We start from the raw sequence: 54,118 nt of genomic DNA, 5'->3' as shown, positions 1-54,118 counted from the left end.
ACCAGACCTTCGGCCGCACGCCGGCGACGGAGGTCATCATCGACCACGTGTCCGGGGCCTCCGACGCCGCAGTGCTCCCGGAGTTCGCGTCCGCGATCTCCACGATCAAGCAGACCCAGAAGTGCCTCTCGACCCTCGACACGAGCCTCACCCCGCCGACGCCGACGCCGTCACCGACGCCCTCGCGCTGAGCGCCGCGACATTCGTGCCGAATGTCGCGAATGCCGCCGCGATTCGCGACATTCCGCACGAATCGCGCGGCTATGCGGCGCGCGCGAGGGCGACTTGGATGAGCTCGTCGATGAGGTCGGGGTACGACAGGCCCGACTCCTGCCAGCAGCGCGGGAACATCGAGATCGGCGTGAAGCCCGGCATGGTGTTGATCTCGTTGACCACGAAGCCGTCTTCGGTGAGGAAGAAGTCCACCCGCGACAGGCCCTCCGCGCCGATGGCGTCGAACGCCCGCACGCCCAGGTCGCCCATCTCGGCCAGCTCGGCGTCGGTGAGGTCGGCCGGGCAGACCAGGTCGATCCCGGGCGCGTCCAGGTACTTGGCCGCGAAGTCGTAGAAGTCGCGGCCGGTGATGACGATCTCGCCGGCGACCGAGGCGCGCGCGGACCGGCCGGGACGGCCGCCCAGCACGGCGATCTCCACCTCGCGGCCGACCACGGCCGACTCGATGAGCACGCGATCGTCCTCGGCGAGGGCCGTCTCGACGGCGGCGCCCAGGTCGTCCCACGACGTCACCTTGGACACGCCGACGCTGGAGCCCGCGCGGGCGGGCTTCACGAACGCGGGCAGGCCGAGCAGTTCGGACTTCCGGCGGACTGCCTCCGGAGCCGTCGCCCACTGGTACGCGGTCACCGTCTGCCACGGCGCGACGGGGATGCCCGCCTGCTGGAGCACGGTCTTGGTGAAGTGCTTGTCCATCCCGAGCGCGCTCGCGAGCACGCCGCTGCCGACGTACGGGAGGCCGATCAGGTCGAGCATCCCCTGGACGGTGCCGTCCTCGCCCCACGGGCCGTGCAGGATCGGGAAGACGACGTCCACCGTTCCCAGCGACGAGCGGGTGCCGTCGGCCGCGACCACGGCGAGCTCGCGGGAGGTCGACGACTCCGGCCAGACGATGCGCGAGCCGTTATCCTCCACCTCCGGGAGGACGTCGACATTCAGCGCGAAGCGCGCCGCGTCGTCCGGCTGGAGCGTGAAGGCGCCCTCGTGGGTGATGCCGACAGGGATGACGTCGTAGCGCTCACGGTCGATCGCTGCCAGCACTCCCGCCGCCGTCGCGCAGCTGATCGAATGCTCGCTTGAGCGACCTCCAAACAGAAGTGCGACTGCGACCTTGTCCGTCATCCGTTGTCCTCTCTCCTTGGGGTTCGTCGTCGTCGGTGGTCAGGTGCGGGGCGATGTCCCTCGGGGCGAGCGTGCCTGCGAGAACCTGGCTCACCTGGCGGACGATCGGCATGTCCACGCCGCGCTCCTCCGCCAGGCGCAGGATGGGCGCGACCGAGGCGAGCCCCTCCGCCGTCTGGTTCATCTGCTTCACGACGTCGTTGAAGCTGTAGCCCTGGCCGAGCAGCCGCCCGGCGGTGTTGTTGCGGCTGAGCGACGACTCGCACGTGGCGATCAGGTCGCCGAGTCCCGCGAGGCCGGAGAGCGTCACGGCCTCCGCCCCGTAGGCGACGGCGAAGTCGGTCATCTCGACCAGGCCGCGCGTGATGATCGACGCCTTGGTGTTCTCGCCGTAGCCGACGCCGTCCACGATCCCGATCGCCACGGCGATCAGGTTCTTGAGGACGCCGCCGAACTCCGTGCCGATCACGTCGGTGTTCACGAAGCTGCGGAAGTAGCGGTTGGTGGCGGCCATCGCCACGGCCTGGGCGGTCTCCAGGCTCACCGACGACACCACGGCGGCGGTCGGCTGCTCGCGCGCGATCTCCAACGCGAGGTTGGGGCCGGAGGCGACGGCGATCCGCTCGGCGTCGATCGGGAGACCCTGCGCGATCACCTCGCTCATCCGCAGGCCGGTGCCCTTCTCGACGCCTTTCATCAGGCTGACGAGGATGGTCTCCGGACCCAGATGCGGCGCGATGGCCTCCAGGTTGGAGCGCAGCGTCTGGCTCGGGATCGACACGAACACCTGCTCGGCGCCGCGCATCGCCTCGCCCAGGTGGGAGGTGGCGTGCAGGTTGCGGGGCAGGTTGATGCCCTCCAGGTAGTCGCTGTTGCGCTTCACCTCCTCGATCTCGCGCGCGAGCTCCGGGCGCCTGGCCCACAGCACGACGTCGTTGCCGCCGTCGGCCAGGATCTTCGCGAAGGTCGTCCCCCAGCTTCCGGCGCCGAGAACGGCGACGCGGCGGGGAGGAGTGGTCGGTGGTGCGGCCGTCCGGCCTTTCCTGTCAGCCATCGAAGCGGCCGGTCTCCTTCTGGTTGTGCGCCGCCGGGTCCCAGCGGGCCTCCGGCGCCTTCTCGCCGCGCAGGTCCGCCAGCAGCGCGGTGATCGCGGCCATGATCACGTCGGTCGCCTCGGTGAGGGTCGCCTGGTCGAGGCTGCGGCCCTTGAACGCCGACAGATCGACCGGGTCGCCCACCTTGACCGCGATGGTCTTGCGCGGGAAGAAGCTGATCTTCTTCGCGTAGCGCGCCATGACCTGCTGCGTTCCCCAGTGCGCCATCGGGATCACCGGGAGGTCGTGCTCCAGCGCCATGCGGGCCGCGCCGGTCTTGCCGCGCATCGGCCACATGTCGGGATCGCGCGTGAGCGAGCCCTCCGGGTAGATGATCACGACCTTGCCGTCGTCCACGATCTTCTGCGCCTCGGCCAGCGGTGCGGCGCCGCGCCCGGAGCCGCCGCGCGCCACCGGGACCTGCCCGGACTTGCGCAGGAACCAGCCGGCGACGGGGATGCGGAACAGGCTCTCCTTGGCGAGGAACCGCGGCAGCCTCCCCAGCTTCCAGACCACCATGCCGACCATCACCGGGTCGATCTCGCTGTAGTGGTTCGGCGAGATGATGTACGCGCCGTGCCGCGGCAGCTTCTGCCCGTCGGTGACCTTGAACCGCGCGAGCAGGCTCCCCAGCGGGATGATCAGGCCGGCCAGCACCCAGAAGATCGAGGGCCGGCTCTTCTCGGAGCGCTGCTTCGCGGAAGGCTCGGACGCGGTCGGGTTCACGGGTTCGTCGGGATGGGGCACCATCCCATTATCGCGGGCCTCACCCCTCGAGGACGAAGTCCGCTCCGAGCAGTTCCAGCTTGGTGATGAACTTCTCGTACCCGCGGCTGATGATGCCGACGTTGCTGACGGTCGAGCGGCCGTCCGCCGACAGAGCGGCGATGAGGTGGCTGAAGCCGCCGCGAAGGTCCGGGATCTCCACGTCGGCGCCCGTCAGCTCTACCGGGCCCATGATGACCGCGGAGTGGTTGAAGTTGCGCTGGCCGAAGCGGCAGTCGTGGCCGCCGAGGCACTCCTTGTGGACCTGGATCTTCGCGCCCATGTCGATGAGCGCGTCGGTGAAGCCGAAGCGCTGCTCGTACACGGTCTCGTGGACGATCGACACGCCCTCCGCCTTGGTCAGCGCGACCACGAGCGGCTGCTGCCAGTCGGTCATGAAGCCGGGGTGCACGTCGGTCTCGATCACGACGGGCTTCAGCGGTCCACCCGGGTGGAAGAAGCGGATGCCGTCGTCGTGGATCTCGAACGCGCCGCCGACCTTGCGGAAGACGTTGAGGAAGGTCAGCATCTCGGGCTGGCGGGCGCCGCCCACGTAGATGTCGCCGTTGGTGGCGAGGGCCGCAGCGGCCCAGCTCGCGGCCTCGTTGCGGTCGAACAGCGCGGTGTGGCTGTAGCCGACCAGCTTGTCGACGCCCTCGATGCGGATCACGCGGTCCGTGTCGACCGAGATGATCGCGCCCATCTTCTGGAGGACGTTGATCAGGTCCATGATCTCGGGCTCGATCGCCGCGCCCTTGAGCTCGGTGATGCCCTCCGCGCGGACCGCCGTCAGCAGCACCTGCTCGGTGGCGCCGACGCTCGGGTACGGGAGTTCGAGCTTGGCGCCGTGCAGGCCCTCGGGGGCTGTCATCCGGATGCCGCTCGGGAGCTTGTCGACCACGGCGCCGAACTTGCGCAGCACCTCCAGGTGGTAGTCGATCGGGCGGTCGCCGATGCGGCAGCCGCCGAGGTCGGGGATGAACGCCTCGCCCAGCCGGTGCAGCAGCGGACCGCAGAACAGGATCGGGATGCGGCTCGACCCGGCGTGCGCGTCGATGTCGGCCATGTGGGCCGTCTCGACCGCGCTGGGGTCGAGCAGGAGCTCGCCCTCCTCTGCGCCGTCGGTCACCTTCACGCCGTGGACCTCGAGGAGGCCGCGGACGACCCGGACATCGCTGATGTTCGGGACGTTCCGCAGCACGCTCGGGCCCTCGCCCAGGATGGCTGCGACCATCGCCTTGGTGACGAAGTTCTTGGCTCCGCGCACCTCGATGCGGCCCCGCAGTGGGCGACCGCCGTTGATCGTGATGCGGTCGGCCGTGAGACCGACGTGCGCGCCTGCCGCCTGAGCGTCCTGAAGAAGTGAGTTCAAAGTTTCACCGGGAGTGTCTTGGGCCGCCAGCTTGCGCGGGCGGCTTCGTATTCGGAGATTCGCGCCTCGTCGCGCAGGGTCAGAGCGATGTCGTCCAACCCTTCGAGCAAACGCCAGCGAGTGTAGTCGTCGATGTCGAAAGACACCTGGACCCCACCGACGGTCGCAGTCTTGGCAACCAGATCCACGGTCGCCGCTATTCCCGGCTCGGCCTCGATGGCCGCCCAGAGACGCTCGGCGTCCTCCTCGGAGATGATGCCCGTGAGCAGGCCCTGCTTGCCCGAGTTGCCCCGGAAGATGTCCGCGAACCGGGGGCTCAGGACGACCTTGAAGCCGTAGTCCCGCAGCGCCCAGACGGCGTGCTCGCGCGAGGACCCGGTGCCGAAGTCGGCGCCGGCGACGAGCACGCTCGCGCCCTGGTAGGCGTCCTTGTTGAGGATGAACTCAGGATCTTTGCGCCACTCGTGGAAGAGCGCGTCGTCGAAGCCGGTCTTGGTGACCCGCTTCAGGAACACCGCGGGAATGATCTGGTCGGTGTCCACGTTGGACCGGCGGAACGGCACGGCCACACCGGTGACGGTCTCGAACTTCTCCATCAGGCGCCCACCTTCTCTCCGGTGCTCGCTGATCCATCGGGAGACGGGGCGTCGTCGTGCTCCAGGTCCCACGGGCTGGACAGCGTGCCGCGGATGGCCGTGGCCGCCGCGACGAGCGGCGACACCAGGTGCGTGCGGCCGCCCTTGCCCTGCCTGCCCTCGAAGTTGCGGTTCGAGGTGGAGGCGCAGCGCTCCCCCGGCGCGAGCTGGTCGGGGTTCATGCCCAGGCACATCGAGCAGCCGGCGAACCGCCACTCGGCGCCGAACTCCTCGACGATCTTGTCGATGCCCTCGGCCTCGGCCTCGATGCGCACGCGGGCGCTGCCGGGGACGACCATGACGCGAACGTTGTCGGCCTTCGTGTGGCCCTTGATGACGGAGGCGAAGGCCCGGAGGTCCTCGATGCGGCTGTTGGTGCAGGAGCCCATGAACACCGCGTCGACCGGGATGCTCTTCATCGGCGTCCCGGGGGTCAGGTCCATGTACTCCAGCGCACGCTCGGCGGCGGCGCGGGCGTTCGGCTCGGCGATCGCGGCCGGGTCGGGGACGGACTCGCTCAGCGAGACGCCCTGGCCGGGGTTGGTGCCCCAGGTCACGAACGGCTCGATCTCGGCGGCGTCGAGGTAGACCTCCGCGTCGAAGACCGCGTCGTCGTCCGTGGCGAGCGTGTCCCAGTAGGCGACGGCCTCGTCCCAGTCGGCGCCCTCCGGCGCGTGCGGACGGCCCTTCAGGTACGCGTAGGTGGTCTCGTCCGGCGCGACCATGCCGGCGCGGGCGCCCGCCTCGATCGACATGTTGCAGATCGTCATGCGGCCCTCCATCGACAGGGCGCGGATGGCGCTGCCGCGGTACTCGAGCACGTAGCCCTGGCCACCGCCTGTGCCGATCTTCGCGATGACCGCGAGGATGATGTCCTTCGCTGTCACGCCGGGGCGCAGGTCGCCCTCGACGGTGATGGCCATCGTCTTGAACGCCGTGAGCGGCAGCGTCTGCGTGGCGAGCACGTGCTCGACCTCGCTGGTGCCGATCCCGAACGCCATGGCGCCGAATGCGCCGTGCGTGGAGGTGTGCGAGTCGCCGCAGACGACCGTGATGCCCGGCATGGTGAGGCCGAGCTGGGGGCCGACGACGTGCACGATGCCCTGCTCGATGTCGCCGAGCGAGTGCAGCCGGACGCCGAACTCCTCGGCGTTGCGACGCAGCGTCTCGATCTGCGTGCGGCTGGTCAGGTCGGCGATCGGCCGGTCGATGCCGATGGTCGGCGTGTTGTGGTCCTCGGTCGCGATCGTGAGGTCGGGGCGGCGGACCGGGCGCCCGGCCATGCGCAGCCCGTCGAAGGCCTGCGGGCTGGTCACCTCGTGGACCAGGTGGAGGTCGATGTAGATCAGGTCGGGCGTGCCGTCCTCACCCTTCACGACCAGGTGGTCTCGCCACACCTTCTCCGCCAGGGTCAGCGGACTGTGCTGCGTCGTCATCTCGGTACTCCTTGAGCTTCGTTCACGGTTCAGCCGTCGACGGACTCCGCGGCGAGGGTGGCCTGAGGATTAGGACTCGCCGCGGCGGCTAAGAAGGAGCAGACCCGCGAACACGGATTCAGATTATCACCCGATCTGGGGACAGCGCCGACGGCTCGCGGCGGTCAGGAGCGGTCCGCCACCGGGCGGACCACGAGCACCGTGACGTTGTCACGGCCGCCCGCCGCGACGGCGGCCTCCACCAGCACCGCGGCCGGATCGGCGGGGTCGCCGGCGAGGAGGTCCGCGATGGTCTCGTCGCTCAGCTCCCGGGTGAGGCCGTCGGAGCAGACCAGGAAGGTCCGGGTGTCGTCCAGCGGGAGGAGTTCGCTGTCGGTGTCGACGAAGTCCTCGGCGCCCAGCGCGCGGGTGATCACGTTGCGCTCCGGATGCACGGCCGCCTGCTCGGGGGTGATCAGCCCGGCGTCGAGCAGCTCCTGCACGGCCGAGTGGTCGGACGAGAGCTGCCGCAGCTCGCGCTCGTCCCAGGCGTAGACGCGGGAGTCGCCGACGTTGACGACCATCCACTCCTCCGCGGCCCGCTCCGGCACGCGGACCCGCACGACGCCGGTCAGCGTGGTGCCGGCGACGGCTGCGCCGGTCTCCTCCGCGTCGGACAGCGCGCGCACCGCGGCGTTCGCCTCGTCGATCGCGGTGATGACCTCCTCCGGCGTCGGGGTCGCTCCGGCCGGGAGGGTGCGGGCGAGGCTCTCGATCGCCGTCCGGCTCGCGACGTCGCCGCGCGCGTGACCGCCCATCCCGTCCGCGACCACGAACACCGGGTCCTGCGCGAGGAAGCTGTCCTCGTTGATCTGCCTGACCGCTCCGGTGTCGCTTCTGGCGCTCACCTCGACGCGGGAAGTCATGTGCGTGGGTCCTCCGGGGAGTTCGCGGCCGGGGCGGCCTCTGCGGTCGTCGTCGCCGGGTCGTCATCCCCGTGGATGGCGTCCTCGACGGTGGTGCCGCTCAGGTGCAGCCTCACCAGACTAGCGACGGTCGCGACCACCATCGCACCGACGATCACCGCGAGCGAGGTCCAGGTGCTGATATCGGGCGCCCATTCGATGTGCTGGCCGCCGTTGACGAACGGCAGCGTGTTCTCGTGCATGGCGTGGAAGACCAGCTTGACGCCGATGAACGCGAGGATGAACGCGATCCCGTACTTGAGGTAGACGAGCTTCTCCAGCAGGTGCCCGAGCAGGAAGTAGAGCTGACGCAGCCCCATCAGGGCGAAGACGTTCGCGGTGAACACGATGAATGGGCTCTGCGTGATGCCGAAGATCGCCGGGATGGAGTCGAGCGCGAACAGCAGGTCGGTGGTGCCGAGCGCCAGGAAGACGATGATCAGCGGCGTGAACATCCGCCGGCCGTTCACCGTCGTGCGCAGCTTGCTGCCCTCGTACTGGTCGGAGACCTTGAGCCGGCGCCGCGCGAAGCGGATGAGCAGGCCGTCCTTCGTGCCCTCGTCGTCGTGGTTGCCGAACGCCTGGTTGAACGCCGTCCAGAGCAGGAAGGCACCGAACAGGTAGAAGATCGAGCTGAAGCTCGCGATGAGGCCGGCGCCGAGCAGGATGAACACCCCGCGGAAGACCAGCGCCAGGATGATGCCCACCATGAGCACCTCTTGCTGGTACTTCCTGGGCACCGCGAACCTGCCCATGATGATCACGAACACGAACAGGTTGTCGATGCTCAGGCTGTACTCGGTGAGCCAGCCGGCGAGGAACTGACCGGCGTGCTCGGCGTCGCCGATCAGCAGCATGAGCAGCGCGAAGACGAGCGCGAGGGCGACGTAGAAGGCCACCCAGAGCGCGGACTCCCGCGGGCTCGGGATGTGCGGCCGCTTGTAGACGATCAGGAGGTCGAAGGCGAGGATCAGCAGCAGGACGACGAAGCTGCCGACCTCGAACCAGAGCGGGAGGGCGAGTTCCACGGGAGGGGACCTTTCGAAGGGCGTACGGGACGGACCCGAAAGTCTCTCCCGCACATCCGTGCCGCTGTGCCCGGGCCCGAGCGGACCGTGATGACGTTCACAGCGCGAGGCCGATCGGCCTCTTCGGGATACTCCCCTTCGCGAGCACCCAGTCTACCGGGTCGGCGGGTATCCTCCCTGCTCTACCGCTGCCCGAGCAGCCCCGCCTGCCGCTCGTGCACGCCGGCCACCCAGTCGTAGACGGCGTCCGGGCCGAGCCGCGGGTCGTCCGCCGGGTGCTCGCCGGCGCGCAGCGCGAGCAGATAGGCGCGGTCGAGCTCGATGCGGTCGCGGAGGCCGTCCGGTCCCGTGACCGAGCCGTGGCCGGGGACGACCGTCCCGACACTGTCGGCGATGCTCTCGATGAGCGTCAGAGCGGCGAGGTAGTCCTCGATCGGGTCGTCCGCACCGTGGTCGACCAGCGGCACCAGCACGTCCGACAGGAGGTCTCCGGCAACGAGGACACCGCTCTCCTCGATCAGCAGCGCCGCGTGGCCGGCCGCGTGGGCGCGGTGCTCGACGACGCGGACACGGGGGCCGTCCCACGGGATCCACTCGGCGCAGTCCGGGAGGCCGGTGAGCTCGCCGAAGAGGGTGAGCGGCACGCGATCGGCGATGTCGGCGGGGATCATCGGGGCCAGCCGTTCCCGCCACGCCTCGTTCGCGAGGAAGGCCTCGATCGCACCGGCGGCGCGCGCGGTCGCGAAGCGGGGCGGGGTGCCGAACGCGGGGTGCCAGAGCACGTGATCCCAGTGCGGGTGCGTGGCGAACCCGGCCGCGACCGGTGTGCCGGACGCACGCAGGCCCGCCGCGATGCCGCCCAGCTCCTCGTCGAGGATGCCCGGATCGACCAGCAGCGCACCGGCGTCGCCGTCGACCACGACGGTGTTGGTCTGGCAGAACACGCTCTGGTGGACGCGCACGCCCTCGGCGACCGGACTCAGCATGGTGGCGACGGTAGCAGAGACACCGGTCGGCCGGTGAGGAGGTCACCGGCGCACGAGCTCAATCGTGCCGCTGGAGAAGCAACTCCGCCGCGGCTTTGTCCCACAGGTCGAAGGTGCCGGCCGTGCGAGTGGATCCTGGCCGTTGGCTCGCGGACGCGATGAAGCGGTGCTCCGCTCGCGTGATGTATCCGATGACCGCGCCACCGAGCCTGATCTCGTCGGTCTCCGCGCGGATCGGGCTCACGTCGAGGATGACGCTCACGATGGTGTCGTCCGCACCGATCATGCGGATCCGGCTCGCGTGCGAGCGCGCCGCCGCGGGCGCGCCGCCGGCGACGGATGGTGTCGTTCGCCCTGACCGGGCGAGCGCGTAGTGGCGGGGGCTTCCTGCCTCCGCCTTCAGTGTGGTGTGCATGACGATTCATCTGCCAGAGACTCGAGCGTCTCGTCGCGAGGGCGATGGTGGGCGCGAATGGAGGATCCCACATGACGCCGCGCGGTCGGCAGCAACGACCAGATGGGGGTGAGAAACCACGGCGTCTCGTGGACGCACTCCCTAGTTTAAGTGCGCTCTGCCGTGGCTTCAAGCGTCGACAGGTGGTTCTAGCCGTCGGCGCTCAGCCGACCGCCCAGCGCGGGTCGAGCTGGTGCTCCGCTTCGTGCGCCTCCTGCGCGGCTCGGCTGTGCTCGGCGATGAGTGCGCGCCCCATCGCCTGCGCCCGCCTCGCCGCGGCTCCGTCACCCTCCACCGCGTTGATGATCGCGCCCTTCATCAGGATGTGCCACGAATAGGCGAACTCTTCGGGCTCGGACAGGCCGGCATCCGTCGCGAGCCCCGACACCAAGCCGCGGATGTAGGTGAGGTGCTCGACGCTCGCACGCCCCAGCGGGTGGTCCTTGCCCATCTCGAGCAGGACGTTGACGAACATGCACGCCTCGTAGTCGCTGCGGTGGAACCACTCGTCGAACACATCGAAGATCGCCAGCAGCTGCTCCTCCGGCCGGTCGCTGCGCGCCTGAACGCCGGCGCGGACAAGACCGATGGTCCAGTCGCGCTCGCGCCGCTTCAGGCACGCCTCGGCCAGGGCGTCGAGCGACGCGAACTCGCCGTCGAGCTCCGACGCTGTGACACCGGCAGCCTCCAGCACCTGCTCGCGGGTGACATCGTGGACGGCGCGATGCGCGAAGAGTCCGTATGCGGCCGAGACGATGCGCTCCGAGAGGTCGTGCATGGTGAGTCCTTTCCAGGTCGTCGGTGAAGAGGAGGTTTCGTTGCGGAGCGCGAGATCGCGGCCCTCCGCGAGGTCCCGGACCACGATGGGCGTGGCGCCGGTGATGTGCAGCAGTTCGACCCCGTCGGAGTGGGAGAGCACGGTCAGCGGGCAGCCTGCGCTGGTGACGTTGATGCGCGCGGTCCGGATGAAGATCTCCCCCATCGAGCGCGTCGCCCGAAGCGTGCGCCCGTTGACCAGGACCTCGATCGGAAATGTCCGACGGCCGCGGTCCGCGCCGTGCGGGTCGGTGGCCGGAGCGACTTCGTCGGGACTCCGCCCGTCGATCACGGGACTGGACAACGTCATACTCGGACCCCCAGGTCGGTTCGCATCTCCGCCGCACACCCTCCGCGAGCGACCGAATTAAAGGGTGAATGATGCAAACGTTTGCCCGAAAGCAGATATCTGCGGAATTCGCCGCGTGTTTCCTAGCAGGACCCTGGTTGAAGGCTGAAGGGCGCCGCGATTGAACTTCTATTGTCGTTCGACTATAGTTGTTCAATGCAGTTGAGTGTGTCCGAATTCGCCGAGGCCCGCGGGGTCTCCCGGCAGCGCGCGCTCGCCCTCATCAACTCCGGGCACGTCAAGGCGAAGCGCATCGGCCACTCGTGGGCGATCGATCAGCTGGAGATCAACCAGCGGCCGGCGATCAGCCGCCCGCTGAGCCCGAAGATGGCCCGCCTCCTCATCGCGGCGCTGTCCGGCGAACAGGTGGAGCTCGACGCGCAGGAGCGCCACTTCCTCGGCCGCTATGTCAAACGCCTTCGAAGCGATCCGTCTCCCCTGGGCCTGCTTCATTCATGGTTGCGTTCTCGGCAGATCCGGATGGTGGATATGGCCGCCAACCCCGCCGATATCGCGGAGATCTCCTCCGACCGCCGTGTCGTCGCATCGGGCATCAGCGACGCCCGTGCCGGCCTGTCTGCGGCTCGCGAGTTCGAGGGATACGTCGCTGCTCCCGCGCTCGGGGGTTTCCTTCGCGACAACCTCCTCCTCGAGTCGGATGCGCCGAACGTCCGTGTCCACGTGGTCGAGCAGCTTCCCCTTGCACCCATACCGCTGGGGTTCGTGCTTGCCGACCTGATCGACTGGAACCGCCCTCGCGAAGACGGCCGCGCCCGTGAACTCCTGGGGGCCGTTCAGTGGCCGCGCTAGAACTCCCGGCCATGACTCCGAGGCAAGAGGCCTCATGGCGCGGGATCATCGGTGTGGCACGTCGCGTTCCGAGCGGATGGTGCCTCGTGGGCGGCCAGATGGTCCAATTGTGGTGCTGGGAGCGCGAGGTGGAGCCCGTACGCCCCACCGATGATGGTGACGCCGTGCTCGACATCCGGGCCCATCCGGACATCATGATGCAGTTCACACGGGCTCTGGTCGACTCGGGATTCGAGCCGGACGGCCGAGACTGGCGGGGTCACCAGCATCGCTGGGTTAACCAGGAGCACGGCCAGATCGACATCCTGCTCCCCGAAGGCATCGGCGCGCGGGCGAAGCGGGTCGGCGTCCGCGGCGGCACGACTCTGGAGACTCCCGGCGCACAGAATGTGCTCCACCGCGCCGAGGCGTTCGAAGTCTCGCTGCAGGGCCAAGCCGCGACGATCTTCCGCCCGGCCTTGCAGGGCGCACTGATCGCCAAGGCGTATGCGTATGGCCTCGTCAACGATCCGCTGCGTCAGCGGCACCTGCAGGACTTCGCCGTGCTCTCCTCGATGATCAGAATCTCCGATCGCGTCGGGGACGGACTCCAACGCAAAGAGCGCAACAAGTTGTTCATGGCCTACTCCGCCGCGATCAAGGACCCGCTGGCGGTGAGCATCGATGACGGAAACGGACTTCGGAGGCTCGCTGCGGCGACCTGGGATGCGTAGCACCGTACCGTCATCGGCACATGAAAAAAGCCCGCCTCCCCAGTGTTTCAGGGGAAGCGGGCTGTTGGTGACCCCAGCGGGATTTGAACCCGCGTTACCGCCGTGAGAGGGCGAAAGGGACGAAGAGAATTCCGGCGTATGCGCCCGTGATCCCAGTAAATTAGCGAGATCCGCGATCACCGTAAATCATTCAGATGACACCAATCCTCGTTCGGTTGTTGCCATTTTGTTGCCACTTCGCGGCTCCTCCCGCGCAGGCCTGACCGCTGAAAGCAACTGACAGGTCTGAATTGCCCACGGCTACCGGTTACAACACGTCACGGCTTGCGGGTGGAGCCCCCTTCCGAGACACGCGCCTCATTTGCGCTTTGTCGTTTCGCGCCGGATTTTGCGCGCAGATCAGACCGTAGGAGAAATCGCGTAGCTTCTTGGTCTCCGCCCCGACGCCTGATCATCGCGCGTTGAGGGGCCGTGTCAAGGGCGCTGCGCGTCGCTCCGCGATGCAGCGGAGCTGCACCCTTGACTCGGTCTCTCAGCGCGCCAGGATGCCTTAGGCGGGGCGCGGCCTTATGACGCAGCTTTCCGCGCTCCCGGCGGTCCAAAGCGCAGTGGGAGCCGCGGTCAGACGTGCTCAAGGAGTCTTCGATCTCACCCTTGAGAAGTCGGCCTCCTCCTCGTCCTTGGAAAGGAGGCGCTGGCCGGCCATGCGCACGACCCGGCCACTCACTTCATCGACCTGCGGGATGTCACCCGCCAGCCAGCGCAGCGTCGTGTAGCCGCCTCGTGTTTCACGGAAGAAGGCGCTCACATACGCCCTTCGCGCCAGTAGGAGTATCAAGCCGAAAAGGAACACGTTGGAGTAAGACGCGGCGAAGCCTGTAACGAATGGCGAAAGATGGCGCGTTAGAAAAACGAACGAGCTGTTGACCCACCCCGTTACGTAAATGCAGCCAAGGATTCCAATGAGGGCTTGATCGCGGTTGAAGTAGGTCCTCGCTCCGTATCCGACATTCGCAGCAACGACCGTGCCGAACGGAACCCTGCGCAATGCCGGTCCAGCGAGGTCCGCTCCTGCACGCGGATTCTCGGCACGTTTGTGTTGCTGAATGGCCAAGCGGAGATCATCCAAATCCTTCTCGGATGCAATTGCCTTCCAACCTGACGAACCGACGGTGAAGAACAGCTGCAGCTCGTCACCGGGTGCGTTGAGTCGAATGCGCAGCACGCGTGAACGCTTGAGTCCGTTGCGACGCACCCGTTCCGTGCTTACAGCATCGAAATGGCTCCACGGGATGTCTGCGACCACGCGCGGGTCTCTGACGCCCGCATAGATGCGCATTCCGCGCTGCGAAACCGCCGCCGTCAGCGCGGCACGCATGCCGTGGAATTTCGCCACCGACAATGTGCTGTCGAGCGCGCCGAGCCTCCACAGGCTCACACACGTCGGAGCATCCAAGACCATCGAGTGGAGACGCGCTTCCGGCTCGATCCTGCGGACCGCCTTCCATCGAGAATCCGCCCTCCATCTAGACGACAGGTCGCTCGCGACGATGACCGACACGAACACGACGTTGCCGATCGTCACTCCAAGCACGAAAAACTGAGACGTGGCCTCGCTCTCGAAGCTGAGATCAATTACTGCAGTCCCGGCGATCACGGCCACGATCGATATGGGAATCAGGACGAGTAGACGCTGCCACCAACGCACACGGCTTTGATGTGTCGGCACGGTCAGGCCCCCTCAATGATTGTCGTCGTCGCACAGACTTGCGTGACAGCCCAGACCCCTCGAGCCATCGGGCGGTTATCCGCCCTCCGGGCGCGACCGCCGGAGGCACTCGCGGGGGCTTCGTTATCCATGTGCCGAACCTAGCGGTTCCGAGCAGAGTCCGATGGGAGCGAAGCACAACGGCGCAAACGAGCAGGATGCGGGCTCACCGGAGAAGAGCGACCCGAATGGAGAAAGCAAGACCGGAAGAGCAGCAACGACATGAAGAGCAAGGTATAGACACGAACCAACGAAGAAGGGCAAAACCGAGAAGACGAAGACCTAATACACGAAGACCGAAGTGCAATGCACGTAGGCACTTTAAGTGAACCCCTTCGGCATCCCGGTGAACGGCAGGGGTCGCGTGTAAACCAGGTTGCATGGCAACCGCAGGAATTCAGGTAAGGCAACCGCCAACTTGCGTTGCAGTCGAGAGCCGTGAAGTTCTCGTCCGAGTCTTGCGCGCATCGGCGTTGCCAGCCCGCGACCCAACAAGTGACGAGCCGAAAGATGCACGATGAGGGACCTGCTTGCGGGCATGAGGGACGTGTCTCAAGTGGTCAGCACTCGCCAGCCAAGAAGCTCGCCGCTGCTGGGCGGAAGCTCCACGACAGTGTGGTGCGAGCGAGAGATCAAACGCGCCACGATCTCATCGCGACGACCATTCATCCATTCGGGAGTGACGGCGTCCCAATCTTGAGGTGCAGGTACGTAGAGTTCCCCGGGCTCGACACCCCAGGCGGCGTCAAATACGTACCCGCAGTCGCCCTCCCAGTACTCGACCACTTCCTTCCAGACCGCCTTAATCCTGAAATTGCCGTCGTCGTAGATACTCACGACGAAAGACTAGAGGCGGTATAACGTGCTGTGGCGGATCGACCACTCAGACAGTTGCAGGTACTCCGCGTATGCGGTCAGGATGAATCGTGACGAACTTCCCTGACAGCTGGAGAGCCTGGCGCGTCCGTAGGCGCAACCGACCTGGCGATTCTCAGCCAACATCCTCGGATCAGGCTCATACCCAAGTTTTGGAAACGTCTGCTTCGACGGCTCAGGAGGCGTATGCCGAGCTCATGAAGCAGCGAATAGCGCCACTGCTCCGCGCGAACGGCTTGATTGGTTCAGGCGGGCGGTTCTCTTTGAAGTCAGAGACGCATTGGGCCTTGCTCGGCTTCCAGAAGTCCGCGTATAGCGATCGTTCCGAGGTCCGATTCACGGTCAACCTGCTCGTAGTCCGCCGAGACGAGTGGGATGAGCTGAAAGCTCACGCGCCGCATTACGGACCGAATCCAACACCCACCATTACCTACCCTGCGCCCGTGCGACACACGCGGATCGGCCAGCTCGCCGAAGATCCAGCGGACAAGTGGTGGCGAATATTTCCGGATCAGGACCTCGACCTTCTCATGTCGGATCTGCGAGGCGACCTCCTCGGATCGGCGTTGCCCTGGATGCGACAACAGATCGCGACGGCTACCCAGTAGCTCGCGGGCGGCCAACTGTGGCACGCGATGTGCGATTGCCGATCCACTAATTGTTTTTGATCACGCGGCATGACCACACCCACCCGGCGACGTTCCTCCTGCCACTGAGGACTTACAACCGAGGATGCCGACGGGCAATCGGGACACCCGGTGGCAGGCTGGCCTCGATCCGCGCACTTGCCAAACCTAACGACACGGAATGATTGGCGCGCGGCGGCTCAGGACATGAAATCGACCCACGTGCTTCAATCTCGCGAGGAGGCAATGGAGTGGCCAACGAATACGTGCCGAAGTACCTACGGCTTGATGCAACCGAGTCCTCAGAGGAGGCGGCGCTGGGACGAACGCTTCTCGAGGCAAACTTTGACCGGCTCACTCGGCTGATCCAGAGCGGACGCTATCAGGGCTTCTCCCTCGCCCCGGGGTCACGCCTTTGGGGCGATGATCGGCACACTCCTTACAATCCGATTAGCTACCAGGTCGCTTGGTACGCCATGGTGGCCGTTGACCATCTGCGATTCGTCCGCGACTCGCTCCAATCCCGCGGTGAATTCGCTGTCATGGCAGAGTACACAGTTGTTCGAAGCGCCATCGAGGCCGCGGGCTATGGGTATTGGCTGCTCGATGGTGGGACTCAGACCAAAAGAGTGCGAAACTCCCTCCGGCTGTCGTGGGATTCGATTGACGATGTCGAGAGCCTGCTGGGCAGCAGTGGTGGATCGAAAGACGGAGGGCGAGATATTCGCACTCGCCTCAAGCAAATCCAGGCAGAGGGTCCAGCGCATCAGGGCTCAATCGAGGATCTGCCGACGATCACTCGGATTCTCGGCCTAACGGACACTCGAATCGGTTTTCAGCGAATGACAGGTCTCGAAGCGTGGCGCATCTGTAGCGGAATCGCCCACTCAAACACCCCGGTTGCAATCGCGCTTTTAGAGCACGAGCAAGTTGAGACCAGCGATGCAATCGGCGCTATATCGCGCCTAAGCAACCGGATCGGATTGTTGGCTACGGTCTACGAGATTGCCATGACCTATCTCGAACGACTTCTCGACCTGTGGGAAACCGCTGCAACCCAACCCGTCAACCGCAGCAGCACCCGACGTCGGGTCGAGTTGGGCCGAGGATGAGGGCGCTTCCGAGGGTGACGATGTCGGTAGCCGGCAAGAACCTCGTCGCGTGATCGCCGTTCAAGCTGAAGGACCACCGTCGCCGCGGTCGTGTAGCCAGCTCTGACTTGCGAGCGTCTTCCGGCCGGGAGAAAAGGTTCTACTCATTCGGAACGACGTGATCTGCCGACCTGGTGTCGGTGGATCGGTGCAATGTGCGTAGGGGGTGTGCCATGGGGAGCGTTGAGGCGTACGAAACAACCAAAGGCCGGCGGTACCGGGTGCTCTACCGGCGACCCGACCACCTGCAGACCTCGAAACGTGGCTTCCGAACCAAGTTCGACGCCCAGATCTTCTTGGCATCGGTCGAGGTGGATAAGGCCACCGGACGTTACGTCGATCCCGCCAAGAGCAGGACAACCGTTGCGAACTGGATGAGTCGATGGCTCGCGAGCAGGTCCGACCTCCGCGCCACGACGCGAACCCGGGTCGAGGGGATCATCGCGAACTACATCGAGCCGGAACTCGGACGCATTCCGATCGGGAATCTGACTCGGCTTCGCGTACAGGAGTGGGCTGCGGAATTGCCCGGCTCCCCCGAGACCATCCGCAAAGTCGTAAACGTGCTCAGCGGGGCTCTGCAGCTCGCTGTGGACGACGGACGCCTTCCCGCCAACCCGGCGGTCAAGCTCAAACTCCCGAAGCGCGTACGGGCCATCAAGCGCTATCTCACTCACGATCAGGTCGCTGCGCTCGCTCAGGCCGTTGGAGACCGCTCCAAGGGCTCCGAGCACGGCTACGACACCCTCGTGCTCACACTGGCGTATTGCGGGCTGCGCTGGGGCGAACTAGCAGGACTCCGGGTGCGAGACATCGACTTCGCGCGGAAACGGCTCACGGTCCAGCAGACGGTCGTGGCCGACAAGGGCTACCAGCGCATCGAGCCGCCCAAGGACTACGAGCACCGCTCAATCCCCATCCCTGCATTTCTGGTCGACGCGCTCAAGTCGCAGACCAGGGGCCGTAGCGGAGACGATCCGGTGTTCTACGGCAGTCGAACGAAGATCTGGTTACGGAATCACACGTTCCGAAACGGCTGGTTCGATCCCGCAGCGGCCGCGATCGGCCTCGAGACGCTGACGCCTCACGAGCTGCGGCATACGGCGGCGAGCCTTGCCGTGTCGGCCGGCGCCAACGTCAAAGCTGTTCAGCGAATGCTCGGCCACGCGTCGGCCAGCATCACCCTCGATGTCTACGCCGACCTCTTCGAAGATGACCTGGATGCTGTTGCCGTCGCTCTAGACGACGCAGCTATGAAATCGAATGTTGCCAAAGTGTTGCCACGAACCCGGTTCGCGCCACCGACTGCCGACTAAGAAAAAAGCCCGCTTCCCTTGAAAAGCAAGGGAAGCGGGCGATGGTGACCCCAGCGGGATTTGAACCCGCGTTACCGCCGTGAGAGGGCGACGTCCTAGGCCGCTAGACGATGGGGCCGTCTTTGCAACTCATCGATAATGCCACAGAACGGGGCCTTCCGCCAAAACGGGGCCGTCGTCCCGGGAGTGTCGCAGCCGTCAGACCAGGACGCGGAGCGCGCCGGGGACGACGGTGACCTCCACGGGGAGCGGGCCGATCCGCTCGCCGTCGGCGTACGCGACGACGCCCTCTGCCTCGATCCGCACCGTGCTGAGGCTGCGGAAGGTCACCTCGGGCAGGCCGGTGTGCTCGCCGCGGAACACCTTCGGGAAGAGCCGGAGGAAGCGCGGGCGAGACATCTTCGTCACCACGAACAGGTCGAAGCGGCCGTCGGAGAGGTCGGCGTGCGGGACGATGCGCATGCCGCCGCCGAGCGAGCGGTTGTTCGCGACCGAGACGAGCATCGCCTCCGTCTCGATCTGCTCGCCGTCGGCGACGATGCGGTACGGGCGGGCGTGCATGACGGCCAGCTCCCGGAGCAGCGCGAAGATGTAGCGACTGCGGCCGCGCGGGCGCGTCATCAGGTTGGCGCGCTCGTTCACGGTCGCGTCGAAGCCCGCCGAGAGCACGCAGCCGAACCAGGTGCTGAGCTCGCCGTGCTGCTCGCCGTGCCGGATGAGGCCGGCGTCGATCGTGCGCGGCGGGCGTCCCAGCGCCTCCAGGAGCTGGTCGGTCGCCGCGTCGGCGTCGTCGGTGGGGATGCCGAGGCCGTCGGCGAGGTCGTTGCCCGTTCCGGTCGGGACGATCCCGAGCGGGACCTCCGTCTGCGCGACGATGTTGATGCCGAGGTTCGCCATGCCGTCTCCCCCGACGACGACCAGCGCGTCGGCGCCGGACTCGACGGCGCGGATCGTCTCCCTGCGGAGCAGCTCGATGTTGGCCTCGTCCACCGGGATCACCGTGTGGCCGGCGGCCCGCAGCCGCTCGACGACGCGCGGCCCGACGTCGCGGCGCCGCCCGAAGGACGCCATCGGGTTGACCGCGACGACCACGGTCCGAGGGGAGACAGACATAGACCACGACTATGGCATAGCCGCCGTCCGCGAGGGCGCGACACGACCGGACCTGGCGCGCGCCGCCCGGTGGAGGTTTGATGAACCCATGAGACTGACGAAGTTCGAACACGCCGCCCTGCTCCTGGAGGAGTCCGGGAAGAAGCTCTTCATCGACCCGGGCAGCTTCACCTCGCCGCTGACGGACACCGCGAACACCGTGGGCGTCGTCATCACGCACGAGCACGCCGACCACTGGACACCCGAGCAGCTCAAGCGGGTGCTGGAGCTGAGCCCGGAGGCGCCGATCTTCGCCCCGGAGGGCGTGGCCAGGGCGGCCGCGGACTTCGACGTCACGGTGGTGCACGCGGGCGACACGGTGGAGGCCGGCCCGTTCACCCTCCGCTTCTTCGGCGGCCGGCACGCCGTCATCCACGAGAGCATCCCGGTGGTCGACAACCTCGGCGTGCTGGTCAACGACGAGCTCTACTACGCGGGCGACTCGTTCGTCATCCCGGACGGCGTCGAGCTCGATGTGCTGGCGGTGCCGGCGGGCGCACCGTGGATGAAGGTGGCGGAGACGATGGACTACGTGCTCGCGACGAAGCCGAAGCGCAGCTTCCCCACGCACGAGATGGTGCTGTCGCGCGCGGGCAAGGACCTCTCGAACGGCCGTATCGCGTGGGCGACCGAGCAGAACGGCGGCGAGTTCTTCGCCCTCGAGCCGGGCGACTCGCTCGACCTGTGAGCGCGGCCCCCGACTCCCGCCCTGCCGTCGTCTGGTTCCGCGACGACCTCCGCCTCGCCGACAACCCGGCGCTCGACGCCGCCGCGCACTCCGGGCGACCCGTCGTCTGCGTGTTCGTCTGGGACGACCAGTCCCCCGGCCTGCGCCCACCCGGGGGCGCGGCCCGGTGGTGGCTGCACCACAGCCTCGCCTCCCTCGACGCCGACCTGCACGAGCGCGGCTCCGGGCTCGTCGTCCTCCGCGGCCCGGCAGAGCCGACGATCGCCGCGCTCCTGACCGACGTGGACGCCGCCGCCGTGTTCTGGAACCGCCGGTACGGCGGCCCGGAGCGGCGGATCGACACCGCTGTGAAGACCGCGGCGCGGGAGGCCGGGGTCGAGGCGGAGAGCTTCGGCGCGAGCCTGCTCTTCGAGCCGTGGACGATCCGCACCGGCTCCGGAACGCCGTTCTCGGTCTTCACCCCGTTCTGGCGGGCGTGCCTGTCGGCCCCGCCTCCGCGCAAGCCGCTCCGCGCTCCCGCCCGGTTGGCGCACGGCCCGACCGTCGACGGCCTCGCGATCGGCGACCTCGACCTCCTGCCCACCCATCCGGACTGGGCGGCCGGCCTCCGCGACACCTGGGAGCCGGGCGAGCGGGCAGCCCATGCCGCCCTGGACGACTTCGCCGCCGAGGCCCTCGCCCAGTACCGCGAGGACAGGGACGTGCCGGGCATCGACGGCACCTCCCGGCTGTCCCCGCGCCTGCGCTGGGGCGAGCTGAGCCCGCACCAGGTCTGGCACACGATCACCGCCGCGCGTGAGACACGCTCGCGCGACGGCGCCCTGGCCGACGCCGCCGCCACCTTCCTCTCCGAGCTCGGCTGGCGCGAGTTCGCCTCTCACACGCTCTTCGAGCACCCCGACCTGGCCACCGTCAACATCCATCGCGAGTACGACTCCTTCCCCTGGCCGCGCCTGCACCCGTCCGTGCTGCGCGCGTGGCAACAGGGTCGCACCGGCGTCCCCCTCGTGGACGCGGGGATGCGAGAACTGTGGACAACCGGAGTCATGCACAACCGGGTGCGGATGGTCGTCGCGTCGTACCTCACCAAGAACCTGCTGATCGACTGGCGGCACGGCGAGCAGTGGTTCTGGGACACGCTGGTGGACGCCGACCCCGCCAGCAACCCGTTCAACTGGCAGTGGGTCGCCGGCTCAGGGGCGGACGCCGCGCCCTACTTCCGCGTGTTCAACCCCGAGCTGCAGCGGACGAAGTTCGACCGGCACGGCGACTACGTGCGGCGCTGGGTGCCGGAGTGGGACACCGCCGAGTATCCCGAGCCGATCGTCGACCTCCCCGAGTCGCGGCGCGCGGCGCTCGCGGCCTACGAGACCGTCAAGAGCGCTCAGCGCGCGTGATCGGCGAGGATCTGATCCACGTCGATCTGCTGCAGCAGCGCAGGCCAGTCCAGGCCCCGCGCGACGTCGGCCAGCTCCTCGTCGGCCAGCACCTTCCCGCTGCGCTCCACGACGATCCCTGTCGGCAGCTTGCGGTTCAGCTCGGCCAGGATGGCGTCGTCCACCGCCTCGGTGTCGAAGTCGGCGCCGACCTGCGCGTAGTAGTCGGAGGACAGCGTGTAGGAGACGATCCCGGTCTCGATCTGGCTCATGTGCGGCATGGTAGCCCGGCGGGCACGACGTCCGTCAAGCCCCGCGCCCTGCCGCCCAGGCCGCGATCTCGGATCGGCGCGACGCGCCGAGCTTGGCGAGGATGTGCTCCACGTGCGTCGAGACGGTCTTCGGGGCGATGTGGAGGGCGGCCGCGATCTCCCGGTTCGTCGCGCCTCCGGCGATCTGCGCGGCGACCTCCTCCTCCCGCGCGCTGAGCGTCGACGGCTCGACGCCCTCGGCCAGCCGGGCGGCCAGCTCGTCGGCGCGGCGTTCGAGGACCGTCCCGCGCGCCCGCGTCCGCGCCTCGGCGACGAGGGCGGCGGCCTCCGCCGGGCTGCGGGTGCGGCGCGCGCACTCGGCACGGTCCAGGATCGCCTGCGTGCCCTCCCACCAGCGGCCCAGCGCGTCCCACCCGGCGGAGGCCGACTCGAGCAGCTCCCTGGCGTCGGAGGGACGCCGCTCGCGCAGCGCGAGGACTCCGGCGGCGTGCTGGAGCGCGAACTCCGTCCCGGGGATCCGCCGCCGCTCGACCAGGGCGCCCACCCGCTCCAGCCACGACCGTGCCGCGGCGACGTCCCCGGCCGCCAGATGCGCCCGCACGCCGGTGACCGCGAACGGGAACGCGTAGGCGGAGTCCTCGACGCGGTGCGACTCGACCGCGCCGCGCTCACAGTAGCCGACCGCGCCGGCCGGGTCGTCGGCGAGCAGCGCCGTCTCGGCCAGCCCCCACAGCGCAGGCGATAGCCGTTGCAGCTCCTGCATCCGCTCGCCGATCCCCTCCGCCCGGCGCAGCAGCTCGTCGGCGCGGGCGAGGTCGCCGGACGACAGGGCGCAGTAGCCGAGGACGTGCAGGGCGGTCACCTCCGTGGTGATGCCGCCCCGGCCGTCCGCGAGGGCGTGACCGGCGAGCTCGGCAGCGGCGCGGAGGTCGCCGCCGGCCCAGCGGACGTGCGCCAGGTGCGCGGTGAGGTAGTGCGCGTCGTTCCAGCGCTCGATGCGCTCGGCGTAGGCGATCCCGTCGGCCAGCCACTCGGACCCGCGGCCGTACTGCAGGAGCACCGACGCGCTCGAGCCGAGCATGCGATAGGCCCGGGCTGCCGCCTCCTCCCGGCCGTGCGCCGCGCCCTGCTCCGCCGCGCCGCGCAACAGGTCCCACGCGGGCTCGCCCTCCCCCGCGAACACCAGGACCGAGCCGAGGGTGGCGTCGAGGCCGATCCTGTCGCTCTCCGCGGTCAGGAGGGCCCGCGCCTCCAGCGCGACCCTGCGCGCGTCGTCCAGCCGACGCTCGAGCATGGCGGCGGCGGCCTGCGCGGCGAGGAGGCGGCCGCGCGCCTGGACGGCCTCCGCGTCGTCGTCGCCGTCGATCCAGCCGAGCGCGGCACGGAGGTCGGCCACCCGCGACGGATAGTCGGCTCCGAGCAGGTGCCGGGCGGCGACGAGCGCGGGCACGACGGCGGCGGCCTCCCGTGCGAGCCCGGCGGCGCGGTACAGGTCGATGGCCCGCGCGAGCTCGGCCTCGGCCTCCCGGTTGGCGTCGACGGCGGCGAGCTCGGCGCCCAGCCGGCGCAGGAGGTCGGCACGGTCGCGGCCGTCCACGGCGAGCGGCATCGTCCGCTGTGCGCGGCGGTAGAGGTCGACGGCCTCGCGATGCGCGGAGAGCGTGGACGCCCGCTCGGCCGCCCGCCGGGCGAGTCCGTACGCCTCCCGGGCCCGCCCGGCCCGCTCGGCGTGCAGGGAGAGCAGCGCGTCGGACAGGCCGGCGCCGGCGTCGACGACGCGGCCGTGCAGGATACGCCGGCGCGCGGACGGAACGGCGGAGTACACCGCGTCCCGGATGAGCGCGTGCCGGAAGCCGTAGGCGCCTGTGGCCGCGCGGACCAGGAGGTGCTGCGCCACGAGGTCGTCGAGGGCCGCCTCCCGCGCGGCGCGGTCCCAGTCGTCGCCGACGACCACCGTCAGCAGCCTGACGTCGGACTCGCGACCGATCACCGCGGCCGCCTCCAGCACCGCCGAGGACGCCGGGGCGAGGGTGCGCGTGCGGGACAGCACCGCCGCGGCCACCGTCTCCGGGGCGCCGTCGGAGCCCTCGGCGAGCAGCTCCTCGACGTGCAGCGGGATGCCGTCGCTCACCGCGTGCAGCCGTTCGGCCTCCTCCGTTGACGGCTCGGAGCCGCGGATGGCGGCGAGCATGCGCGCGACCCCGTCGCTGCCGAGGCGCGAGGGCCGCACCTCCTCCGCCAGCCGGTGCCCGGCCAGGTCGAGCCGCCACGCGGTCGCCTCGGCCGCGACCTCCGGGTCCTCGGTGCGGAAGGTCGCCACGAGGAGGCTCGGCCGCTCGCGCACGGCGACCGCGACCCGGCGGAGAACGTCGAGGGTGAGCTGGTCGGCCCAGTGCACGTCCTCCAGCGCGAGGATCGTCGGCAGCGTGAGCGCCGTGGCGAGCGTGGCGGCCAGCTCGGCGACCAGGAGGCGGCGGCGGGTCGAGCGCGTGGCGGGATCGGCGCCGTCGGCCGGGTCCCCGCGCAGCACCAGTCCCCTGATCCGCTCGGCCGCGGGCCCGTCCCCGGCCTCCGCGAGCGACGCGGCGGCGCCGAGCAGCAGCATCCCCGGGGTCTCGCGGTCGTCCGCGTAGGCGTCGGCGTGCACCCGCCGCACGGCGCTGAGTGCGACGACCTCCTCCATCAGCCGCGACTTGCCGATCCCGGCCTCGCCCGCGATGAGCAGCAGGCCGCCCCTGCCGTCCAGCGCGGCGGCCAGGCGGCGGCGGGCCAGCGCGAGCAGGTCCTCCCTGCCCACGAACACCGGGCACACGCGTTCGGCGCCCCGGAACGACGCCGGCGCCGCATCCATGCGCGAAGCATAGCGCCGCGCGAACGCGTGCCGCACCGGGATCGGTCGGATGACCGATGCCACGGCCGCGCACCCGCGAGGAGACTCGGGCCGTCGCGGGGAGGATCCTCCGCGCACGAGGAGAAGGAGCCGATCATGGCACGATTCATGGACATCCACGACGGATTCGTCGGCGTCACGGAGGACCAGCTCGCCGAGGCGCACGCCGCCGACCTGGCGGTCGAGGGCGAGGAGGGCGTGCACTTCGAGACCGCCTGGCTCGACCCGGAGAGCGGCAAGGTGTTCTGCCTGTCGACCGGTCCGTCGAAGGAGGCGGTGATGCGCGTGCACGAGAAGGCCGGGCATCCCACCGATCAGGTCTACGCCGTCGACATCATGGTCTGAGGCGGGCCGGGGCGGCGTAGAGTGCGCCGCATGACGGATCGAAACGACGCGCAGGAGCCTCCCGAGTACCGGGAGCACGAGCTCCGCGACAAAGTCGCCGGCCTCGGGGACACGCCGGAGGACGCCCTGGACGAGATCGCGAGCCGCAACGACTCCCTCGAGGAGCGGCTGCCCGACGAGGAGCTGCCCCGCAGCGAGGGGGCACCCGGCCAGGGGTAGTCCGCCGCGGTCGTCCCTCACTGGGGACTGGGGAGTCCTCCCGCGCGTCCGTACGCTGGCGGGGATGAACGACGACGGACGGCGCACCACGCGCATGCGCGACCGCGCCGCAGGCGCCGCGGTGATGGAGCAGGTGGTGCGCCTGCAGGCGCAGGCGCCGCCGCGGTCCACGCTCGCCCGCGCCCTCGGCGCCCCGCCGATCGGCGAGGACACCGCACCCTGGTTCGCGGGCGCGCTGGGCGAGCGCGAGGTGGGCGCACTGCTCGACCGGCTGCCCGAGGGCTGGAGCGTCTTCCACGCCATCCCGGTCGGGACGCGTCCCGACGCCTCCGGCGCCGTCTCCGACGTCGACCACATCGTGGTCGGCCCGCCCGGGGTGTTCGTCGTCGACACGAAGCACCACCGCGGCCAGCGCGTGTGGGTGGGCGAGCGCGCGGTGCTGGTGGCCGGTCAGAAGCAGCCGTACCTGCGCAACTCCGACCTGGAGGCCTCCCGCGTACGGGGCGTGCTCGCGCAGGCGGGCATCGCGGCGCCCGTGACGGCCGTGGTCGCGCTCGTCGGGACCAGGGAGGTCACGGTGCGGCAGCAGCCGCGCCGGGTCCTGGTGCTGCGCGCCGAGCAGCTGGTCCGGTGGCTGACCCGGCGCCCGGCCGTGCTGGACGCCGCCACGATCGCCGAGATCGCGCGGCTGTTCGACGACCCGGCGACCTGGCGCCCGGTGGACACGTCCGCCGACACGGTGGAGCGGTTCGCGGTCATCGAGCGGGAGGTCAGGACAGCGCAGCTCGTGCGGGCCGGCTGGGTCGTCGCGGTCGCGCTCGGCGCGGTCGCCGTCGCCCTGCCGGTCGTGTCGGTGCTGACCCGCTGATCCGGTGCGTCAGACCGGGACGGCGGTCGTCCGCATCGTGAGCGACGCGGCCTCCCCGTCGTAGTCGAGCTCCACGCGGATGGCGGCGACCTCGGCCAGCGAGTCCAGGTGCGTGCCTCCGCACGGGATGACGACAACGCCGTCCGGAAGCTCCGCACGCCAGCGCCTGCGCTCCCCCAGCCCGTCGCCGTCGCGCTCGATCGAGATGGCCACGCCCGCACCTGCCGCCACCCAGCCGGCCAGCCGCGCGTTGGCGGCATCGGTCACCTCACCGAGTGCGCCAGGGAGCTCGGCGGCCGCGAAGCCCTTCTTCCGCAGGCTCTTGCCGATGCGGTACTCGTCCACCGAGCCGTCCGGAAGGATGCGCGAGGAGGCGATGGCGAGCTGGTCGAACGCCGGCTGCCCGCGCCCGTCGAGCGGGACCTCCTTCGTCCAGAGCCCGGAGAGCGCCTCGTCCAGCGCGAGGGAGGCCAGGTGGCAGGCCGTGTGGCCGAGGGAGAGGCTCAGGCGCGTCTCCGCGTCGACCGTCACGTCGGCCGAGGCGCCGGGCTCGACGCCCGTCGCGTCCTCCACCAGGTGGCAGACCAGGAACGACCAGCCCTCGGTCCCGGTGCGGACCGGGGCGTCGCCGACGTGCAGCGCGGTCCCGTCAGTCGCGCCGACGACCGCGCCGACGACCGGGACGGCCCGGCCTCCGACGGTCAGCGTTCCGGTGTCGGCGGGCTGGTCCGGCCAGACCGGGTCGACGGCGTGGAAGGCGGTGCGGTCGAGGATCACGGCGCTACGGCCGTCGGCGAGGCGCTCGACGTGCAGCACGGTTCCGGTGGAGGCGAGGTCGCCGTCGGGGTAGGTGACGACGGTGTCGCCGGCGGGGAGGGTCATCCCTCCAGCGTAGGGGCTGGATCGGATGGCCCTCCCGCGAGCGACTACTTCGCCAGCGACTACTTCGTGAGCGAGTCGACGTACGCGGAGTGCGCGTTCATCCACTTCTCGACGATGGCGTCGTACTGACTGGAGTCGGCCTTGCCGTTGTACATCGCGTTCTCGAGCGAGTAGAGCATGTCCGACTTCATCCTGAACTTCTTCACCCACTTCGCGATCTGCGGGAACTTCTGCGGGAAGTCCTTGCTGGCGATCGAGTGGATGGACTCCGCCGCGCCCAGCGTGTTCTTCGGGTCCTTGAGGTCCTTCAGGTTCCACTGGTCGTACGCCCAGTGCGGGCGCCACAGCGTCACGGCGATGTTGTCGTGCTTCTTCATCGCACTCGACAGCTCGGCCAGCATCGCGGGCGTGGAGGAGGTGACGTAGTCCATCTTCCCCAGCCCGTACTCCGGGATGACCTTCTTCTGGGTCGCCTCGGTGAGGCCGGCGCCCGGCTCGATGCCGACCAGCCGGTTGCCGAAGTCGGAGGAGTGCGACGCGAGCTGGTCGAGCGAGTCGATCGGGGCGTCCTTGTTGACCGCGATGGTCAGCTTGGCTTCGTTGTTCCAAGCGCCGAGGTCGGTGAGGTGCGCGCCGTACGTCTTCATGTACTGCGCGTGCGTGGTCGGCAGCCAGCCGTCGAACGCGACGTCGTAGTCGCCGGTGCTGAGCCCGGCGAACGCCGGCCCGGCGTCGGCGTACTCGAAGTCCACCTGGTAGCCCTCGCGCTCCAGCACGTGCTTCCACAGGTAGGACGCAGCCTCGCCCTCCGGCCAGCCGTTGAACACGGCCACCTTCACGTCGCCCTTGTCGCCGCCGGCGGTGGAGGCCGCGGTCACGGCCGTCCCACCGATTACGACGAGCAGGCCGGCGCCGAGCACCGCGAGAGCGCGCTTCGGCATCCGCAGCCGAGCCGTGCCGACAGCGGCGGTGAGCCGGTCGAGCACGATCGCCAGGATGACGACGGCGATGCCCGCCTCGAAGCCGAGTCCGACGTCCACGCGGCTGAGCGCCTGGACGATGTCGCGGCCGAGGCCTCCGCCGCCGACCATGCCGGCGATGACGACCATCGAGAGCGACAGCATGATGACCTGATTGACGCCGGCGAGGATCGACGGCATGGCGAGCGGCAGCTGGATCTGGCGCAGGATACGCCGCGGCGGCGAGCCGAACGCGCGTCCGGCCTCCACCAGCTCGGTGTCGACGCCGCGGATGCCGAGCTCGGTGAGCCGCACGCCCGGCGCCATCGCGAACACGATGGTCGCGACCATGCCGGGCACGACGCCCACCCGGAACAGGATGAGCGCCGGGATCAGGTACACGAACGCGGGCATCGTCTGCATGAAGTCGAGCACCGGACGGATGATCGCCGACGCGACCCGCGACCGCGCGGCGAGGATGCCGAGCGGCACGCTGAGCGCGATGGCGATGGCCGAGGAGACCAGCACGAGTGCGAGGGTGTCCATCGCGTTCGGCCACTGGCCGATCCCGGCGATGAGCAGCAGGCCGACCACGGTGCCCGCGCCGAACACCCAGCCGCGCAGCCAGACCGCGAGGATCGCGACGATGAGGATGACGTCCCAGAACGGCGGCGTCTGCAGCGCCCAGTCGACGCCGTCGTACATCCCGGTGAAGACCACGCGGATGACGTCGAACAGACCGCCGAAGGCGGTGGTGACGAAGTCGACGACCGCGGTCGCCCACTCGCCGAGCGGGATCAGGTGTGCCGTGTTCACGCGACCACCTCCGCCTCGTCGGCGAGGACCGGGATGGGGTCGCCCCCGGCGGACTCGCGCAGGGCCAGCGTCATCGCGTCCACCGGCACGGTGGCCGGGGGCTCGACCACGACCGGGATCTCGGTGGTGTCGCTCGACACGTTCCCGAGCGCCGCGAGCAGGGTGACCCGCGGGATCACGCCGAGCAGGCGGCGCTGGTCGTCCACCACGGCCAGCGGGAGGTCGCTGCCGACGGAGGGCTCCACCAGCTCGCTGAGCACCTCGTCGCGGGACACCGTCGCGATGTCCGCGTCGATCGCCTCGGTCAGGTCGCCCTGCCCGTCGCGCACCTGGCGCATCACGTCCCGGTCGCGCACCGCGCCGAGGAGCCGCCGGCCTTGGCCGACGACGAAGGCGGCCGAGGTCTGGAGGTCGCGCATGGTCCGCATCGCCGCGCGCGGTCCGCCCGCGACGGTGACCAGCGCGCGGGCCGGCTCCATGACGCTCGCGGCGGTCAGGACGCGGGCGCGGTCGACGTCCTGCACGAAGCTGGCGACGTAATCGTTGGCGGGGTCGGTGAGGATCTCCTCCGGCGTGCCGGTCTGGACGATCCGCCCGTCCCGCATCACGGCGATCCGGTCGCCGAGGAACATCGCCTCGTTGAGGTCGTGCGTGATGAAGACGATGGTCTTGCCGAGCGAGCTCTGCAGCTCGAGGAGCTGCTCCTGCATCTCGCGCCGGATCAGCGGGTCGAGCGCCGAGAACGCCTCGTCCATCAGCAGCACGTCGGTGTCGGCGGCGAGCGCCCGGCCGAGGCCGACGCGCTGCTGCATCCCGCCGGAGAGCTCGCCGGGGAGCTTGTCGCCCCAGCCGGCGAGCCCGACCAGCTCCAGGACCTCGGCCGCGCGCTCGCGGCGCTCGGCGGCGGGCGTCCCGCGCACCTCCAGGCCGTAGCCGATGTTGTCCAGGACCGTGCGGTGCGGCAGCAGGGCGAAGTGCTGGAACACCATCGAGATGTGCTGCTGCCGGACGGCGCGCAGCTTCGCCCCGGCGAGACCGGTGATCGTGGTGCCCATGACCTCCACCTCGCCCGCGGTGGGCTCCAGGAGCCCGTTCAGGACGCGGATCAGGGTCGACTTGCCCGAGCCGGACAGCCCCATGACGACGAAGATCTCGCCGCGCTCGACGGTCAGGCTCGCGTCGATGACGGCGGCCGTCCCGAGCCCGGCGACGTCCTTCCGGCTTGCGCCCTGCCGGAGCCGGCGCACGGCCTCCTGGGGTTTGCGTCCGAAGACTGTGAAGATGTTCCTCGCCTCGACGGCGATCGTGTTGCTCAACGTGTCTCTCCGCGGTGCGCGATCGCGTCTGGTGGACACGCGCACTCTGGTCGCGCCCGGGCCGACGGCATGCGGCGACGGCAGCATGACTCGAGCGCGGGCCTTCCGCGCGAATCACCGTCACTGGCGCGACCATCGGGGTGCGCCCATGCCAGCCGACCGTACGATCCGGGCGGGGCCACCTGTGCGGCCGCACAGCCCTGATCGCGGGCTGGTTCACCTCGCCAGCGCCGAGTAGTTCGGCGCACGAAGCTATTCGACGCTATCAGTGTCCTCGCAGCGACCGCGAATCGGGCGCGGGTGAAACCGCGCGCGGCGACCCCGACGGACCTACCGCGGAGTGCGCGATTCCGGCAGAGTGTGCGCATGGCGAACTCCACCGGCGATCACCCCTGGCAGCGCGTCCCGATCGAGCCGCAGAGCGTCGACGCGCCGCTCTCGGGCGCAGCGGTCTTCCTCGTCGTGACGGTCGCGGACTCCCCCGACGCCGTCGCGATCGCACGGGACGTGGTGGCGAACATCTCCGACATCGTCAAGACGGTGGGCTTCCGCGACCTGGGCGCGCACCTGTCGTGCAACATCGGGGTCGGCGCGGAGTTCTGGAGCAGGCTGACCGACGCCGCGCCGCCCGCCGAGCTGCACCCGTTCCCGGAGATCCGCGGCGCGGTCCACACGGCGGTCTCCACGCCTGGCGATCTGCTGTTCCATATCCGGTCGGAGCGCGGCGACTTCTGCTTCGAGTTCGAGCGGCAGCTCCTGGACGCCCTCGGCGACGCGGTGACGGTCATGGACGAGGTCGTCGGGTTCCGCTACTTCGACGCGCGCGACCTCCTCGGCTTCGTCGACGGCACGGCCAACCCGACCGGCGGCGACATGGCGGCCGCCGCGATCGTCGGCGATGAGGACCCCGCGCACTCCGGCGGGAGCTACGTCGTGGTGCAGAAGTACCTGCACGACCTCGCCTCCTGGAACCGGCTGCCGGTGCCCTCGCAGGAGGGCGTGATCGGCCGCACGAAGGTGGAGAACATCGAGCTGCCCGACGTCGAGCACGGCCAGAAGGCGCACAAGACCCTCAACACGATCACCGACGAGGACGGCGTCGAGCACGACATCCTCCGCGACAACATGCCGTTCGGGAGGCCGGGCCACGGCGAGTTCGGCACCTACTTCATCGGCTACTCGCGCGAGCTGTGGGTGATCGAGCGGATGCTGGAGCGGATGTTCATCGGCGACCCTCCCGGCAGCCACGACCGCATCCTGGACTTCTCGACGGCGACGACGGGGACGACGTTCTTCGTGCCCACCCGGGGTTTCCTGGAGGGACTCGGCGACTGACGGCGGCGGGTGACGGCGCGGGTGACGGCGCGGGTGACGGCGCGGGTGAGCGCCGTGTGACGCCGCGTGACGTGCTCCCGCGCAACAGGTCGTCATCTTCATGGCGGCCGGAGGCGGCGGCAGGGTACAAAAAGGCCATCATGTCGCGCATCTTCACGAGCAAGTTCAACCCGGGCCGCGCCCGCTGGGAGCTGGTGGTCAGCCCGCGCGGCGACGTCTACGCGTTCCCGCTGACGCTGCCGATCGCGCAGCGGCAGGCGCTCGGCGGCCACCGGCGCTACCTGGTCGGCAAGGTCGCGAAGAAGCAGGAGACCTGGACCGCGGCCGGCCCGTCCGGGCTCATCTACGGCACGACGTTCCCGACGCTCCCCTCCGCCCTGGAGGCCATCGCCGACGAAGTCGACCTCGCCCCCGTCCCCTAGCCCTCCCCTGCTCCCACCCTCCCGCCGAGGGGCACGTTGTTGTCACTTTCGAGCGCGAGAAGTGACAACAACGTGCCCCCCGGCGGCTAGGCGGACTTGAGGAGGGCGTCCTCGAGGGCTACCCAGGGGAGCATCGCGCACTTGACGCGCGTGATGTAGCGGGAGACGCCGGCCAGCGCGACGGCGTCGCCCAGCAGCTCCTCGTCGCCCTCCAGGGCGCCCTTGGACTGCATCAGCTCGCGGAACGCCGCGATCGACGCCGTCAGCTCCGCGCGGTCCGTGTCGTGCACCAAGTCGCTGAGCAGCGACGCAGACGCGGTCGAGATCGAGCAGCCGTGGCCCTCCCAGCTGATCGCGTGGATGCGGCCGTCCGCGTCGGGGTGCACGCCCACCGTGACCTCGTCGCCGCAGGTCGGGTTGTACTGGTGCGAGCTGGCCGCGGCGTCCTCCCGGAGGCCGTAGCCGTGCTTCTCGCGGGCGTGGTCGAGGATGACCTGCTGGTACAGGTTCTGCAGGTCGCTCATCGGTCGATCACTCCGAAGAAGCCGCGCGCACCGGCGACGGCCTCCACTGCCGCGTCCACCTCGTCCGCCGTGTTGTAGAGGTACGCGCTGATCCGGGTGGAGGCCGTGACGCCGAACCGGCGGTGCACCGGCTGCGCGCAGTGGTGGCCCACCCGCACCGCGATGCCGCGGTCGTCCAGGAACTGGCCGACGTCGTGCGCGTGGATGCCGTCCACGACGAAGCTGGCGAGGCCGACGCGCTCGACGTCGGGGCCCGGGCCGAGCACCCGCACGCCGGGGATCGCCGCGAGCCCGGCGAGCATCCGCGCGCCCAGCTCCGCCTCGTGCGCCTCGATCGCCGGCATCCCGACCGCGTCGAGATAGTCGACGGCGGCGGCCAGCGCGACCGCCTGCGACACCCGCTGCGTGCCGGCCTCGAAGCGCTGCGGCGCGGGCAGGTACTCGGCGTGGTCGAGCGTCACGGTGGTGATCATGGAGCCGCCGGTGAGGAACGGCGGCAGCGCGTCGAGCAGTTCTGTGCGGCCGTAGAGGGCGCCGACGCCGGTCGGGCCGAGCATCTTGTGGCCGGAGAACACGGCGAAGTCGACGCCGAGGGCCGGGAAGTCCACGGCGAGGTGCGGGACGGACTGGCACGCGTCGAGCACGGCGAGCGCGCCCTGGGCGTGCGCGAGCGTCACCAGCTCGGCGACCGGGTTGATCGCGCCGAGCACGTTGGACACGTGGGTGAAGGCGACGACCTTGGTGCGCGGCCCGATCAGCTCGGCCGCCTGGTCGAGCCGCAGCAGCCCGTCGTCGGTCAGCCCGATCACGCGGAGGGTCGCGCCGGTGCGGGCGGCCAGCTCCTGCCACGGGATGAGGTTGGCGTGGTGCTCGGCCTCCGTGACGACCAGCTCGTCGCCCGGGCCGACCCGGAACCGCTCTGCTGCCGCTCCGCCACGGCCGGCGGACGCGTTCGACATCCCGTAGGCCAGGAGGTTGAGGCCCTCGGTGGCGTTGGAGGTCCAAACCAGCTGCTCGGGGCGGGCGCCGACGAAGCGGGCCACGCGGGTGCGGGCGTCCTCGAACAGCTCGGTGGCCTCCCCGGCGACGGTGTGGGCGCCGCGGTGCACGGCGGACGTGAACCGCTCGGCGAAGTCGCGTTCGGCGTCGAGCACCTGCCGGGGCTTCTGCGAGGTGGCGCCGGAGTCGAGGTAGACGAACGGGTGCCCGTTCACCTCGCGGGAGAGGATCGGGAAGTCCGAGCGGAGCCGGACCGGGTCGAGGGTGTCGGTGCGCATACTGTGCTCAACGCTACCGGGGTTCGCTGCAATCCCGCCGAGCATGACGACCTCGGTGACGGCGACGGGCCGCCGGTAGGCTCGGGGGCATGGTCGAACGGACGAACGGGTCCCCGTGGTTCTTCATCGTCGGCGTCCTGCTCGTCGTGGTGGGACTCGCCGGTCCGCTCCTGGTCGACGCCGTGACGGGCGACGTGCAATGGGTCGTCCGTGGCGTGGGGGTGCTCGTCGCGATCGGCGGCGGGGTGCTGATCGGGTTCGGGCTGCGGAGGCGCCGGGGGCGCTGAGGGCGACCGGGCGCGCCTCCCGCTACTCCGCCGCCGCCCGCGCCAGGTCGCGCAACTCGACCAGCCGCCCTGCAGCGCCGCCGCGCCCGCCGCGGATCGCGATGTGCTGCCGCGCCGGCGGCGTGAAGGCGGCGTCCAGCGCGTACGTCACCATCAGCAGGTAGAACCGCAGCAGCCGTGAGGCGTCCGCCCGCAGCGGCTCCTGCGCGGGCTCGCACGTCATCCCGTCGAGCCAGCGCGAGAGCTGGGTGAACGCGATCCGCAGGCGGAGGCCCTGCCGCGCGTCCGCCACCCCCAGCCGGCGGTCGGAAGGCCGCACTCCGACCGGGTGACCCGGCTCCCCCGCCACCGCGCAGCGCTCCAGGAGGCTCTCGGCCGCGGACAGGTGCGAGACCGCCTCCTCCAGCACGGCCAGCAGGGTCAGGGCGCTCAGGCCGTCCTCGGCGAGAGCGACGGAGTCGGCGCGGCGTGTCCTGGCGAACCACCCCATCGGGCGCCTCCCTCCTGCCGGCCTCCTGCTGGAGTGGGACCGATTGTACGCTCGCGTACCCCCGATGTCCGACCGGATCAAGGTCCTTACCCGGGGGCCGGAACGCGTCTACGGTCCGCTCCGGCAGATCTGACGACGCGCCCGCCGCTCAGGCGGGTGAAAGTGGAGGAGGCAGCGAGATGACGGACCGTAGACCCCCAGCGGACGAACCGACGGAGACCCGCGCGTACGAGCCGGGAGCCCGGGCGTACGACGCGGCGCCCGCCGACGCGACGGCGAGCAGCGCAGGCGCGCACCGGGCGGCGGGTGAGCCCGTGGACGACGGGATCGACGACCCGGCCCCCACCCGCCGGGTGGACGACCGCTCCCTCGACGAGGAGCCGGTGGACGACTACCCGCGTGCCGCCCGCTATCCGAGCGACACCCAGGAGGAGACGGACGAAGCCCTCCGGGTCGACGGCAACCGCACCCTCCGCGAGAACGTGGTCGCCCGCGAGCGCAGCGAGTTCGGCGGCATGAAGTTCGGCGCGGCCTTCTTCGGCTGGCTGACCGCGACCGGCATGGCGGTCATCCTGACCGCGCTGGTCGCCGCGGCCGGCGCGGCGGTGGGGTTCGGTGCGTCGGGCGGCAGCGGGAACGCCGCCGCGAGCGAAGCCAACAAGAACGCCGCGACGATCGGCGTCGTCGGCGCCATCGCGCTCGTTGTGATCGCGTTCGTCGCGTACTACTGCGGAGGCTACGTCGCCGGCCGGATGGCGCGCTTCGACGGCGCCCGCCAGGGGCTCGCGGTGTGGATCTGGGCGATCATCATCGCGGTCGTCGTCGCCATCCTCACCCTCATCCTCGGCGCCCAGTACAACATCCTCGGCAACATCAACGGCTTCCCGCGGATCCCGCTGGACGAGGGCACGGTCACCGCGACCGGCATCATCACGGCGGTTGCCGTGGCGATCGTGAGCCTCGCGGGCGCCGTGCTCGGCGGCGTGGCGGGCATGCGCTACCACCGCCGGGTGGACCGCGTCGGGCTGGGGAGCTAGTCCCGGTTCCGAACAAGAAAGTGCGGCCGGTCTCATCCCGTCCTGTGGATGAGACCGGCCGCACCGTCACCCGCATCATGGAGTGACCTTCGGTCTGCGGAACCCCCGTACCGCGATCCCGGTCGAATGATTCTGCCCGCCCGGGGTTACCGGTGGGTGAACGGGAGCCTGTGACTACCCCCAGAACAGGTGCTTCGGGCTGAGTATCCTCCGATGCGGGCTCGCCGGACGATAGTGTCGGTGCACCCCGATCGAGGAGCCCGATGAGCCAGTTGCCGCCGCCCGGCTGGTACCCCGACGCCGACAGTCGGTTCCAGCGCTGGTGGGACGGCCTCCGCTGGACGGACGCGGTGCGCCCGCTGGCGCCCTCCGCGCCGATCGCCGGCCCTCCCCCGTCCAACGGCTTTGCCACGGCGTCGCTGGCCGCGGGCGTGGTCGCCGTCGCGGTCGTCGTGCTGGCGCTCGCGCTCGGAGGCGGAATCGACCCGCTCCTCGCCCTCCTCATCCTGGTCGGCGTCGGCCTGTCCGTCGGCTTCGGCATCCCGGGGCTGATCCGCGCGAGGCGCCTGGCGCCGCACGTCGGCCGGGCCCGCGCGATCTGGGGGATCTGCCTGGGCGGCGGGGCGCTGCTGGGCTGCGTGCTCGCCGTGTTGCTGGTGTTCGGCGCCATGCCGGTGAACGGCGGGACCAACACGGACGCCGCCGCGACTGCGACGACGGCATGAGCCGCCGAGTGACCTCGATGTGGAGGAAGAGATGACCGAGAACCATGAGACCCCCGCGCCGGTGCAGCCGGAGGCTTTCGCGCCCGTCGCGCCGGTCGTGCCCGGGTGGGCGAACGCGCAGCCGCCGGCCGGTGCATGGCAGGCGCAGCCGCCCGCTCCTGCACCCGTGCCTGCCGCTCCGAAGTCGCCTCGGCTGGGCCGGGTGGCGATGATCATGGCGATCTGCGTGATCAGTGTGTCGGTTCTGGCCTCCGTGCTGCAGGGCCTGTTCGGGACGACGCTCCGCACCTACAGCACGGGATCGAGCGCCGGCTTCAACCTGAACCCGGACCAGGGCGGGTTCGGCGTCCAAATGCTCCTCGGCTCGGTGTTCGGAATCTGGGCGCTCACCCAGGGCATCGTGGCGGTCGTCCAGAACCGCGGCCGCCGCAACGGCATCGTGGCCATCGTCCTCGCCGGCGCGGCACCGATCGTCAGCCTGATCGTGTGGATGGCGCTGGGGTTCGCGTTCGGGCACCACGTTCAGGGGTGAGGCGGGGGCACGGACCTCACCGCCCGCGACGGTCCCCGGACTCCCCGGACCGTCGACTCAGGTACGCGAACACGGCCCACGCCCACACGCCGAGCAGCAGGAACCCGAGCCCGATCACGCCGAGCAGGCTCTCCTGCCGCGCGAACCCGATGATGGAGTCCGCGACACCGATCACCGTGTACGCGACGGCCAGGCCCAGCGCAGCCTGACGATTGCCGCCGGTGGACCTCGCCCACCACGGGTACTCTGATCGGTCATCTGTCACGGGACGGCCCGACGCTGACGATGCCGTCGACCAGCAGAACGAAGGCGCCGACCGTCATCACCCAGGCAAGCGTCCGCCAGAATTCCGGCTTGCGGGTTCGGGGATCGGTCACACGCCGCACACTACTCGCGGCCAGGAGGCCGGTCATCTGCGCCGCCGCCGGCAGCTAGCCCAGGCACCGGTCGAAGAACTCGACCAGGTACAGCGGTGTCAGGGCAACCGGGCGCGCAGCGGTGTCATGGCCTCGGTCGGTGGATTGCGTTTCAGCGCCTGCATTCACCTGGGTGTCGTTCAGGACCTGCATCGCCTGACCGTGCTGACCATTCGGCAGCAGGACGAGCTCTGCCCGTCCTCGAGCTCGTTGAACCGCTTGGTAGAGCAGGAGGCTGTCCTGCCACGGCACCAGTGCGTCCTGCTGACCGTGGAGGAGGAGCAGCGGCGGGTCGCCGGCGGAGACGTAGGTGGTCGGGTCGGCGGCGGCCACGCGATCCGGGCAGGTCTGGATGGGGCAGCCGAGCATCGCGGAGAAGAGCGGGTCTGCGGCAGCACAGGGGGTGGCTCCGGTTGGGGAGCACGGGGTGGGCAGGTAGTGGTCTGCGCTCAGAAAGTCGGTCGGCGGGTAGAAGGCTGCCGCTGCCTGAACCCGGCTGGAGCCGCCTGAGACTCCGACATCCCCTTCGAGCGAGGGGACATCCCCGGTGACGGCGGCCATGACGGCGGCCCACGCGCCGGAGGAGTCGCCGGCGACACCGAATCGTCCGGGGTCGAGATGGTAGCGCTGAGCGTTGGCACGCAGGAAGCGGATCGCTGCCTTGATGTCGGAGAGCTGTCCGGGGAAGGTGGTCTCACTGCTGGAGCGGATGTCGACGCCGGCGACGGCGTAACCGTGCGGGGTGAAGATCTGCGCGAGCTGTGCGGCCGTGTTGGCGCCGGTGTCATCCAGCCATCCATTGCCGCCTGACCAGATGATCAACGGCGCAGGCCGCGCGACGCTCCCCGGCAGGTAGAGGTCCAGGAGGTGGCCCGCCGTCCCAGGAGGCTGCGCGGGCGCGTAGGCGACACTGTCGATGACCCGCGGCGTGGACGACTCTCGCGCGGGCGGCGGTTGAGCGCACCCGGCGAGCAGCACCAGCGAAGCCACCGCCGCGACGGCGACGCGGCACCATGCCGACATGGCCGCATTCTCCTCCCCGGGCGCTGTGTGTGCATCGCTGGGCCGGAGAAGCAGAAAGCCCCGGATTCATCGGGGCTTCGTCTGAATTTTTACTGCTGGGGTACCTGGACTCGAACCAAGAACAACTGAACCAGAATCAGCCGTGTTGCCAATTACACCATACCCCAAGGGCTTCGGACCGTGGTCCGGGCACGAGATACAACAATAGCCTATGGTTCGCCGCTTCCACAAAACGCGGGCAGGCCGGGCGAGCCGCCGCCCGGCCCTCGCGTTCACGCTGCGGCGGTGGCCGTCTCCTCCTCCTCCGCGGTCGCCGCGATGGTGTCGTCCGCGGCCCGACGACGGCGCACCGTGAGCAGGTGGCTGACGCCGATCAGCGCCAGTCCCGCGGTCGCCCACAGCGCCAGGCGCAGGCCGTCGAAACCGAACTGCTGGCCGGGGAGGTAGGTCAGCGCCCGCGCGGAGTCCAACCAGGCGGCGCCCGTCCAGAACGTGCTGAGGCCCGCGAAGAAGGGCGGCTGCATGTTCTGCGGGAAGATGCCGCCGGAGGTCGTCACATTGAGCATGACGAAGAGCAGGGTGAGGACCGGGGTGGTCCAGCGGCCGAGCATGGGGTGAAGGCCGACGCCGATGGTGATGATTCCGAAGGTGTAGAGGGCGCCGAGGAGGCCGATGCTCCACTCGTTGCCGGCGAGCACGTGGAAGAGCGGGCCGGCGACCACGGTGGTGATCGCGGAGACGACGACGGCGGTCGCGGCGGACACCGCGATGCGCCAGCCGATGCCGAGACGGCCGGCGACCGCGGCGATGGCGATCGCGCTCGAGTAGCCGCCGACGCTCATCGCCACCATCATGAAGAACAGCCCCTGACCGGTCATGTCGTTCGCGGGCACCGGGCGCACGTCGTCGATCGTGACGGGCAGGTGCTGCTGGTACGCGATCGGGAGAAGGAGCTGCTGCGCGGCGGAGGCCTCCGCCGGGGACGCCGCGGTGGAGACGATGATCGTCGCGTGCGTCGCGTCGGTCGCGTACGCCGCGGAGAGCGTCCCGTCGGCGACCTCCGCCCTGGCCTTGGCGGCCGTCGCGACCGTGCTCACGTCGAGCGCGCTGGGGGCCTTGTCGTTGAGGGTCTGCGCGAACACGTCGGCCGCCGGGCCCTGGCCGACGATCCCGACGGGGATGTTGTCCGGCTGGGCCGCGTGGAACGCGCCGAGGTAGGCCAGCGCCATCCCTGCCGCGAGGAACAGCGGGATGACGATGTGCGACCCGAGCGTCTTCCAGAAGGCGGCGGGCGGCCAGAATCGCGGCGGCCGGGCGACGGCGGGGATGGGGGTGATGCGGTGAGCGGACATGCGGCGGGTGGACCCTCCTTGGATTGAGTTGCAGAAAGCAACGTACGTTACTTCGTTGTATTGCGCAACTCCAATTCCGGTAGGGTGGAGAGATGACGCCTCCGACAGCGCCTGATCGCCGCGACAGCAGCAGCCGCGACCCCATCACCCGCGTGCAGCGCGAGCTCCTCACCCTCGGCCGCCGCGGGACGGCGCGCGTACGGCGGGAGGACGAAGTGCTGTCGGTGGTGGACCGCTCGCTGCTCACCTACATCCAGGAGAACCCCGGCTGCCGGGCCGTCGACATCGCGACGCACTTCCAGCTCAACCGCTCCACCGTGTCACGCCAGCTCGCCGCCCTCCTGGAGCACGGCTACGTCGTGGCCGACGACGAAGTGGCGGGAGGTTCGCGCGGCACCGCCCTGCGGCTCACCCCCGCGGGCAGCGCCGCCTTCGACCAGTCCACCCGCACCGTGCTGGACTCGGTGGCGCGGCGGCTGGCGAGCTGGTCGTCGGCCGACGTGGAGGCCTTCGCGCGCATGCTCGAGCGCTACAACGCCGCGCCCGACGAGTAACGCGCCGAAACCTTCCATCGAGGGGCACGTCAACGCCCCTAAAACCGCGTTTTAGGGGCGTTTACGTGCCCCTCGGCGAGAGCGGTACCGGGCTAGAGGATGGCGTCGTCGTTGAGCGCGATGCCGATCAGGTCGCGGTTGACCGCGGCGGCGACGACGGCTCCCGACCCTGCGGCCACGATGAGCTGCTGCGGCCCCGGCGCGGTGGTCTCCCCCGCCGCGTACACGCCGGGCAGCGACGTGCGGCCGTGCGCGTCCGTCACCAGGTAGCCGTCGGTGTCCCGGTCGAGGTCGAGCGCGTCCGCGAACGACAGGGCGGGAGTCCACACCGGGCGCACGAACCCGCCTGCCCGCGGCACCACGGTCCCGTCCACGAGCCGGACGCCGGTCATGGCGCCCTTCTCCCCCACGACGTCCTCGATCGGCCGGCGCTCGACTCCGACGCCGAGCCGCGCGAGGGCGCGCTCCTCGTCGCCGCCGATCGGCGCGACGCCGTTGGTGAAGACGATCAGGTCGTCCGTCCACTGCGTGAGCAGCAGCGCGCGCTCCGCCAGGTCCGCCGTCTCGCCGATCAGCGCGAGCGGCTCGCCGGCCTTCTCGAAGCCGTCGCACTCCAGGCAGCTGTGCAGCTGGGTGCCGTAGAAGGCGCGCAGGCTCGGGAGGACGGGCATCGTCTCTGCCACGCCGGTCGCGATGAGGACCGTCGCCGCCACGGCGTCCACGTCGGCGCCGCCGCGCACGCCCGTGCCGCGCACGCGGAAGCCGTCCGCGTCCACGGTCACCGCGTCCACCTGGGCGAACACGACGTCGGCCTCGTCGTAGCCGGAGACCTCCTCGCGGCCGAGCCGGCGCAGCTCGGCGGGCGGCACGCCGTCACGGCTGAGGAAGCCGTGCGCCTGCAGCGTCGCCGCGTGGCGCGGCCGGTTGCCGTCGACGACGAGCACCCGCCTGCGCGCCCGCGCCAGGTTGAGCGCGGCGCTGAGGCCGGCCGGGCCGCCCCCGACCACGATGACTTCGACGCTGACGCCCACGGCGGGACCTAGCTCAGGCTCGCCGACAGCGCGTCCAGCCGGGCGAGCGACTCGGCCTTGCCGAGGATCTCCATCGACTCGAACAGCGGAGGCGACACCCGGCGCCCGGAGACGGCGACGCGCAGCGGCCCGAAGGCGACGCGCGGCTTGAGCCCGAGCGCCTCCACCAGGGCCTCGCGCAGCGCGGTCTCGATCGCGTCGTGCGTCCAGCCGTCCTCCGGCACGACCTCGAGCGCGCCGAGCGACGCGGCCAGCACCTCGCCGGCGTTGTCGGGCAGCGACGCGCGGGCGTCGTCCTCGACAGTCAGCGACGCGGCGTCCGTGAACAGGAAGCCGAGCATCCCCGGCGTCTCGCCGAGGAGCTGTACGCGCTCCTGCACGAGCGGGGCGGCCTCGGCCAGCACCGCGCGCTGGGCGTCGGTCAGCGGCTCGGTGAGCACGCCCGCCGCGACCAGGTACGGGATGGTCCGCTCGGCGAAGTCCCCGACCTCCAGCAGCCGGATGTGGTCGCCGTTGATCGACTCGGCCTTCTTCTGGTCGAAGCGGGCCGGGTTCGGGTTCACGTCGGCGACGTCGAACGCGGCGACCAGCTCGTCGATGGAGAACACGTCGCGGTCGTGGGTCAGCGACCAGCCGAGGAGCGCCAGGTAGTTGACCAGGCCCTCCGGGATGAACCCGCGGTCGCGGTGGAGGAACAGGTTCGACTCCGGGTCGCGCTTGGAGAGCTTCTTGTTGCCCGCGCCCATCACGTACGGGAGGTGGCCGAAGCGCGGCACGAAGGTCGTCACACCGGCGTCGATGAGTGCGTGGTATAGCGCGATCTGGCGCGGCGTGGACGAGAGCAGGTCCTCGCCGCGGAGCACGTGCGTCACGCCCATGAGCGCGTCGTCCACCGGGTTCACGAAGGTGTAGAGCGGGTGGCCGTTCGGCCGCACGACGACGAAGTCGCTGAACGAGCCGGCCGGGAAGGTGATCTCGCCGCGCACCAGGTCGTCGAAGCTGAGGTCGTCGTCCGGCACGCGCAGCCGCAGCGCGGGCTCGCGGCCCTCGGCGCGGTAGGCGGCCTTCTGGTCCTCGGTGAGGTCGCGCTCGAAGTTGTCGTAGCCGAGCTTCGGGTCGCGGCCGAGCGAGACGTTGCGCGCCTCGATCTCCTCGCCGGTGGCGAAGCTCTCGTAGATGTGGCCGGAGGCCTTCAGCCGCTCGATCAGCTCGCGGTAGATGTCGTACCGCTGCGACTGCCGGTACGGCTCGTTCGGGCCGCCGACGTCGATGCCCTCGTCCCAGTCGAGGCGCAGCCAGCGCAGCGCGTCGACGATCATCGCGTACGACTCCTCGCTGTCGCGCGCGGCGTCGGTGTCCTCGATGCGGAAGATCATCTTGCCGCCGGTGTGCCGCGCGTACGCCCAGTTGAACAGGGCGGTGCGGATCAGGCCCACGTGCGGGGTGCCGGTGGGCGACGGGCAGAACCGGACGCGGACGTCCGCTCCGGTCGCGGTGGAGAAGGGGTGCGGATCGTTGTCAGACATCGCTTGAAATCCTACTTGGGAGTGCGCACCGGATTCACCAGCGAGCCGACGCCTTCGACCTCCACCTCGACGGTGTCGCCTGCGACGATCGGCCCGACCCCGGCCGGTGTCCCGGTGAGGATCACGTCGCCCGGCAGCAGGGTGAAGACGCTCGACGCGTAGGCGATGATCGACGGGATGTCGTGCACCATCTCCGAGATGCGCGCCTCCTGCTTGAGCTCGCCGTTGACCCGCGTGCGCAGGAAGGCCTCCGGGTTCAGCTCGGTCTCGATCACCGGCCCGAGCGGGCAGAAGGTGTCGAAGCCCTTCGCGCGCGTCCACTGCCCGTCGGACTTCTGGAGGTCGCGGGCTGTCACGTCGTTCGCGACCGTGTAGCCGAAGATGTGCTCGGCGGCCTTCTCCTCCGAGACGTGCCGGGCGATCTTGCCGATCACGACGGCCAGCTCGCCCTCGTACTCGACCTGCTGCGACTGCGCCGGCAGCAGGATGGCGTCGCCCAGGCCGATCACCGAGGTGTTGGGCTTGAGGAAGAGCAGCGGCTCGCCCGGAGCCTCGCTGCCCATCTCGGCGGCGTGCTCGCGGTAGTTCTTGCCGACCGCGACGACCTTCGACCGCGGGATGACCGGCGCCAGCAGCGACCCGACCTGGCCGAGCGGCACGCGCTCCCCCGTCGTGTCGAAGCCGGCGAACATCGGGTCGCCGGCGAGGACGACCAGGGCGTCGTCGTCGACGATGCCGTAGTCGATGACCGGGGACTGCTCGGAGGGACGCGTGTGGCTGAACCGTGCGATCTTCACGCGTTCGAGCCTAGCGCCGCGACGATCCGGGCGATGGCCGGGGTGGGGATCCCGCTCCGGGCTCCGCTGCGCAACAGGGCCCCGCCGAGCGCGTCGAGCTCGTTCGGGTGGCCGTCGGCGAGGTCCTCCTGCAGGGAGGTGCGCAACCCGCCCGGGACGCTGTGCAGCACGCGGACCAGGTCGAGCGCCGAGGTCGGCACGCCCTCCGCCGTCGAGCAGGCGGCGATCTCCGACACGACCGCCTCAGTCAGCTCCGGGTCCTCGCTGAGCGCGGGACCGGCCGACTGCCGCCAGTAGGAGGTCAGCAGCGCCAGCGCCGAGAGCAGCCGGAACTTCGCCCACAGCACCTCGGCTTCCGTGCCGCCGACCGTCACCCGCGGCCCGGCGTCCGCCAGCGCGCGGACGGACGCGAAGCCGCCCGCGGCCTCCGGCGCCTCGATGTTCACGAACGGGCTGCGGTGGTCGATCACCGTCGTGGAGGCGCGCAGGGCGGACACCGCGACGGACGCGCCGGCCACCGGAACGCCGGGCAGCGCCTCCCGCAGCGGCCCCATGTGCTCGACGCCGTTGAGGAACGACACCACCTCGCTCGGCCGCGCCGCCGCGATGCCGGGGAGGACGTCCTCCAGCCCGTACGCCTTGGTCGTCACGATGACACTCGCGCCCTCGGGGACCTCGGCGGAGGCGGAGACGCGCTCGACGCCGTCGCCGAAGGTGGCGCTGCGCACCTCGATGCCATCGGCGTGGATGGCGGCGACGGTCGCCGGACGGCCCACCGCCACGACATCGTGACCGGCGCGGGACAACAGCCAGGCGAACAGCCCGCCGACGGCTCCGGGGCCGACGACGGCGAAGACGGGTTCGGATGCGCTCATGGCACGATCGTAGCCAGCGTCCGGGGCGCGGGCAGCCCCAGGGCGCGGCCTACGGCTGCCGGAGCGCCTCCCCCGGGAGGACACCGTAGACGGTCCGGTACCTGGCGGCGAAGCGGCCGAGGTTGGAGAACCCCCACCGTGCCGCGATCGCCGCGACGGTCGCGGTCTCCGGGCCGGAACGCCGGAGCTCCTGGTGCGCGTTCTCGAGGCGCACGCGGGCGAGGTACGCGAGGGTGGACGAGCCGGCGTGCTCCCGGAATCCGCGCTGCAGGGTGCGTGCGCTGGCGCCGACGGCCGCGGCCACGTCGGTGACGGTGATGGGCAGCCCGGCGTTCTCGTCGATGAAGTCCATCGCGCGCCGGATGACGGCGGGCATCGCCGGGGCCGCGTCCTGCTCGAGCGCAGCCCGGTAGCGGTGCTCGGTCGCCAGGAGCAGGCCGGTCGTGAGGAGGCCGGCGACATGCGCCGACACCAGCGGATTGCCGGCCAGCCCGTCCGGGCTCCCGCCCGAGCGGTAGAGGGTCTGCACGAGCTGCCACCATTCGGCGGCCCTGCCTGTCCTGAGGTCCAGCAACGGAGCGAAGTCGATCGGAGCGGTCACCTCGTCGTTGATGATGCGCCCGAGCTCGCGCTCCAGAGTCCGTCGGTCGATGCGGACCATCGTCAGCCGATCGTCCGGCTGCTCGAACCCGGAGATGGCCGACTCCAGGTCCGGGCCGCGGACCGCGGCGAACTCCGGGGTGGCGGTGACCTCGCGCCTGCCCGTCCTGACGTTCAGGAGGCCGGCACTCGGGGCGCTGATCCCGTACGCATCGCTGTGCGACTGCATCTCGACGTCGACGCGGCCGCCGTACGACATCCGCGCCAGGCGGACGCTCCCGAGTGCGAAGCCGGATACCTCCCACGCGAACGGGGCGCCGGCCCGGACCGGCGTCACCCGGTGGTCGTAGGACAGGACCCGGGAGGCGAGCTCGACCGCCTCGTCCACATCGGCCGAGCGGTAGGTCTGATAGCCCGACGCGCTCACGTCCCCTCCCTCCGGCGCATCCGAAGAGGGCTGCCGGATGCACCCACGGCTCGATCGTAGCCAGCGTTCAGAGCTCCGACAGCCCCCAGGGCGCGCCGTCGAGCGCGAGCAGCGCGTCCGCCGTCGCGGCGATCGCCGGGACCGCGTCCGAGCCGGTCGCGGCGACCAGGTTGATGGTGCGGTGGTCGCGATTCGCCGTCGGCCGCAGCACCACGCCCTCCACCGCTCCGGCGGAGCCGACCGCGAGCGCGGGCAGCAGCGCGACGCCGACGCCCTCGGCGACCATCCGCAGGACGGCGATGAAGTTGTCGGTCTCGTAGGCGATCCGCGGCGCGTAGCCGCAGGCGTCGGTCAGCTCCAGCAGGTGGCCGCGGCAGCGCGGGCACCCGCCGATCCAAGAGGCGGAGGCCAGCTCGGCGAGGTCGACGCTCCTCCCGGCGGCGAGGGGATGGTCGGAGCGCAACGCCACCAGCATCTCGTCCTTCCAGAGCGGCACGACCGCGAGGCCGCGGGCGCTCTCGCGGTGCGGGTCGACCCGGTCGCCCGGGTAACCGAAGGTGATCGCCAGGTCGGCGGTCTGGTTGCGGACGGCCGCGACCGCCTCGGGAGGCTCGGCCTCCAGGTAGGTGATCCGGACTCCCGGATGCTCGGCCTCCATCGTGTTGAGCAGCCGAGGGACGAGCGAGGACGACGCCGACGGGAAGCCCGCCAGCCGGACCCGGCCGGTGCGGAGCCCGCGGAGGTCGGCGAGCTCGCCCGCCGCCGCGTCGAGCGCCGTCGTCACCGCTCGCGCGTGCCGGGCGAGCACGCGGCCCGCCTCGGTGAGCCGGACGCCGCGGCCGGCGCGCGCGACCAGCGGCATCCCGATCCGGCCCTCCAGCCGGCGCAGGTGCTGGCTGATCGCGGGCTGGCTGTAGCCGAGAGATTCGGCGGCGCGGGTGATCGAGCCGTGGTCGGCGATCGCGCGCACCACGCGGAGGCTGTGGGAGTCGAGGTCGTCGAGGAGCATGCGCGAATCATAACGCGACGTGATGGAAATGATTCGATAGCTGCTCTGGTGTGATGTGTGAGGGTCCCTCAGGCTGGAAGCATGCCCGAGACCCTCACCGCGCCCGCCGTCTCTTTCGCGGACGCCTTCACCGCCGGCGCCGGCTACCTCGCCGCCTGCACGCAGGGGCTGCCGACCCGCGCGACGATCGAGGCGGGCCACGCGGACCTGGAGCGCTGGGCTCGCGGAGAGGCCGCTCCGGGAGACTACGACGAGGCGATCGCGCGCTCCCGGCACGCCTTCGCCCGGATCGCCGGAGTGGGTGTGGACGACATCGCGATCGGTTCGCAGGTCTCGGTGCTCGCGTCGCTGATCGCGGCCTCCGCACCGGACGGCGCCGTCGTCGTGTGCGCCGAAGGGGACTTCGCGTCGATGGTCGCGCCGTTCCACGCGCAGGCGCACCGCGGCGTGCGGGTCCGGGAGGTCGCGCTGGCCGACCTCCCCGCGGCGGTCGGAGACGACACCTGGCTCGTCGCGTTCTCCCTGGTGCAGTCGGCGACGGGCGAGCACGCGGACGCCGACGCCATCCTCGCCGCCTGTGCGCGGACGGGGACGCTCAGCTTCGCCGACCTCACCCAGGCGCTCGGCTGGCTGCCGGTGGACGCCTCCCGGTTCGACCTCACGGTCACGCACGCCTACAAGTGGTTGTGCGCGCCCCGCGGCAGCGCGTTCCTCACGGTGCGGCCCGGTGTGCGCGACCGGCTCCGGCCCGTGCACGCCGGCTGGTACGCGGGCGAGGACCCGTGGAGCTCGTGCTACGGACCGCTCGTCGCCCCCGCGGCCTCCGCGCGGCGCTTCGACGTCTCCCCCGCGTGGCCGGTCTGGCCCGGGACCGCCGCCGCCCTGGAGTTCTTCGCGTCACTGGACGCGCAGGCCGTGCACGCCCACGCCACGGGGCTCGGTGACCGCCTCGCAGACGCGCTGGGGCTGGTGGACGCCTCCGGCGCCCCCGTGCGCGGCCGCGCCATCCTGACCTGGCCGGATCCCGACGACGCCGACCTGGCGGCGCTGACCGCCGCGGGCCTGCGCGCCTCCGGCCGCGCCGGCCGCGCCCGCGTCGCCTTCCACCTCTGGAACACCCCCGACGACGTGACCCGCGTCCTCGAAGCCCTCACCCCCTAAACGCGCGACCGCCGAGGGGCACGTTGTTGTCACTTTTCGAAGTGAAAAGCGACAACAACGTGCCCCTCGGCAGGTGGGGTTACGCGTCCAGGCGGAGCATCCAGTTGTGGCGGTCGTGCTCGCGGCCGTACTGGATGTCGGTGAGTTCCTTGCGCAGCGACATGGTCAGCTCGCCGGGAGGCGCGGTGATGTCGCCCACGGTGAACGTGTCGGACTTCAGCTCACCGATCGGGGTGATGACCGCGGCGGTGCCACAGGCGAAGACCTCGACGATGTCGCCGGACTCCACGCCGTCGCGCCACTCGTCGATCGTCACGCGGCGGCGCTCCACCGTGTGGCCGCGGTCGCGCGCGAGCTGCAGCACCGAGTCGAGGGTGATGCCCTCGAGGATGCTGTCCGACTCGGGCGTGACGAGCGTGCCGTCCTTGTAGACGAGCACGACGTTCATGCCGCCGAGCTCCTCGATGTACTTCCCCTCCACGGAGTCGAGGAACAGCACCTGCGCGCAGCCGTGCTCGTACGCCTCGGCCTGCGGCAGGAGGCTGGAGGCGTAGTTGCCGCCGGTCTTCGCCGCTCCCGTGCCGCCCTTGCCCGCGCGCGACCAGTGGTCGGACAGCCAGATGGACACCGGGGCGACGCCGCTCGGGAAGTACGCGCCGGCCGGGCTCGCGATCAGGTAGAACGCCACCTTGTTGGCCGGGCGCACGCCGAGGAAGGCCTCCTTGGCGAACATGAACGGGCGCAGGTAGAGGCTGGTCTCCTCGCGGTCCGGCACCCAGTCGCCGTCCACCGCGGCGAGCTGCTTGAGCGCGTCGAGGAAGTGCTCGACCGGCAGCTCGGGCAGTGCCAGGCGGTAGGCGGAGCGCTGCATGCGCGCCGCGTTGGCCTCCGGGCGGAAGCACCAGATCGAGCCGTCCTCGTGCCGGTACGCCTTGAGGCCCTCGAAGATCTCCTGCGCGTAGTGCAGCACGGCCGCAGACGGGTCGAGCTGGATGGGGCCGTACGGGGAGACCCGCGGGCGGTGCCAGCCGCCCTTGGCCGACCAGCACACGTCGACCATGTGGTCGGTGAAGTAGTTGCCGAAGCCGGGGTTCGCGAGGATCTCCTCGCGCTCGGCTTCGCTGCGCGGCGACTCATTGCGCGTGACGTTCCAGAGGAGGCCGGCCGTCTCGCTGGGTCCGGAGGTGAGGTTGATGCTGGTGGAGGTCATTGAGTGTCCTTTGCTGCGATGCGTCAATTCTGCGCCACGCGGGCCGCGATCGCGTCGCCCACTTCGGAGGTCGTGCGCGCGGCGCCGCTGCGGGCGGCGAGGTCGGACGTCACCGCCTGCTCGACCCGCTCGGCGAGCTCCCCGGCGCCGAGGTGGCGGAGGAGGAGCGCGACGGAGAGGATCGCGGCGGTGGGGTCGGCCTTCTGCTGGCCGGCGATGTCGGGGGCCGATCCGTGAACCGGTTCGAACATGCTCGGGAATTCGCCCGCGGGGTTGATGTTGCCCGAGGCGGCCAGTCCGATGCCGCCGCTGATCGCGGCCGCGAGGTCGGTGAGGATGTCGCCGAAGAGGTTGTCCGTGACGATCACATCGAATCTAGCAGGATCGGTGACCAGGAAGATCGTCGCCGCGTCCACGTGGAGGTAGTCGACCGCGACGTCGGGATGCTCGGCGGCGACGGCGTCCACGATCCGCTTCCACAGCCCGCCCGCGAAGGTCAGCACGTTGGTCTTGTGAACGAGGGTCAGCTTCTTGCGGCGGGCCTCGGCCTGCTCGAACGCGTAGCGCACGACGCGCTCCACGCCGTAGGCGGTGTTGACCGAGACCTCGTTGGCGATCTCGTGCGGCGTGCCCTGCCGGATCGCGCCGCCGTTGCCGACGTACGGGCCTTCCGTGCCCTCGCGCACGACGACGAAGTCGACGTCGCCCGGGTTCGCGAGCGGGCTCGCGATGCCGGGGAACAGGGTGGTCGGCCGCAGGTTGACGTAGTGGTCGAGCGAGAAGCGCAGCTTCAGGAGCAGTCCGCGCTCGATGTTCGCGCCCGCCAGCCGCGGGTCGCCCGGCTTGCCGCCGACCGCGCCGAGCAGGATGGCGTCGTGGCCGGAGATCGTGGCCAGGTCGTCGTCGGTGAGCACGTCGCCGGTCGCCAGGTAGCGGTCGGCCCCCAGCGAGAAGTGCGTCTTCTCGAAGGCGAGATCGCTGCCCGCTGTCACCGCGTCGAGTACTTTGACCGCCTCCGCGATCACCTCCGGACCGATTCCGTCCCCGGGGATGACGGCGAGTTGGACGGTTGTGCTCATGACGCTCCTGCACTGATCGGTGGGCGGACGGTTCCCTCTACACTATCGCCGCGCGGCTCAGGAGCGGACGCGGCGCAGGGTGAGGAGGGCGAGCGCGGCGGCGGTGAGCATCAGCCCCGCGCCGATGGAGGCGGTGAGCGCGATGCCGCTGTCGAACGCGTGCCGCGCGGACTCCAGCAGCTCGGCGGCGGCCCCGTTCGGGAGGCCGCCGGCGACCGTCACCGCTCCGCCCAGCGTGTCGGCGGCAGCGGTCGCGTCGGCCGGGCTGAGTCCAGCGGGCAGCACGATCGCAGCCCGGTACGACGAGACGATGATGCTCCCGAGCAACGCCGTGCCGAGCACCGCGCCCAGCTCGTACGCCGTCTCGGACACCGCGGACGCCGCTCCCGCCTTGTCCGCGGGCGCCGTCGAGACGATCAGCTCGTTCGACACCGTCTCCGCCGCGCCGATCCCCAGCCCCAGCAGCACGAACGCGGCAAGGAGGACGCCCCACGACGCGTCTCCCCCGCTCACGGCGACGACGATGTACCCCGCCGCCGAGACGCACAGCCCGCCCGCGATGACGAGCCCGGGCCGCAGCCGCCGCGCGACGGGCACCACGAGGAGGCCGGACACGATCATGGTCGCGAGCCCCGGCAGCAGCACCATCCCGGCCCGCATCGGCGGCATCCCGAGCACGAGCTGGAGGTGCTGCGACACGAAGAACAGGAAGCCGACCAGAGCGATCACGCTGAGCAGGTTGATCAGCACGGCGCCGCTGAACGCCGCCCGCCGGAACAGCCGCATGTCGAGCATCGGCACCGGCCTCCGGAGCTGGCGCCGGACGAACAGCACCGCGGCGGTCACTCCGACGAGCACCGCCAGCACCGGCACGAGCGCGAGCCCGTGCACCGCGAACTCCTTGATCCCGTACACGATCGGCGCCATCGTCACGAGCGACAGCAGGATGGACACCACGTCCACCGGCCCCGGCGCTGGATCACGCGACTCGCGCACGAGCAGCGGCGTGAGCACCAGCAGCGGGATCAGCACGGGCACCGCGAGCAGGAAGACCGAGCCCCACCAGAAGTTCTCGATCAGCAGGCCGCCGACGATCGGCCCGAGCGCTGCGCCTGCGGCGAATCCCGCCGCCCAGATCGCGATGGCGACGCGGCGCTGCTCGCGGTCCTGGAAGACGCTGCGCAGCAGGGACAGCGTGGAGGGCATGAGCATCGCGCCGAACACGCCGAGCAGCGCGCGCGCGCCGATCAGCAGCTCGGCGGTCGGGGCGAACGCCGCCGCGGCAGACACGGCGGCGAAGCCGGTCGCGCCGATCAGCAGCACCTTCCGGCGGCCGATGCGGTCGCCGAGGCTGCCCATCGCGACGAGCAGGCCGGCGAGCACGAGCGGGTAGACGTCCACGATCCAGAGCATCTGCGTCGAGGACGGCCGCAGCGCCTCGGTGATGGCCGGGAGGGCGAAGCCGAGCACGGTGTTGTCGACCGACACGAGGAGGACGGGGAGCATGAGGACGACCAAGGCCACCCAGGCGCGCGTGCCGGCGCGGCCGGGCGTGGGCGCAGGGGGCTGCGCCGTCGGCTCGGCGGCGGCCGGGGTGCGGTCGGAGCGGGTTGTCGAAGTCATGCTTTACTGTACCGTCCGGACGGTACAGTAGTCAACGACGCGGGAGCGCTGGCCGTCGCGGCTAGCATGGCCCCATGTCCTCCCCCGCCTCACCGGCGTCCACCTCACCCGCTCCCCCCTCGCGGTCCGCTCGGGACCGCATCCTCGACGCCTTCGAGGACTTGCTGGCCGAGCAGAGCGAGCGCGCGGCGACGCTGGAGGCCGTGGCCGCGCGGGCCGGCGTCTCCAAGGGCGGCCTGCTCTACCACTTCGCGTCGAAGGACGCCCTGGTCGACGGCGTCCTGGAGCGCTTCGCGGCCGACCTCGCCGAGGACATCGAGCGCATGCGCGCCGCGCCGGACGGGCCGGTCGCCTACTTCCTGCGGACCTCCATCCCCTCCGACAACCGCCTGGAACGGGTCATCGTGGCCATCGCCCGGCTCGCCCAGGCCTCCGACGCCCGCGCCAGCGACGCCCTCGCCGACGCGCAGCGGCAGTGGCTCAGCGAGCTGGAGGCCGTCGTCGGCGACCGCATGGTGGCGCGGACCATCATGCTGATCGGCGACGGGATGTACTACAACACCGCGTTGCTGCCGGCGGCCAACACCGTGCTGCGCGACGAGACCGACGTCCAGGAGCTGATCGGGCTGGTCGAGCGGCTGAGCGCGCGGGACTGAGCCCGCTCAGGCGCCGCCCGCGGCGAGCAGCCGCAGCAGCGACCGTCGGGTCCGGTCGTCGTCCGTCGTCCCGATCGCCCGCCGCAGCTCGACCTCGGACCCGGCGCGATCGCCCGTGAGCCGCAGCAGCTCGGCGCGCGCCGCGTGCGCCCGGGAGGCCAGCGGCCCGACGAACAGGTCGGACTCGGCGTCGAGGGAGGCGAGCGCGACCTCCGGCCCGGCGTCCGGGCTGTGGCCGAGCGCGACCAGCCGGCCGAGCCGCGCCGACGCGCTCGGCCAGACCGGCACCAGCCCGTCGTAGAGTCGGACGATCGCGGGCCAGTCGGTGGCCTCCCAGGCCGGCGCGATGGCGTGCAGCCCGGCGATGCCCGCCTGGAGGGCGTACCGGCCGTCGCCGTCGCCCATCCCCTCGAGCGCGACGGTCGCCAGGCGCTCCCCCTCCACCATCATCGGCACGTCCCAGCGCGTCCGGTCGGCCTCCCGCAGAGTTGCGAACTCGTCGTCCGCGGTCAGCCGGGTGGCGTGGCGCGCCTCGGTGAGCAGCAGCAGGCCGAGCAGTCCGGCGCTTTCGGCCTCCCCCGCGACCCGGTGAGCGTCGCGGGCGAGGACGATCGCGTCGGCGCGCAGCCTGTCGTCCGCGGTCGCGTGCCCGACCGTGTAGAGCAGGTAGATCGTGGTCAGCGCGTCCGGCATCCGCCCCGCGACCGCCGCCGCGTCGTCGAGGGCGAACCGGAGGCCGGAGTCGTGGACGCGCTTCTTGGCGCGGGTGAGCCGGGCGGCCATCGTGGTCTCGGAGACCAGGAAGGCGTCCGCGATCCGTGCGGTCGGCACGCCGCAGACGTGCCGCAGCGCCAGCGCGACGCGCGTCTCCGGCGCGAGGTCGGGATGCGCGACGAGCAGGATGAGGTCCAGTCGCTCATCCCCGATGAACACCGCCTCGTCCCCCCTCTCCTCGGCGTCGGCGGCAGCAGCGCTCTCGGCGCGTTCGGCCTCCGCGGCCAGCATCGGCGCGACGCGCCGGGCGGACCGCTCGCGCCGCAGGGCGTCCAGCGCGACCCGGCGCGCGACCGTCGTGATCCAGGCCGCGGGGTTCCGCGGCTCGCGGCCGCGCGCCGCCTCGGCGACGGCGCGCGCGAACGCCTCCTGCACCGCGTCCTCGGCGAGCAGGAGGTCGCCCGTCGTGCGCGCGACCGCGCCGAGGATGCGGGCGGCGTCCTCGCGGTAGGCGCGCTCGATCCGGGAGGCCGCTGTCACGGCCCCGCCCTCCCGCGGCACGCCATCCGCCCGTCCGCCGTTCGCGCGGCCGGCTCGGCTCAGCGCACCGTGTCGAGCACCAGCACCGGGTACAGCTCGACCCAGCCGCCGGTCGGCACCATCGCGGCCAGCTCCCTGGCCTGCTCCGGCGTCGACGCGGTATAGCTGTAGAAGCCGGTGACGACCTCCCTGGTCTCGCTGAACGGCCCGTCGGTGATCAGCGGAGCGCCGCCCTCGCGCGGCGTGATCTTCGTCGCCTTGGTGACGGGCTGCAGGGCGCCGGTGGCGACGATCCGCTCACCGGCCGCGACCACGGCGTCCTGGAACGCCTTGTGGCCGGCCATCCCCGCCTGCCACTCCTCCGCCGTCATCGCCTCGGGGTCCCAGTTCGGCTCGCGGATGAGCAGAACGTACTCGTCGGACATGTGGTCTCCTCACTTCGCCGGAACGCCGCCCCGCTCGGGGCGACATCCCTACGACGCAAGTCAACCGTCGAAATCGACAGCGCGCGACAGAAACTTCTCGAGGGGCACGTCGTTGTAACTTTTTGCGGGGGGAAATTACAAACACCATGCCCGCGGCGGGCGCAGGTGGAGGGGTTGTCGAGGGGTGGGGGGA

The 54,118-nt window shown here is 70.5% G+C and carries 57 protein-coding genes and 2 tRNA genes (1 of these 59 cut by a window edge); 20 read left to right on the top strand and 39 right to left on the bottom strand.

The window, feature by feature from the left end; genetic code table 11:
• Positions 1-191 carry the 3' portion of a DUF3515 family protein gene (locus ACFQ9V_RS16255; RefSeq protein WP_382460159.1) on the top strand. It extends 325 nt beyond the left edge of the window, so 191 of the gene's 516 nt are visible here — the last part of the coding sequence; its start codon lies beyond the left edge, outside the window; it ends in the stop codon at positions 189-191.
• Between the two features lie 70 nt (positions 192-261).
• On the opposite strand, the gene ACFQ9V_RS16250 is transcribed toward ACFQ9V_RS16255, so the two are convergent.
• From ACFQ9V_RS16250 to ACFQ9V_RS16200, 11 genes are all read right to left on the bottom strand, one after another.
• Positions 262-1,356, bottom strand: a complete 1,095-nt coding sequence (locus ACFQ9V_RS16250; RefSeq protein ID WP_382460158.1) for a D-alanine--D-alanine ligase family protein — start codon at positions 1,354-1,356, stop codon at positions 262-264.
• The gene (locus ACFQ9V_RS16245) at positions 1,253-2,410 is read right to left on the bottom strand and encodes an NAD(P)H-dependent glycerol-3-phosphate dehydrogenase (RefSeq protein ID WP_382460157.1); all 1,158 of its coding nucleotides are present in this window, start codon (positions 2,408-2,410) and stop codon (positions 1,253-1,255) included. The genes ACFQ9V_RS16250 and ACFQ9V_RS16245 overlap by 104 nt, the downstream gene beginning before the upstream one ends.
• On the bottom strand, positions 2,403-3,200 hold the full coding sequence (locus ACFQ9V_RS16240; protein WP_382460156.1) for a lysophospholipid acyltransferase family protein: 798 nt from the start codon (positions 3,198-3,200) through the stop codon (positions 2,403-2,405). Before ACFQ9V_RS16240 ends, ACFQ9V_RS16245 begins: the two co-directional genes overlap by 8 nt.
• A 16-nt stretch (positions 3,201-3,216) precedes the next feature.
• Positions 3,217-4,587 (bottom strand): UDP-N-acetylglucosamine 1-carboxyvinyltransferase, encoded by a 1,371-nt coding sequence (murA, locus tag ACFQ9V_RS16235; RefSeq protein WP_382460155.1) that lies wholly within the window; start codon positions 4,585-4,587, stop codon positions 3,217-3,219.
• Positions 4,584-5,183 (bottom strand): 3-isopropylmalate dehydratase small subunit, encoded by a 600-nt coding sequence (leuD, locus tag ACFQ9V_RS16230; RefSeq protein WP_382460154.1) that lies wholly within the window; start codon positions 5,181-5,183, stop codon positions 4,584-4,586. Before leuD ends, murA begins: the two co-directional genes overlap by 4 nt.
• Positions 5,183-6,658, bottom strand: coding sequence for a 3-isopropylmalate dehydratase large subunit (gene leuC / locus ACFQ9V_RS16225; protein ID WP_382460153.1), 1,476 nt, complete (start codon positions 6,656-6,658; stop codon positions 5,183-5,185). Before leuC ends, leuD begins: the two co-directional genes overlap by 1 nt.
• A gap of 164 nt (positions 6,659-6,822) precedes the next feature.
• Positions 6,823-7,563 (bottom strand): PP2C family protein-serine/threonine phosphatase, encoded by a 741-nt coding sequence (locus ACFQ9V_RS16220; RefSeq protein ID WP_382460152.1) that lies wholly within the window; start codon positions 7,561-7,563, stop codon positions 6,823-6,825.
• Positions 7,560-8,630: a TerC family protein gene (locus tag ACFQ9V_RS16215; protein ID WP_382460151.1), complete on the bottom strand. Its 1,071-nt coding sequence runs from the start codon at positions 8,628-8,630 to the stop codon at positions 7,560-7,562. Before ACFQ9V_RS16215 ends, ACFQ9V_RS16220 begins: the two co-directional genes overlap by 4 nt.
• 182 nt (positions 8,631-8,812) lie before the next feature.
• Positions 8,813-9,616, bottom strand: coding sequence for an MBL fold metallo-hydrolase (locus ACFQ9V_RS16210; RefSeq protein ID WP_382460150.1), 804 nt, complete (start codon positions 9,614-9,616; stop codon positions 8,813-8,815).
• A gap of 58 nt (positions 9,617-9,674) precedes the next feature.
• Positions 9,675-10,031, bottom strand: coding sequence for a hypothetical protein (locus ACFQ9V_RS16205; protein ID WP_382460149.1), 357 nt, complete (start codon positions 10,029-10,031; stop codon positions 9,675-9,677).
• 202 nt (positions 10,032-10,233) lie between these two features.
• Positions 10,234-11,196 (bottom strand): TetR/AcrR family transcriptional regulator, encoded by a 963-nt coding sequence (locus tag ACFQ9V_RS16200; RefSeq protein ID WP_382460148.1) that lies wholly within the window; start codon positions 11,194-11,196, stop codon positions 10,234-10,236.
• 195 nt (positions 11,197-11,391) lie between these two features.
• Between ACFQ9V_RS16200 and ACFQ9V_RS16195 the strand changes: the two genes are divergently transcribed.
• Both ACFQ9V_RS16195 and ACFQ9V_RS16190 read left to right on the top strand, forming a co-directional pair.
• Entirely contained in the window at positions 11,392-12,045 is a 654-nt protein-coding gene (locus tag ACFQ9V_RS16195; RefSeq protein WP_382460147.1) for a hypothetical protein, read from the top strand.
• An 86-nt stretch (positions 12,046-12,131) separates the two neighbouring features.
• Positions 12,132-12,758: a hypothetical protein gene (locus ACFQ9V_RS16190; protein ID WP_382460146.1), complete on the top strand. Its 627-nt coding sequence runs from the start codon at positions 12,132-12,134 to the stop codon at positions 12,756-12,758.
• A gap of 631 nt (positions 12,759-13,389) precedes the next feature.
• Here ACFQ9V_RS16190 and ACFQ9V_RS16185 read toward each other — a convergent pair.
• Together ACFQ9V_RS16185 and ACFQ9V_RS16180 are read right to left on the bottom strand one after the other, a co-directional pair.
• Complete coding sequence (locus ACFQ9V_RS16185; RefSeq protein ID WP_382460145.1) at positions 13,390-14,421, bottom strand: hypothetical protein; 1,032 nt, start codon at positions 14,419-14,421, stop codon at positions 13,390-13,392.
• Positions 14,422-15,078: 657 nt separating this feature from the next.
• Positions 15,079-15,363 (bottom strand): hypothetical protein, encoded by a 285-nt coding sequence (locus ACFQ9V_RS16180; RefSeq protein WP_382460144.1) that lies wholly within the window; start codon positions 15,361-15,363, stop codon positions 15,079-15,081.
• 89 nt (positions 15,364-15,452) lie between these two features.
• Here ACFQ9V_RS16180 and ACFQ9V_RS16175 point away from each other — a divergent pair, with 89 nt between their 5' ends.
• From ACFQ9V_RS16175 to ACFQ9V_RS16165, 3 genes are all read left to right on the top strand, one after another.
• A complete protein-coding gene (locus tag ACFQ9V_RS16175; RefSeq protein ID WP_382460143.1) occupies positions 15,453-16,010 on the top strand; it encodes a DUF4304 domain-containing protein in 558 nt (185 codons plus the stop codon).
• 269 nt (positions 16,011-16,279) lie between these two features.
• Positions 16,280-17,140, top strand: a complete 861-nt coding sequence (locus ACFQ9V_RS16170; RefSeq protein ID WP_382460142.1) for a hypothetical protein — start codon at positions 16,280-16,282, stop codon at positions 17,138-17,140.
• Between the two features lie 212 nt (positions 17,141-17,352).
• Positions 17,353-18,495, top strand: coding sequence for a tyrosine-type recombinase/integrase (locus tag ACFQ9V_RS16165; protein WP_382460141.1), 1,143 nt, complete (start codon positions 17,353-17,355; stop codon positions 18,493-18,495).
• 42 nt (positions 18,496-18,537) lie between these two features.
• Here ACFQ9V_RS16165 and ACFQ9V_RS16160 read toward each other — a convergent pair.
• Both ACFQ9V_RS16160 and ACFQ9V_RS16155 read right to left on the bottom strand, forming a co-directional pair.
• Positions 18,538-18,613, bottom strand: a tRNA-Glu gene (locus tag ACFQ9V_RS16160).
• 80 nt (positions 18,614-18,693) lie between these two features.
• Positions 18,694-19,608 carry a diacylglycerol kinase family protein gene (locus ACFQ9V_RS16155; protein WP_382460140.1) on the bottom strand — a complete coding sequence of 305 codons (915 nt, stop codon included), beginning with the start codon at positions 19,606-19,608 and terminating at the stop codon, positions 18,694-18,696.
• An 88-nt stretch (positions 19,609-19,696) separates the two neighbouring features.
• Between ACFQ9V_RS16155 and ACFQ9V_RS16150 the strand changes: the two genes are divergently transcribed.
• Both ACFQ9V_RS16150 and ACFQ9V_RS16145 read left to right on the top strand, forming a co-directional pair.
• Entirely contained in the window at positions 19,697-20,335 is a 639-nt protein-coding gene (locus ACFQ9V_RS16150; RefSeq protein WP_382460139.1) for an MBL fold metallo-hydrolase, read from the top strand.
• Positions 20,332-21,732 (top strand): cryptochrome/photolyase family protein, encoded by a 1,401-nt coding sequence (locus ACFQ9V_RS16145; protein WP_382460138.1) that lies wholly within the window; start codon positions 20,332-20,334, stop codon positions 21,730-21,732. Before ACFQ9V_RS16150 ends, ACFQ9V_RS16145 begins: the two co-directional genes overlap by 4 nt.
• Here ACFQ9V_RS16145 and ACFQ9V_RS16140 read toward each other — a convergent pair.
• Both ACFQ9V_RS16140 and ACFQ9V_RS16135 read right to left on the bottom strand, forming a co-directional pair.
• Positions 21,720-21,983, bottom strand: coding sequence for a hypothetical protein (locus tag ACFQ9V_RS16140; RefSeq protein ID WP_382460137.1), 264 nt, complete (start codon positions 21,981-21,983; stop codon positions 21,720-21,722). The two genes, ACFQ9V_RS16145 and ACFQ9V_RS16140, sit on opposite strands and share 13 nt — an antisense overlap.
• Before the next feature lie 34 nt (positions 21,984-22,017).
• On the bottom strand, positions 22,018-24,834 hold the full coding sequence (locus ACFQ9V_RS16135) for a LuxR C-terminal-related transcriptional regulator (RefSeq protein WP_382460136.1): 2,817 nt from the start codon (positions 24,832-24,834) through the stop codon (positions 22,018-22,020).
• A 135-nt stretch (positions 24,835-24,969) separates the two neighbouring features.
• Between ACFQ9V_RS16135 and ACFQ9V_RS16130 the strand changes: the two genes are divergently transcribed.
• The 3 genes from ACFQ9V_RS16130 to ACFQ9V_RS16120 all read left to right on the top strand — a co-directional run bounded on the left by ACFQ9V_RS16130 (position 24,970) and on the right by ACFQ9V_RS16120 (position 26,305).
• Entirely contained in the window at positions 24,970-25,218 is a 249-nt protein-coding gene (locus ACFQ9V_RS16130; RefSeq protein WP_185277705.1) for an SCO4226 family nickel-binding protein, read from the top strand.
• Between the two features lie 30 nt (positions 25,219-25,248).
• Entirely contained in the window at positions 25,249-25,437 is a 189-nt protein-coding gene (locus tag ACFQ9V_RS16125) for a hypothetical protein (protein ID WP_382460135.1), read from the top strand.
• A gap of 64 nt (positions 25,438-25,501) precedes the next feature.
• Entirely contained in the window at positions 25,502-26,305 is an 804-nt protein-coding gene (locus ACFQ9V_RS16120; RefSeq protein WP_382460134.1) for a nuclease-related domain-containing protein, read from the top strand.
• A 9-nt stretch (positions 26,306-26,314) separates the two neighbouring features.
• Here the strand turns inward: ACFQ9V_RS16120 and ACFQ9V_RS16115 are convergent, their stop codons facing one another.
• From ACFQ9V_RS16115 to ACFQ9V_RS16105, 3 genes are read right to left on the bottom strand one after another with little or no spacing between them, the layout of a single operon-like run.
• Positions 26,315-27,187: a metal-dependent hydrolase gene (locus tag ACFQ9V_RS16115; protein ID WP_382460133.1), complete on the bottom strand. Its 873-nt coding sequence runs from the start codon at positions 27,185-27,187 to the stop codon at positions 26,315-26,317.
• Positions 27,188-27,246: 59 nt separating this feature from the next.
• On the bottom strand, positions 27,247-28,962 hold the full coding sequence (locus ACFQ9V_RS16110) for an ABC transporter permease/substrate binding protein (RefSeq protein WP_382460132.1): 1,716 nt from the start codon (positions 28,960-28,962) through the stop codon (positions 27,247-27,249).
• Positions 28,959-30,278: a glycine betaine/L-proline ABC transporter ATP-binding protein gene (locus ACFQ9V_RS16105; protein ID WP_382460131.1), complete on the bottom strand. Its 1,320-nt coding sequence runs from the start codon at positions 30,276-30,278 to the stop codon at positions 28,959-28,961. Before ACFQ9V_RS16105 ends, ACFQ9V_RS16110 begins: the two co-directional genes overlap by 4 nt.
• Positions 30,279-30,644: 366 nt before the next feature.
• Between ACFQ9V_RS16105 and ACFQ9V_RS16100 the strand changes: the two genes are divergently transcribed.
• A complete protein-coding gene (locus tag ACFQ9V_RS16100) occupies positions 30,645-31,613 on the top strand; it encodes a Dyp-type peroxidase (protein WP_382460130.1) in 969 nt (322 codons plus the stop codon).
• 140 nt (positions 31,614-31,753) lie between these two features.
• Positions 31,754-32,035: a hypothetical protein gene (locus ACFQ9V_RS16095; protein WP_370057174.1), complete on the top strand. Its 282-nt coding sequence runs from the start codon at positions 31,754-31,756 to the stop codon at positions 32,033-32,035.
• An 86-nt stretch (positions 32,036-32,121) separates the two neighbouring features.
• Here ACFQ9V_RS16095 and sufU read toward each other — a convergent pair whose 3' ends face one another.
• Both sufU and ACFQ9V_RS16085 read right to left on the bottom strand, forming a co-directional pair.
• Positions 32,122-32,559, bottom strand: a complete 438-nt coding sequence (sufU, locus tag ACFQ9V_RS16090) for a Fe-S cluster assembly sulfur transfer protein SufU (protein ID WP_382460129.1) — start codon at positions 32,557-32,559, stop codon at positions 32,122-32,124.
• Positions 32,556-33,836 (bottom strand): cysteine desulfurase, encoded by a 1,281-nt coding sequence (locus ACFQ9V_RS16085; protein ID WP_382460128.1) that lies wholly within the window; start codon positions 33,834-33,836, stop codon positions 32,556-32,558. The genes sufU and ACFQ9V_RS16085 overlap by 4 nt, the downstream gene beginning before the upstream one ends.
• An 89-nt stretch (positions 33,837-33,925) precedes the next feature.
• On the opposite strand from ACFQ9V_RS16085, the gene ACFQ9V_RS16080 reads away from it, so the two are divergent.
• Positions 33,926-34,123 (top strand): hypothetical protein, encoded by a 198-nt coding sequence (locus ACFQ9V_RS16080; RefSeq protein ID WP_382460127.1) that lies wholly within the window; start codon positions 33,926-33,928, stop codon positions 34,121-34,123.
• A gap of 22 nt (positions 34,124-34,145) precedes the next feature.
• On the opposite strand, the gene ACFQ9V_RS16075 is transcribed toward ACFQ9V_RS16080, so the two are convergent.
• Positions 34,146-34,613: a hypothetical protein gene (locus ACFQ9V_RS16075; protein ID WP_382460126.1), complete on the bottom strand. Its 468-nt coding sequence runs from the start codon at positions 34,611-34,613 to the stop codon at positions 34,146-34,148.
• Positions 34,614-34,792: 179 nt separating this feature from the next.
• Here ACFQ9V_RS16075 and ACFQ9V_RS16070 point away from each other — a divergent pair, with 179 nt between their 5' ends.
• From ACFQ9V_RS16070 to ACFQ9V_RS16060, 3 genes are all read left to right on the top strand, one after another.
• Positions 34,793-35,650, top strand: coding sequence for a hypothetical protein (locus ACFQ9V_RS16070; RefSeq protein ID WP_382460125.1), 858 nt, complete (start codon positions 34,793-34,795; stop codon positions 35,648-35,650).
• Between the two features lie 263 nt (positions 35,651-35,913).
• Positions 35,914-36,375: a DUF2510 domain-containing protein gene (locus ACFQ9V_RS16065; RefSeq protein WP_382460124.1), complete on the top strand. Its 462-nt coding sequence runs from the start codon at positions 35,914-35,916 to the stop codon at positions 36,373-36,375.
• 31 nt (positions 36,376-36,406) lie between these two features.
• Positions 36,407-36,907 carry a hypothetical protein gene (locus ACFQ9V_RS16060; protein ID WP_382460123.1) on the top strand — a complete coding sequence of 167 codons (501 nt, stop codon included), beginning with the start codon at positions 36,407-36,409 and terminating at the stop codon, positions 36,905-36,907.
• Between the two features lie 16 nt (positions 36,908-36,923).
• Here the strand turns inward: ACFQ9V_RS16060 and ACFQ9V_RS16055 are convergent, their stop codons facing one another.
• The 5 genes from ACFQ9V_RS16055 to ACFQ9V_RS16035 all read right to left on the bottom strand — a co-directional run bounded on the left by ACFQ9V_RS16055 (position 36,924) and on the right by ACFQ9V_RS16035 (position 39,698).
• Positions 36,924-37,172 (bottom strand): hypothetical protein, encoded by a 249-nt coding sequence (locus tag ACFQ9V_RS16055; protein WP_382460122.1) that lies wholly within the window; start codon positions 37,170-37,172, stop codon positions 36,924-36,926.
• A complete protein-coding gene (locus ACFQ9V_RS16050; protein ID WP_382460121.1) occupies positions 37,162-37,284 on the bottom strand; it encodes a hypothetical protein in 123 nt (40 codons plus the stop codon). The genes ACFQ9V_RS16055 and ACFQ9V_RS16050 overlap by 11 nt, the downstream gene beginning before the upstream one ends.
• 54 nt (positions 37,285-37,338) lie before the next feature.
• A complete protein-coding gene (locus ACFQ9V_RS16045) occupies positions 37,339-38,346 on the bottom strand; it encodes an alpha/beta hydrolase fold domain-containing protein (protein WP_382460120.1) in 1,008 nt (335 codons plus the stop codon).
• A 95-nt stretch (positions 38,347-38,441) separates the two neighbouring features.
• Positions 38,442-38,513: transfer RNA gene (locus ACFQ9V_RS16040), tRNA-Gln, on the bottom strand.
• 105 nt (positions 38,514-38,618) lie between these two features.
• Positions 38,619-39,698 carry a hypothetical protein gene (locus tag ACFQ9V_RS16035; protein WP_382460119.1) on the bottom strand — a complete coding sequence of 360 codons (1,080 nt, stop codon included), beginning with the start codon at positions 39,696-39,698 and terminating at the stop codon, positions 38,619-38,621.
• Between the two features lie 92 nt (positions 39,699-39,790).
• Here ACFQ9V_RS16035 and ACFQ9V_RS16030 point away from each other — a divergent pair, with 92 nt between their 5' ends.
• Positions 39,791-40,252, top strand: a complete 462-nt coding sequence (locus tag ACFQ9V_RS16030; RefSeq protein ID WP_382460118.1) for a MarR family winged helix-turn-helix transcriptional regulator — start codon at positions 39,791-39,793, stop codon at positions 40,250-40,252.
• A gap of 92 nt (positions 40,253-40,344) precedes the next feature.
• On the opposite strand, the gene ACFQ9V_RS16025 is transcribed toward ACFQ9V_RS16030, so the two are convergent.
• The 6 genes from ACFQ9V_RS16025 to ACFQ9V_RS16000 all read right to left on the bottom strand — a co-directional run bounded on the left by ACFQ9V_RS16025 (position 40,345) and on the right by ACFQ9V_RS16000 (position 46,517).
• Positions 40,345-41,283 (bottom strand): NAD(P)/FAD-dependent oxidoreductase, encoded by a 939-nt coding sequence (locus ACFQ9V_RS16025; protein ID WP_382460117.1) that lies wholly within the window; start codon positions 41,281-41,283, stop codon positions 40,345-40,347.
• An 8-nt stretch (positions 41,284-41,291) separates the two neighbouring features.
• Positions 41,292-42,809 (bottom strand): glutamate--tRNA ligase, encoded by a 1,518-nt coding sequence (gene gltX / locus ACFQ9V_RS16020; protein WP_382460116.1) that lies wholly within the window; start codon positions 42,807-42,809, stop codon positions 41,292-41,294.
• An 11-nt stretch (positions 42,810-42,820) separates the two neighbouring features.
• Positions 42,821-43,606 carry a fumarylacetoacetate hydrolase family protein gene (locus tag ACFQ9V_RS16015; RefSeq protein WP_382460115.1) on the bottom strand — a complete coding sequence of 262 codons (786 nt, stop codon included), beginning with the start codon at positions 43,604-43,606 and terminating at the stop codon, positions 42,821-42,823.
• Positions 43,603-44,481: a ketopantoate reductase family protein gene (locus ACFQ9V_RS16010; protein ID WP_382460114.1), complete on the bottom strand. Its 879-nt coding sequence runs from the start codon at positions 44,479-44,481 to the stop codon at positions 43,603-43,605. The genes ACFQ9V_RS16015 and ACFQ9V_RS16010 overlap by 4 nt, the downstream gene beginning before the upstream one ends.
• A gap of 49 nt (positions 44,482-44,530) precedes the next feature.
• The gene (locus ACFQ9V_RS16005) at positions 44,531-45,508 is read right to left on the bottom strand and encodes an AraC family transcriptional regulator (RefSeq protein ID WP_382460113.1); all 978 of its coding nucleotides are present in this window, start codon (positions 45,506-45,508) and stop codon (positions 44,531-44,533) included.
• 67 nt (positions 45,509-45,575) lie between these two features.
• A complete protein-coding gene (locus ACFQ9V_RS16000) occupies positions 45,576-46,517 on the bottom strand; it encodes a LysR family transcriptional regulator (protein ID WP_382460112.1) in 942 nt (313 codons plus the stop codon).
• A gap of 81 nt (positions 46,518-46,598) precedes the next feature.
• Here ACFQ9V_RS16000 and ACFQ9V_RS15995 point away from each other — a divergent pair, with 81 nt between their 5' ends.
• Entirely contained in the window at positions 46,599-47,678 is a 1,080-nt protein-coding gene (locus ACFQ9V_RS15995) for an aminotransferase class V-fold PLP-dependent enzyme (RefSeq protein ID WP_382460111.1), read from the top strand.
• Positions 47,679-47,757: 79 nt separating this feature from the next.
• Here the strand turns inward: ACFQ9V_RS15995 and ACFQ9V_RS15990 are convergent, their stop codons facing one another.
• Genes ACFQ9V_RS15990 through ACFQ9V_RS15980 form a run of 3 tightly spaced genes read right to left on the bottom strand, consistent with a single transcriptional unit; the run spans position 47,758 to position 51,590 of the window.
• Complete coding sequence (locus tag ACFQ9V_RS15990; protein WP_382460110.1) at positions 47,758-48,888, bottom strand: branched-chain amino acid aminotransferase; 1,131 nt, start codon at positions 48,886-48,888, stop codon at positions 47,758-47,760.
• Between the two features lie 23 nt (positions 48,889-48,911).
• On the bottom strand, positions 48,912-49,967 hold the full coding sequence (locus tag ACFQ9V_RS15985) for a 3-isopropylmalate dehydrogenase (RefSeq protein ID WP_382460109.1): 1,056 nt from the start codon (positions 49,965-49,967) through the stop codon (positions 48,912-48,914).
• A 57-nt stretch (positions 49,968-50,024) separates the two neighbouring features.
• Positions 50,025-51,590, bottom strand: a complete 1,566-nt coding sequence (locus ACFQ9V_RS15980; RefSeq protein WP_382460108.1) for an MFS transporter — start codon at positions 51,588-51,590, stop codon at positions 50,025-50,027.
• Between the two features lie 74 nt (positions 51,591-51,664).
• Between ACFQ9V_RS15980 and ACFQ9V_RS15975 the strand changes: the two genes are divergently transcribed.
• Positions 51,665-52,246 (top strand): TetR family transcriptional regulator, encoded by a 582-nt coding sequence (locus ACFQ9V_RS15975; protein ID WP_382460107.1) that lies wholly within the window; start codon positions 51,665-51,667, stop codon positions 52,244-52,246.
• A 6-nt stretch (positions 52,247-52,252) separates the two neighbouring features.
• Here ACFQ9V_RS15975 and ACFQ9V_RS15970 read toward each other — a convergent pair whose 3' ends face one another.
• A complete protein-coding gene (locus ACFQ9V_RS15970; protein WP_382460106.1) occupies positions 52,253-53,500 on the bottom strand; it encodes an RNA polymerase sigma factor in 1,248 nt (415 codons plus the stop codon).
• A gap of 59 nt (positions 53,501-53,559) precedes the next feature.
• Positions 53,560-53,925, bottom strand: coding sequence for a YciI family protein (locus ACFQ9V_RS15965; protein ID WP_345839402.1), 366 nt, complete (start codon positions 53,923-53,925; stop codon positions 53,560-53,562).
• Positions 53,926-54,118: the final 193 nt, after the last annotated feature.

This window comes from Leifsonia sp. NPDC056665 (genome assembly GCF_042791795.1).
Taxonomy (GTDB): Bacteria; Actinomycetota; Actinomycetes; order Actinomycetales; family Microbacteriaceae; genus Leifsonia.
Note: the sequence above shows the minus strand (reverse complement) of the source record. Positions and strands in the feature narration are given on the sequence as shown.

Bases quoted from the DNA above. Each gene is read 5' to 3' on its own strand.
- ACFQ9V_RS15975 (WP_382460107.1), top strand. From the start codon at position 51,665: ATGTCCTCCCCCGCCTCACCGGCGTCCACCTCACCCGCTCCCCCCTCG.
- ACFQ9V_RS16125 (WP_382460135.1), top strand. From the start codon at position 25,249: ATGACGGATCGAAACGACGCGCAGGAGCCTCCCGAGTACCGGGAGCAC.
- ACFQ9V_RS15995 (WP_382460111.1), top strand. From the start codon at position 46,599: ATGCCCGAGACCCTCACCGCGCCCGCCGTCTCTTTCGCGGACGCCTTC.
- ACFQ9V_RS16220 (WP_382460152.1), bottom strand. From the start codon at position 7,563: ATGACTTCCCGCGTCGAGGTGAGCGCCAGAAGCGACACCGGAGCGGTC.
- ACFQ9V_RS16060 (WP_382460123.1), top strand. From the start codon at position 36,407: ATGACCGAGAACCATGAGACCCCCGCGCCGGTGCAGCCGGAGGCTTTC.
- ACFQ9V_RS16195 (WP_382460147.1), top strand. From the start codon at position 11,392: ATGCAGTTGAGTGTGTCCGAATTCGCCGAGGCCCGCGGGGTCTCCCGG.
- ACFQ9V_RS16030 (WP_382460118.1), top strand. From the start codon at position 39,791: ATGACGCCTCCGACAGCGCCTGATCGCCGCGACAGCAGCAGCCGCGAC.
- ACFQ9V_RS16245 (WP_382460157.1), bottom strand. From the start codon at position 2,410: ATGGCTGACAGGAAAGGCCGGACGGCCGCACCACCGACCACTCCTCCC.
- gltX (WP_382460116.1), bottom strand. From the start codon at position 42,809: ATGTCTGACAACGATCCGCACCCCTTCTCCACCGCGACCGGAGCGGAC.
- ACFQ9V_RS16140 (WP_382460137.1), bottom strand. From the start codon at position 21,983: ATGAGCCAGATCGAGACCGGGATCGTCTCCTACACGCTGTCCTCCGAC.
- ACFQ9V_RS16155 (WP_382460140.1), bottom strand. From the start codon at position 19,608: ATGTCTGTCTCCCCTCGGACCGTGGTCGTCGCGGTCAACCCGATGGCG.
- ACFQ9V_RS16205 (WP_382460149.1), bottom strand. From the start codon at position 10,031: ATGCACACCACACTGAAGGCGGAGGCAGGAAGCCCCCGCCACTACGCG.
- ACFQ9V_RS16165 (WP_382460141.1), top strand. From the start codon at position 17,353: ATGGGGAGCGTTGAGGCGTACGAAACAACCAAAGGCCGGCGGTACCGG.
- ACFQ9V_RS16010 (WP_382460114.1), bottom strand. From the start codon at position 44,481: ATGAGCGCATCCGAACCCGTCTTCGCCGTCGTCGGCCCCGGAGCCGTC.
- ACFQ9V_RS16085 (WP_382460128.1), bottom strand. From the start codon at position 33,836: ATGCGCACCGACACCCTCGACCCGGTCCGGCTCCGCTCGGACTTCCCG.
- leuC (WP_382460153.1), bottom strand. From the start codon at position 6,658: ATGACGACGCAGCACAGTCCGCTGACCCTGGCGGAGAAGGTGTGGCGA.
- ACFQ9V_RS16200 (WP_382460148.1), bottom strand. From the start codon at position 11,196: ATGACGTTGTCCAGTCCCGTGATCGACGGGCGGAGTCCCGACGAAGTC.
- ACFQ9V_RS15985 (WP_382460109.1), bottom strand. From the start codon at position 49,967: ATGAGCACAACCGTCCAACTCGCCGTCATCCCCGGGGACGGAATCGGT.
- ACFQ9V_RS15980 (WP_382460108.1), bottom strand. From the start codon at position 51,590: ATGACTTCGACAACCCGCTCCGACCGCACCCCGGCCGCCGCCGAGCCG.
- ACFQ9V_RS16250 (WP_382460158.1), bottom strand. From the start codon at position 1,356: ATGACGGACAAGGTCGCAGTCGCACTTCTGTTTGGAGGTCGCTCAAGC.
- ACFQ9V_RS16080 (WP_382460127.1), top strand. From the start codon at position 33,926: ATGGTCGAACGGACGAACGGGTCCCCGTGGTTCTTCATCGTCGGCGTC.
- ACFQ9V_RS16095 (WP_370057174.1), top strand. From the start codon at position 31,754: ATGTCGCGCATCTTCACGAGCAAGTTCAACCCGGGCCGCGCCCGCTGG.
- ACFQ9V_RS16045 (WP_382460120.1), bottom strand. From the start codon at position 38,346: ATGTCGGCATGGTGCCGCGTCGCCGTCGCGGCGGTGGCTTCGCTGGTG.
- ACFQ9V_RS16000 (WP_382460112.1), bottom strand. From the start codon at position 46,517: ATGCTCCTCGACGACCTCGACTCCCACAGCCTCCGCGTGGTGCGCGCG.
- ACFQ9V_RS16150 (WP_382460139.1), top strand. From the start codon at position 19,697: ATGAGACTGACGAAGTTCGAACACGCCGCCCTGCTCCTGGAGGAGTCC.
- ACFQ9V_RS16130 (WP_185277705.1), top strand. From the start codon at position 24,970: ATGGCACGATTCATGGACATCCACGACGGATTCGTCGGCGTCACGGAG.
- ACFQ9V_RS16065 (WP_382460124.1), top strand. From the start codon at position 35,914: ATGAGCCAGTTGCCGCCGCCCGGCTGGTACCCCGACGCCGACAGTCGG.
- ACFQ9V_RS16210 (WP_382460150.1), bottom strand. From the start codon at position 9,616: ATGCTGAGTCCGGTCGCCGAGGGCGTGCGCGTCCACCAGAGCGTGTTC.
- ACFQ9V_RS16100 (WP_382460130.1), top strand. From the start codon at position 30,645: ATGGCGAACTCCACCGGCGATCACCCCTGGCAGCGCGTCCCGATCGAG.
- ACFQ9V_RS16115 (WP_382460133.1), bottom strand. From the start codon at position 27,187: ATGACCCTCCCCGCCGGCGACACCGTCGTCACCTACCCCGACGGCGAC.
- ACFQ9V_RS15990 (WP_382460110.1), bottom strand. From the start codon at position 48,888: ATGACCTCCACCAGCATCAACCTCACCTCCGGACCCAGCGAGACGGCC.
- ACFQ9V_RS16120 (WP_382460134.1), top strand. From the start codon at position 25,502: ATGAACGACGACGGACGGCGCACCACGCGCATGCGCGACCGCGCCGCA.
- ACFQ9V_RS16070 (WP_382460125.1), top strand. From the start codon at position 34,793: ATGACGGACCGTAGACCCCCAGCGGACGAACCGACGGAGACCCGCGCG.
- ACFQ9V_RS16135 (WP_382460136.1), bottom strand. From the start codon at position 24,834: ATGGATGCGGCGCCGGCGTCGTTCCGGGGCGCCGAACGCGTGTGCCCG.
- ACFQ9V_RS16035 (WP_382460119.1), bottom strand. From the start codon at position 39,698: ATGTCCGCTCACCGCATCACCCCCATCCCCGCCGTCGCCCGGCCGCCG.
- ACFQ9V_RS16075 (WP_382460126.1), bottom strand. From the start codon at position 34,613: ATGGGGTGGTTCGCCAGGACACGCCGCGCCGACTCCGTCGCTCTCGCC.
- ACFQ9V_RS16240 (WP_382460156.1), bottom strand. From the start codon at position 3,200: ATGGTGCCCCATCCCGACGAACCCGTGAACCCGACCGCGTCCGAGCCT.
- ACFQ9V_RS15965 (WP_345839402.1), bottom strand. From the start codon at position 53,925: ATGTCCGACGAGTACGTTCTGCTCATCCGCGAGCCGAACTGGGACCCC.
- leuD (WP_382460154.1), bottom strand. From the start codon at position 5,183: ATGGAGAAGTTCGAGACCGTCACCGGTGTGGCCGTGCCGTTCCGCCGG.
- sufU (WP_382460129.1), bottom strand. From the start codon at position 32,559: ATGAGCGACCTGCAGAACCTGTACCAGCAGGTCATCCTCGACCACGCC.